Raw genomic sequence first — 56,416 nt, 5'->3', positions numbered from 1 at the left:
GGACCTGGGCCTGCAAATGCGCCAGATCCTCGAAGCCAGCGGACAAAAAGTGCCGGAGTCGAAGCCGATCTTCGAATTCAACCCGAGCCACCCGCTGATCGAGAAACTCGATGGCGAGCAGAACGAAGCGCGTTTTGGCGACCTGTCGCACATCCTCTTCGATCAGGCCGCTCTGGCGGCTGGCGAAAGCTTGAAAGACCCGGCCGCTTATGTGACCCGTCTGAACAAGCTGCTGGTTGAGCTGTCAGCCTAATCACGATGTAGAAAAACCCGCTTCGGCGGGTTTTTTCATTCTGGTGTTTAACTAATCAGGAGTCAGAAATGAGCCAAGTTACTGTTCGTTCCGTGGTCTATCAGTTGGATGGTCAGCCCTATGAAGGTCGTCTGGCGTTCGACGCCGAGCACAAGGGCGCACGCCCGGGCCTGTTGATGGCACCGAACTGGATGGGCGTCAGCGCCGGGGCGGAAGAAATCGCCAAATCGGTCGCGGCCAAGGGCTACGTGGTGTTGATTGCTGACGTGTATGGCCAGGCAGTACGTCCGCAGAACGCTGACGAGGCCGGCGCGGCGATGATGCCGCTGAAGAACGATCGTGCACTGCTGCGCAAGCGTATGCAGGCGGCGTTCGAACAATTGCAGAAGCAGGGCGAGGCGGCGGTCGATACCTCGAAGCTGGCAGTGTTCGGGTTCTGCTTCGGTGGTTGCTGTGCGCTGGATCTGGCGCGTACCGGTGCGCCGGTGAAGGCGGCGGTGTCGTTCCACGGCACGCTGGATTCGCCGAATCCGGCGGATGCAAAGAACATCAAGGGCTCGGTGCTGGTGCTGCACGGCGCTTCCGACCCGTTGGTGCCGAAAGAGCAATTGCCGGCGTTCGAAGATGAAATGAACGCGGCGAAGGTCGATTGGCAGTTGCTCAGCTATGGCGGTGCGGTGCACTCATTCACCGATCCGCATGCCAATGTGCCAGGCAAGATGATGTACGACGCGAAGACCGCCCAGCGTGCGTTCAAGTCGATGCATGATTTGCTGGAAGAAGTGTTCAAAGGCTGATTGTGCAGTCAGGCATTGACTCGGTCGGTGCCTGATCTGGCCTCATCGCTGGCAAGCCAGCTCCCACAGTGTTCGATTCGTTTGCTGGATATTTGTCCGGCGCTAAACCTGTGGGAGCTGGCTTGCCAGCGATGGCTGACTAACAGGCGACACAGAGCTAAGGCAATTCAATCCGCTCAACTTCCCCCGGTACCGTCGGCCAATCCCCGGCCGCCCACTTGCGCCGCGCCTCATCGATCGCCGCCGGATCGCTCGCGACGAAATTCCAGTTGATCCGCCGTGGCCCGTCCAGTGCTGCGCCGCCAAACACCACCGCGTGCACATCGCTCTCGGCAAACAGACTCATCGCTTCCCCGCCCGGCAACACCGCCAGCGCGTGGGGTTCGAGGGGCTCGCCATTCAATTGCGCATCGCCACTCAGCACATACACCGCGCGTTCTGCGTGCTCGGTCGGGATCAGCAGTGTGGTCGCGGTCTGCATCTTCACTTCGGCATACAGCGTAGGAGAAAGCACCGGCACCGGCGATTCCAGGCAAAAGCCTGACCCGGCAATCATCCGAATCTGCACGCCAAGGTTATCGCTGACCGGCAAGGTTGCGGCCGGGTGATGGCTGTAATGCCCAGGGCCTTGCTCATGATCCTTGGGCGAAGCCAGCCAGATCTGCAAACCGTGCATCGTGAAGCTTTGCGCCCACAACGGCGCGGGCGTGCGCTCGACATGGGCAATCGCACTGCCGGCGGTCATCCAGCTGACATCGCCGGCGCTGACCACTTGATCGGAGCCAAGGCTGTCCTTGTGCTGGATCTGCCCTTCGAAGAGGTAGGTCAGGGTCGACAGACCAATGTGCGGATGCTGTCGGATGTTCATGCCTTTGCCCGTCGGATAAACCGTCTCGAGCATGTGGTCGAAAAATACAAATGGCCCGACGCTGCGGCATTTGGCTGACGGCAGCGGGCGCAGGATCGGCTGGCCTTCGACGTCTTCGGCGCGCGGGCGGATGATCAGTGGTTGCGTATCCATGGTGCATTCCAGGCTGAGCGGGTGATGCCAGAAGCATAACCCGCCGCTGGCAAGAGGGTGATTACTGGCTGTCGAAGCCTTGTGGAGCGTGGGTTTCGATGCTGACGTCGGTGGTGGTCATCAGTTTGTGGATCGGGCAGCGATCGGCGACGCGCAGCAGTTCTTCACGCTGGGCATCGGTGAGGACGCCCTTGAGGGTAAGCGTCACATGCAGGGCATATTTGCCTTTCTGCTCTTCGCTGTTGTCGCGTTTGACCTCGACACCCACGCCGGTCAGCGGGATGTCTTTCTTCTTCGCGTACATTTTCAGGGTCAGGGCTTTGCAGGCACCGAGCGCGGCGTCGAAGTAGTCGTGTGGCTCGGGTGCCGAGCCTTCGCCGCCGGCAGACTTCGGCACGTCGGCAAACAATTCGTGGTCATCGATCCGTACGGTGTGACGAAAACCTTCGGCGGAGACGGTATTGACGGTAACAGTCATGGCAACCTCACTGGCAGTAGGAAAAAGTCGTGCGATCAAAAAAGACCTTGCAGTTATAGAGCATTCCCACAGAGCCGCGTTCCACTTTCCTGCAGGATGAACCCTTGTTGTCGGCTCAAGGTCTAGGCTATGCCTACCTGTCGGAGATTACTTGTGTCCCTGTTTCGTTTGAGTCTTGCCTGCCTGCTGGCATGTGCCGGTACCGCCAGCGCCCGCGATTACACTTACAGCGATGCGCACCTGCACTATGTGGATTTTTTCCAGGAGACCGCCGGCATGGCGAAATTGCTCACGGCCATGCAGGACAATTCCATCGACCATGTGATGATTTCCGGCATTCCCGTGGCGAAGAAATGGCATGAAGACGAACCCAAACGTCCACGCTATTACGCCGGTGATGACGCCGACGCCTACTGGTACAGCGCCACCGACGTGATCGTTGCCGATGCCGTGCAGAAACTGACGCCGGAGCAGCGTCTGCACTTTCATCCATTCCTCTCGGGCTTCAACCCTAACGACAAGAACTCTGCCGCACACATCCAGCGCCTGCTCGATCTGTATCCGGGTCTGTGGCAGGGCATCGGCGAAGTGTTCACCCGCCATGATGACCTGACGGCACTGACCGCTGGCGATACCCCTCGGGCCAATAACGAAGCGATGAAGCGGATATATCACCTGGCCGCCGAAAACGATCTGCCGGTGATGCTGCATTCCAACATCACCTCCAAGCGTGAGAAAAATCCGCTGTACCTGAAGGAAGTCGAAGAACCGCTGCGAAATCACCCGCACACCCGGTTCATCTGGGCGCACGCCGGCACCAGTGCGGAGATCCATCGGCACCAGACGCAGCTGGAATTCCTTCTGCCCACCGTCAGCCGGATGTTGGAGGCTTACCCGAATCTGTTCATCGATCTGTCGTGGAGCATGCTCACGCCGTATCTGCTGGATGAGCAGGGCAAGCCGCGTGCGCAATGGCTGGCATTGGTGGAGAAATACCCTGAGCGCTTTATGCTGGGTTCGGATGTTGTAGGCCGATTCAACAAGCTCGGTGAGGAAATGCGCAGTTTCACGCCGTTCCTTGATGCCTTGCCCGAAGACGTGGCGCGTAAAGTCGCCCGGGATAATTTCCTGGCGATATTGCCGCGAACAGCAGCAAAGTCCGGGAAATCCGCGCTGAATCGTTAATGCCGAGGGTTCGAAGTATCAAGGCCTTTTGATATCACCTTTTCGTCTTACGCAAATTTGCGCGGGGCCGATACCTTCTAGAGCAACCAGCTGCAGGGTTGATGCAGCGCTTTTGGAAGGAACCAGAGTAATGAGCATCCGTAGTCTCAATATTGCGCCGCGTGCCGGCCTGGGTTTTGGTGTGTTGGCCTTGATGGTGTTTGCCTTGGGGGCGTTCGCCCTGCTGCAAATGTCGAACATGCGCGCCCAGTCGGATGAGGTCGACAACAACTGGCTGCCGAGCGTGATGGCGGTTGGCGAGATGAGTCAGGACATGCTGCGCCTGCGTGCGCTGACCATGCGTCTGTTGCTCAATCGGGATCCGCAGGCGCTGGCGCAGAATGTTGCCAAGCTCAATGACCTGCGCGGTGTGTTGAGCGAAGCCCAGCAACGCTATGACGTGTTGATCGTGCTGCCCGAAGAGCGCAAGTTGTTCGACCGCTTCAAGGTCGCCGAGCACCAGTATCTGGAGTTTCAGGCACAAGTCATGCAGTTGTCCGCGCAGAATCGGGTGGAGGAGGCGGCGGCCATTCTCAACGGTGAGATGAGCCCCTTGGCGGACGACATGGCGGTCACCCTCAAAGAGTTGGTCGAGCTGAACAAGCACAACGCCAACCTTGCCACCGAAGCGGCGCGCCTGGTCTTCATCAATTCGCGGGTGTGGGTCGGGGTGATGATGGGCATCACTGCGCTGATCACCATCGGTCTGGCGTTGTTGCTGACCCGCAGCATCGTCTTGCCTCTGACGCAGTCGCTGGGCGTGGCGGAAGTGGTGGCCGGTGGCGATCTGACGGGCGATATCAATATCTCCGGCAAGGACGAACCGGCGCGGCTGCTGCAGGCGCTGAAAAGCATGCAGCACAACCTGCGCGACACCATCCGGCAGATTTCCGAGTCGTCCAGTCAGTTGGCTTCGGCTTCGGAGGAGCTGAGTTGTGTCACCGAAGACGCCACACGTGGGCTGCACCAGCAGAGCCTGGAGATTGAACAGGCCGCCACCGCGGTCAATCAGATGACGGCTGCCGTTGAGGAAGTGGCGAGCAATGCGGTGGCGACGTCCGAGGCGTCACGCGAGTCTGATCGCATCGCCCAGCGTGGTCGCGAGCAGGTCCGGCAGACCGTGACATCAATCGAATCCCTGGCAGATGACGTCACGTCGAATGCCACGCAGGTGGAGGATCTGGCGCAGAAGGTTCACGGCATCAGCAAGGTGCTGGATGTGATCCGCTCGATTGCCGAGCAGACCAATCTGCTGGCGCTAAACGCTGCGATCGAGGCCGCGCGGGCCGGCGATGCCGGTCGCGGCTTCGCGGTGGTGGCCGATGAAGTGCGGGCGTTGGCGCACCGCACGCAACAATCGACCCAGGAAATCGAGCAGATGATCGGCGGTATCCAGCAGGGCACCGATTCGGCGGTCAATTCGATGCAGCAGAGCAGCCTTCGCGCCAATTCAACGCTGGAACTGGCGAAGGCGGCGGGTGAGGCGCTGGAAGAAATCGCCTCGGCGTTCACCTTGATCAACGAGCGCAACCTGGTGATCGCCAGTGCCTCGGAAGAGCAGGCGGCAGTGGCGCGGGAGGTGGACCGCAATCTGATGAATATTCGCGATCTGGCGACGCAGACTTCTGCCGGGGCTAATCAGACCAGTGCGGCGAGCCAGGAGTTGTCGCGGCTGGCGGTGGATTTGAACAATATGGTGGCCAAATTTTCGGTCTGATCTGACCGCTGAAGATCGAGCTGAACCCTGTGGGAGCGAGCAGGCTCGCTCCCACAGGGGGATATGTGTCGTCGCGAAAACTGCAGGCATAAAAAAGCCCCGCATCTGCGGGGCTTTTTGTTGTAGCGGCGGATCAGCTGCCTTTAACGGTTTTGCCGTTGACCGTGCCGTCCTGGAGCATGATGTTGTACTCCTTGCCGTCGGTTTCAACCTGTTGCAGGCGGACCAGCAGGTAATCCCAATCCTTGGCGAACCACAGCACGGTGGTGCGCTTGCTTTGTGTCGGATCGCGCACGCGCTCGACCTTGATTGCATCGATCTTGCCGGCCTTGGTGTCGACTTTCTCGGCACCCAGTACACGGAAGTCATAGGTATCGACTTCACCGTCATCGACCACCTGGTAGCTCATGGTCTTCTTGCCGGAGGCGACGTCGTGCTGCAGCGCCAGTTGATAGGTCGACTTGTCGACCATGCCACGGTTCAGCGGGATCTTCACCGCGTCGCCACGGTCGGTGCCGGTGACCATCTTGCTGTTCCAGTCGAAGTCCAGATCAGCCTTTTTCGCTTTGCCCAGACCGCCACGTTCGAAGTGGTAGGACTGCGGCAGCAGGGTGTCCTTGTCCAGGGTCAGGGTGCTTTCTTCCGTCAGGCTGGCGATCATCATCGACGCCTTGAAGCTGAGTTTCCAGACGCCGTTGGCTTCCTTGGTCAGGCTGCGTTCGGCGGTGCCACTCATGGGCAACTGTTTCCAGTCGGCAGTGTAGCTGGCGGAGAACGGTTGAAGGTCTGCCGCCTGCGCGAAGGGCAGGGCGAGCAGAGCGCAAGCGAAGAGCAGGGCGCGACGCATAAAATCTCCTAGTGTCGAATCAAGTGGCCGCTGGCCGCGAGTAACTGGCCATCCAGTAAAGCACCTTGCTCACCGAGTGCCAGTCGGCCTTCGGCAAACCAGCGTACAGCCATCGGGTAGATCAGGTGTTCCTGGACATGCACTCGCTGCGCAAGTGTCTGCGGCGTGTCGTGCAACTCTACCGGTATTACTGCCTGTACGACCAGTGGTCCACCATCGAGTTCCTCGGTGACGAAGTGCACGGAGCAGCCGTGTTCCGCGTCGCCGGCCTCAAGCGCCCGCTGATGAGTGTGTAACCCTTTGTATTTGGGCAGCAGCGACGGGTGGATATTGAGCAGGCGACCCTGGTAGTGACGCACGAAATCAGCGCTGAGAATGCGCATGAAGCCGGCCAGCACCACGAGTTTCGGTTTGAATTCGTCGATCAGTTCGATCAGGGCCGCATCGAAGGCCTCACGACCTTCGAAGGCCTTGTGATCCAGCGAGCGGGTGGCGATACCCGCGTCACTGGCGCGTTGCAGGCCGTAGGCGTCGGCGCGGTTGGAAATCACCGCGGCGATGCGGACCGGACTGTCGCCGGTCCGCGTGCTGTCGATCAGAGCCTGCAAGTTACTGCCGGTGCCGGACAACAGCACCACGACATCACAGGTCTGGGACATCAGTGAGCCTTGAGGTTTTTCAGCTCGACTTGAGCGGCGCCTTCGGCAGCGGCAGCGATCTGGCCGATGACCCAAGGTTGCTCGCCGGCATCACGCAGGGTGTTCAGGGTCACTTCAACGTGCACCTGAGCCACGCAGATGACCATGCCAACGCCGCAGTTCAGTACGCGGTGCATCTCGGTCTCGTCAACGTTGCCTTTCTCTTGCAGCCAGTCGAAGACCGCCGGGCGAGTCCAGCTGGCCACGTCAACCACGGCCTGAGCGCCTTTTGGCAGAACGCGCGGGATGTTGTCCAGCAGGCCGCCACCGGTGATGTGGGCCATGGCTTTGACCGCGCCGGTGTCTTTGATCAGCTTGAGCAGCGGCTTCACGTAGATGCGGGTCGGGGCCATCAGCAGGTCGGTCAGCGGTTTGCCGTCGAGCTGAACGGTTTCGATGTCGGCGCCGGACACTTCGATGATCTTGCGGATCAGCGAGTAGCCGTTGGAGTGCGGGCCGGACGATGGCAGGGCGATCAGCGCGTCACCGGTGGCCACTTTCGAACCGTCGATGATGTCGGCTTTTTCCACGACGCCGACGCAGAAGCCGGCCAGGTCGTAGTCTTCGCCTTCATACATGCCAGGCATTTCAGCGGTTTCGCCGCCAACCAGAGAGCAACCAGCCAGTTCGCAGCCTGCACCGATACCGGTGACCACGGTGGCAGCCACGTCGACGTTCAGCTTGCCGGTGGCGTAGTAGTCGAGAAAGAACAGCGGTTCAGCGCCGCACACCACCAGATCGTTGACGCACATGGCGACCAGGTCCTGGCCGATGCTGTCGTGCTTGTTCAGGTTCAGCGCCAGGCGCAGCTTGGTGCCGACGCCATCAGTACCGGATACCAGCACCGGCTGTTTGTAACCGGCCGGGATCTCGCAGAGGGCGCCGAAACCGCCCAGGCCGCCCATGACTTCCGGGCGCGCAGTGCGCTTGGCGACGCTCTTGATGCGTTCGACCAATGCTTCACCGGCGTCGATGTCTACACCGGCGTCCTTGTAGCTCAGGGAGGGTTGCTTGCTCATGATCCAGGCCTTTAGGGGAGGGGATTCAGGGGTAACGACCGAGTTCAGCGGGAACATCGAAATCGAGAGGGCGATGGCCTTGCGCGAATTTCGGGGTGCCCGGCTGTTGCCGGTCTGCGAAGGCGCGCGATTTTATCAGGCTTGAGGGGCAGCGGCCATCCTCGCGCCGACGGGCAGGGGCATAATCGACTGAAATTTTTTGCAATTGTGCCGGGCGGCTGCCTGTATAAGGTGTGCCGATTAACCGTCTATCGTTATCACTGTGCAAAAACTTACCGCTAGCGTGTGAATGTTTTGCGATGGCAGATTGTCACAGCCTTGCTTAACCGGTTCACGCGGCCTGTTCCAGCCGCTCCTGTCGACGGGAATTTTCCATGCGTTTTTGTAAATTGTTGGTTGTGGGTTGTTTGTCCGTGGTCAGCCTGGCGAGTCATGCCGAAAACCTCAAAGGTCTCTATCAAGTGCGTCAGCCGGTCAGCAGCCAGGCGCCGGAAGAGCGCGATCGCGCCACGCAGGCGGCGCTGGATACGCTGGTGTTGCGCCTGACCGGTGACCCCAAGGCTCCGCAGAATCCGGGGCTGGCAGCGATTCGCAAGGATCCGCAGCAGATCATCAGTCAGTTCGGTTTCGATGCCGGGCCGCCGGAGGTGCTCAAGGTCGATTTCGATCCGGCCACCACCGAGCAGGCGCTGCGTCGCGCCGGGCTGTCATTGTGGGGGGCGAGTCGGCCGTCGATTCTGAGCTGGTGGCTGAACGATTCGACTGAAGGTTCGAGCTTGGTCGGCGACGGTCAGGCAGCGGCTGCACCGTTGCGCTCTGCGGCCCAGCATCGCGGCTTGCCGCTGCGTTTGCCGCTGGCGGATCTGAGTGAGCAACTGGTGGCCACCGCGCCAGTGCTGGATGGCACCGATCCCGCGCCATTGCGCGGCGCTTCGGAGCGTTACGGCGCGGATGCGTTGCTGGCGGTGCATGCGCACGAAGAGGCCGGGCAGTGGCAGGCCAAGTGGCATCTGTGGCTAGGTGATCAGAAAGAGGCCGGCAGCGTACAGGGTGCCGATCAGGCTGCCTTGGCCGATGCGGTGATGCTGGCGGTGGCCGAGCGTCTGGCGCCGCGCTTTGTCGCCAAGCCTGGTGCTTCGGGCCAACAGACCCTGGAAGTGCAGGGCATGAATCTTGAGCATTACGCCACACTGCTGCGGTTACTCGAACCGTTTGGTGTGCGTCTGCAAAGTGTCGATGGTGATCGCATCGTGTATCGGGTCAACGGCAGTGCCGATCAGTTGCGCGCGCAGTTGTCGCTGGCGAAGTTGCAGGAGTTGCCGGCCGAAGCGCCTACGCCAGTAGCAGCGCCGCAGCCAGCCGTCGCAGGTGCGACGCCTGTTGCGGCACCAACGCCTGCACCGGTAGCACCTTCGTTGCGGTTTCGCTGGTAAGTCTTTCCTTATATAGAAGCAGGAGTGATACATGGCCGATACGCGGCGTTGGTTCTGGCTCGGTGGGGTGGTCCTGCTTTGCGCGTTTGTCTGGTTGCTGCACCCGATCCTCACGCCGTTTCTGGTGGCGTTGCTGCTGGCGTACCTGTTCGATCCGCTGGTGGATCGGTTGGAGAAACTCGGTTTGTCGCGAACCTGGGGTGTGATCGCGGTGTTCGCCTTGTTCACTCTGATCGTCACCACGTTGCTGTTGGTGCTGGTGCCGATGCTTGCCAAGCAGTTGGTGCGTTTGTATGAGTTGGCGCCGCAGATGCTCGACTGGCTGCAGCACACGGCGCTGCCGTGGGCGCAGTCGAAACTGGGCCTGTCGGACGGTTTCTGGAAGTTCGACAAGGTCAAGGCCGCGATCAGCGAGCACATGGGGCAGACCACTGACATCGTCGGTGTGGTGCTGAGTCAGGCCACGGCTTCAAGCCTGGCGCTGATCGGCTGGCTGGCGAATCTGGTGTTGATTCCGGTGGTGAGTTTCTACCTGCTACGCGACTGGGACGTGATGATGGCCAAGATCCGCAGCCTGCTGCCGCGTGACCGTGAAGAAACCATCGTCTCGCTCGCGGGTGAGTGCCATGAGGTGCTCGGCGCGTTCGTGCGCGGTCAATTGCTGGTGATGCTGGCGCTGGGCGTGATCTACGCAGCGGGTCTGATGATCGTTGGGCTGGAACTGGGGCTGTTGATCGGCCTGATCGCTGGTCTGGCGGCCATCGTGCCGTACATGGGCTTCGTGATCGGGATTGGCGCGGCACTGATTGCCGGTTTGTTCCAGTTCGGTGGTGATCTGTATCCGATGATCGGAATCGTGGCGGTGTTCATGGTCGGGCAGGCGCTCGAAGGCATGGTGCTGACGCCTTTGCTGGTGGGTGACCGGATCGGTCTGCATCCGGTGGCGGTGATCTTCGCGATCCTGGCCGGCGGCGAGCTGTTCGGCTTTACCGGAGTGCTGCTGGCATTGCCGGTGGCGGCGGTGATCATGGTGCTGGTGCGTCACGTGCACGATTTGTACAAGGACTCGGATATTTACAGCGGGACCGATGAGCCCGAGCTGTGATCCGATCACGGGCGGTCCGGCATTGTGCCGGGTTGGCCCGTGTTTTGCGGTGGATTGTTTCGCTAACGCGTCAGAGAAACTGTCATAAAACCAGCGTGTTAACGCAAACCTTTGATTTTGCTTGGGGTCTGTCGCATTGTGCGCTCAGCTTCACGGGTATAAACTTCGCAAACTTTACACAGAGGCCACTAACGGTTCCTTGAGAACTGTTCAGTCAGCATGAAACCGATTCAGCTGCCCCTAGGTGTGCGTCTGCGTGACGACGCCACCTTCATCAACTACTACCCAGGCGCCAATGCCGCTGCACTCGGCTATGTCGAGCGCCTATGCGAAGCCGACGCCGGTTGGACCGAAAGCCTGATCTACCTGTGGGGCAAGCACGGGGTAGGGCGTACGCATCTGTTGCAGGCGGCTTGCCTGCGCTTTGAGCAGATGGGTGAGCCGGCGGTGTACCTGCCGCTGGCCGAATTGATGGATCGCGGTATCGAAATCCTCGACAACCTTGAGCAGTACGAACTGGTCTGCCTGGATGACTTGCAGGTGATTGCCGGCAAGCCGGACTGGGAAGAGGCGATGTTTCATCTGTTCAACCGCTTGCGTGACAGCGGTCGGCGTTTGCTGATTGCCGCTTCAACCTCGCCACGCGAGCTGCCGGTGAAACTGGCTGACCTCAAATCGCGCCTGACGCTGGCGCTGATCTTCCAGATGCGCCCGCTTTCCGATGAAGATAAATTGCGTGCCCTGCAATTGCGTGCTTCGCGTCGCGGCCTGCACCTGACCGATGAAGTCGGACACTTTATTCTGACCCGCGGCACCCGCAGCATGAGTGCACTGTTCGACCTGCTCGAACAGCTGGATCAGGCCTCGTTGCAGGCGCAACGCAAGCTGACAATTCCGTTCCTGAAGGAAACCCTCGGCTGGTAGTGCAGCCCTTTAAATCCGCAGGTTTCAGGCGGTTTCGACATATTTCAGGCGCCAGAAATCCCGCATTTCCACACGGTGTGCAGACTGCGTATCGAGTCAAATGGGCTTAAGCGCTTAGATGTAAACGAGAAACCGGGAAGTCACAAAAAGATCGATTGAATTTGCAAATGAGGCCGATAGCGGGCATAGTCTCGGCTTCTTTACAACTTCAGCCACGGTCGTGCCCATGCTAAATCGCTTCGCACCCCTCGTGCCTCTCGCACTCGTCACCCTGTTGTTCGGTTGCGCTGCTCATTCTCCAGTTCAAGAGCAGCCTCAACAGGTTAAAAATTCTGCCACCGCCCAGTCTTCCGTTATTTACCAGGAAGAGCTGGCCACCGAAAAAGAACTCGCCGATTTCAACGGCAAGAAGCCCTATGAGCTTCCGGTTCTGGCCGACAGCATCCTCGAACGCGGCATGTCCCTGATCGGTACCCGTTACCGTTTCGGCGGTACCTCTGAAGCCGGTTTCGACTGCAGCGGTTTCATCGGTTATCTGTTCCGCGAAGAGGCCGGCATGAATCTGCCGCGCTCCACCCGCGAAATGATCAATGTGGATGCGCCTCTGGTCTCGCGCGGTAATCTTGAGCCGGGCGATCTGCTGTTCTTCGCCACAAATGGTCGTCGCGGTCGTGTAAGCCACGCCGGGATCTACCTGGGTGACAACCAGTTCATTCATTCCAGCAGCCGTCGCAGCGGCGGTGTCCGCATTGACAGCCTGGGTGACAGCTACTGGAGCAAGACCTTCATCGAAGCCAAGCGCGCCCTCGCAATGGCACCGACCGTGGTTACCGCTCGCAAGTAATTCCCCGTTGTCGCCACGTCCGTGGCGACAAAAACGGTTCCCGGCAAGGGAGTAGACCTAGACTTTACAAGGTGAAGTTAAAGTCTTACTTGAAGTTTGCCGTGTAGCCGCTAGAATCCTGTATCTATATTGATGGCAAACCGCCTGCGTGCTCCGCAGGCGGTTTTGTTTCTGTCCATTCGGCAGAGAAAGCCGCAGCCAGATCAGGATGTTCTGCTTATGACGATGTCGGCCCGCCTCACATTGATTTTCTTCGCAGCGCTGCTCAGCGCTTGCGCCAGCCGCACTCCGCCGCCTGCGCCTGTGGTACGCGCTCCGGTGGTGTTCGGGCCCTCCCAGGCTTTTTCGCCGGCTGCTGAAGACGTGCTGTTTCGCGCGCTGGGCCTGGTTGGCACGCCTTATCGCTGGGGCGGCAACACACCAGACTCCGGGTTTGATTGCAGCGGCCTGATCGGTTTCGTCTACCGCGATGCCGCCGGCATCTCCTTGCCGCGCTCCACCCGCGAGATGATCGTGATGCAAGCGCCGAATGTCGGCAAAGAGGGTTTGCAGACTGGCGACCTGATCTTCTTCGCCACCAATGGTGGCTCTCAGGTCAGCCATGCGGGGATCTACGTGGGGGAAGGTCGCTTCGTGCATGCGCCAGCAACCGGCGGCACAGTGAAGCTGGACAGCCTGTCGAAGGCGTATTGGCAGAAGGCGTATCTGAGTGCCAAGCGGGTGTTGCAGCCGGAGCATCTGGCGCATAACCCCTAGTAAAAATCGCAGCAATCCTAATGTGGGAGCGAGCCTGCTCGCGAAAGCGGTGTATCAGTCAACTCAATGAAGGCTGACACTCCGCATTCGCGAGCAGGCTCGCTCCCACAGTTGTTTTGTGGCTGGCCAAAGTTACTTGGCGGACGACACCCGCCACACCTTGTTCCCCACATCATCGGCCACCAGCAAACCACCTTGCTGGTCAATCACCACGCCAACCGGGCGGCCCAATGCGTTCTCGTCCTTGTCGAGGAAGCCGGTCAGCACATCCACCGGTGCTCCGTTCGGCTTGCCGGCGGCGAATGGTACGAAAATCACCTTATAGCCACTGTGCGGTTTGCGGTTCCATGAGCCGTGCTGGCCGATAAACGCGCCTTCCTTGAACTGCGCGGGCAAGTTGTTGCCCTCGGCGAAGGTCAGGCCCAACGAGGCGGTGTGCGGGCCGACGGCATAGTCCGGAGCGATGGCCTTGGCCACCAGATCCAGATTCTGCGGCTTCACCCGGACATCCACGTGCTGGCCGTAATAGCTGAAAGGCCAGCCATAGAAGCCACCGTCCTTGACCGAGGTGATGTAGTCCGGCACCAGGTCGCTGCCGATTTCGTCACGTTCGTTGACTGCTGTCCACAGCGCGCCTGTGGTGGGTTCCCATGCTAGGCCGTTGGGGTTACGAATACCCGAGGCGAAGATCCGGTGATTGCCGGTGGCGCGATCCACTTCCCAGATCGCGGCGCGACCTTCCTCTTTATCCAGACCATTCTCGCCGACGTTGCTGTTCGAGCCGACGGTGACATACAGCTTGCTGCCGTCCTTGCTGGCGATGACGTTCTTGGTCCAGTGATGGTTCAGCGTACCGCCCGGCAGATCGGTAACCTTGATCGGCTGGGTCTTGATCTCCGTCGCACCGGGTTCGTAGTGGAAGCGCAGCAGGCGATCAGTGTCAGCGACGTACAAATCGTTGCCGACCAGGGTCATGCCGAATGGCGAGTTGAGGTTCTGCAGAAACACCGTGCGGGTCTCGGCCACGCCGTCGTGATCGGCGTCGCGCAGCAGGGTGATGCGGTTCGGGCTCGGCACGCCGGCACCGGCTTTGCCCATGACTTTCTTCATCACCCAGCCACGAATGCCGCTGCTGTCGTCAGGCTTGGGCGGAGCGTTGGTTTCCGCCACCAATACGTCACCGTTGGGCAGCACGTAGAGCCAGCGTGGGTGATCGAGGCCTTCGGCAAATGCAGCCACTTGCGTACCGGCTGCGGCGGTCGGTTTGCCACCTGCAGGCCAGCCGACCGCTGGGGCGATGTTCACCGTCGGGATCAGGGTTTTGTTCGGTTCAGGCAGTTTCGGTGACGGACCGGTGCCGTCGGAAACTTGCAGACTGGAGGATTCACCGCAGGCGGCGAGCCCTCCGGCGAGAGCGATGACGAGAGCGAGTCGGGTTTTGCGCATTGCTGATCTTCCCTATGAATGCATGGTTAATCATAGAGAAGCCTGCGCACCCGATGGTTCAACCGTTCAACCACGGGCCTCTTTGAACAGCACGGCGATGCCCGGATGATAGTTGCCCGCTTCGCTGCGCAACTTGCGGTAGGCGTAGGGGAAATACCAGGCCACGGCGCAGCAGTGTTCCTTTTGCAGGTCGTCGACCATGTCCTGCAGTTCTTCCGGGCTGGCGCTGTGCTGAGCCTTCTGCGGGGCGACGAACAGACAGCCGAGTTTGAGGTCACTGGCGAAGCTGATGCGTTTGGCATCGCTGGTGATGTCCATCAGGGCCTGAGTCAGGTTGAGGTTGTTGACCCGTGGCCAGCGCTGGGTGGCCTGAAGGTAGGCGCGGTCTTCGGACCCGGCTATGAACAGGTCGGCGCGGGCATTGCGCTCGCCGTCCTCGTTCTGCTTGCGGGTGGTGGTATCGCAGAGGGTCACCAGCTCGGCCATCCATGCCGCAGCGGAGAGCAAGCCGAGATTGGCTTTCTCGTCATGCCAGTAGGGCGTGTCGTTGTCACCGCGTACCGCTTTGTAACGGTCAATACAGTCAAACCAGCGTTCAAGCACCGGGCGCAGGAATTCCAGGCGCGGGTTGCTGATGATCATGCCTTGCATCGTCATCATCCTTATTGTTGTGGTGTGCTTTTTCAATCAAAAGCATGGCTCTTTGATATCACTTGTCTCAGTGTGGCACAAGATTGGCGTCAGATAATTGATCGGTGGCAGTTATTCGCCCGACGGCCCCCTCTTTAATTGACGCTCCACCCCCAACCCTCTAACCTTCGCGGCTTGTTTCAGGTGCTCTGTGACGCGTGTCGACAGAGTGAAACAGGGAAGCCGGTGAGGGTTGTCTTCAGGTGAAGAACGATCACGATCCCGGCGCTGCCCCCGCAACGGTAAATGAGTGAAAACTGCGCATTGAGCCACTGTGTCGACCGACGCGGGAAGGCGCGCAGTCAGGCGATTCGCCGCTCATGAGCCCGGAGACCGGCCTGATCCATCCAGCGGCATCACGGTGGGCGATGCCAGGCTTTTTGCCGTCTGTTCTTGTGCCTGCCCGCCGTTATCCAGCCTCAACGGAGAGCTCCCCATGACCGATTCCCCCGAGCGCGACGAACGCCATCTGGCGCGTATGCAACGCAAAAAAGCCGTGATCGACGAGCGCATCGCCAATTCGCCTGACGAATGCGGCCTGGTGCTGGTGTTGACCGGCAATGGCAAAGGCAAAAGCAGCTCGGCGTTCGGCATGCTCGCCCGCGCCATGGGCCACGGTATGCAGTGTGGCGTGGTGCAATTCATCAAGGGCCGCAACAGCACTGGTGAAGAGTTGTTCTTCCGCCGCTTCCCCGAGCAAGTGCGTTTTCACGTGATGGGCGAGGGTTTCACCTGGGAAACCCAGGACCGCCAGCGTGACATCGCCGCCGCCGAAGCTGCGTGGGCAGTGTCCCGCGAGCTGCTGCGCGATCCGTCGATCGGCCTGGTGGTGCTGGATGAACTGAACATCGCCCTGAAACACGGCTACCTCGATCTGGATCGAGTGCTCAGCGACCTGCAGGCGCGTCCGCCGATGCAGCACGTGATCGTCACCGGCCGCGCGGCCAAGCCGGAAATGATCGAAATGGGCGACACCGTCACCGAAATGGGCATGCTCAAGCACGCCTTCCAGGCCGGCATCAAAGCGCAGAAAGGCGTCGAACTTTGAATCAACCACGTCACTGCCCGGCGGTACTGATCGCCGCGCCGGCCTCCGGTCAGGGCAAGACCACCGTCACCGCCGCGCTCGCTCGCTTGCATCGCAACCAGGGGCGCAAGGTGCGCGTGTTCAAGTGCGGCCCGGACTTCCTCGACCCGATGATTCTCGAGCGCGCCAGCGGTGCGCCGGTGTATCAACTGGACATGTGGATGGTTGGCGAACAAGAAAGCCGCCGCCTGTTGTGGGAAGCCGCCGCCGAAGCCGATCTGATCCTGATCGAAGGTGTGATGGGCCTGTTCGACGGCACGCCGTCCAGCGCTGATCTGGCGCGGCATTTTGGTGTGCCTGTGCTTGGTGTGATCGATGGTACCGCCATGGCCCAGACCTTTGGTGCACTGGCGCTGGGGTTGGCGCGCTATCAGCCGGACCTGCCGTTTGCCGGGGTGCTGGCCAACCGCGTCGGCACCTTGCGTCATGCGCAATTGCTCGAAGGCAGTCTCACCGAAGGTCTGCGTTGGTACGGCGCGCTGTCGCGGGAAACCGGGATCGAGTTGCCGAGTCGCCATCTCGGTCTGGTGCAGGCCAGCGAATTGAATGATCTGGACCTGCGTCTCGACGCGGCGGCCGAAGCACTGGCCAGCAGTTGCGAGGTAGCGCTGCCACCGGCCGTGGAGTTCGCCGCGCCTGAAGTGATCCCTGCTGAGCCGCTGCTCGACGGCGTGCGCATCGCCGTCGCTCGTGACGAAGCCTTTGCCTTCACCTACGGTGCCAGCCTCGATCTGCTGCGGGCGATGGGCGCCGAGTTGAGTTTCTTCTCGCCGATCCGCGATACGCAGTTGCCCGACGCCGACAGTCTGTATCTGCCCGGTGGTTACCCGGAATTGCACCATGTCGCGCTGGCGCAAAATACTGTGATGCTGGATGCGATTCGCGCGCACCACGCTGCCGGCAAACCGCTGCTTGCCGAGTGCGGCGGCATGCTCTATCTGCTCGACGCGTTGACCGATGTCGAAGGCACCCGCGCCGAACTGGTCGGGCTGCTGCGCGGTGAGGCAGTGATGCAAAAACGTCTGGCGGCACTGGCACTGCAAGCGGTGGATTTGCCAGAAGGTTCGTTGCGCGGCCACACCTATCACCATTCCCTGACCAGCACCAAGCTGACGCCGATTGCCCGGGGCATCAGCCCGAATGGCGGGCGCGGGGCGGAGGCGGTTTATCGGGAAGGGCGGATGACGGCGTCGTACGTGCATTTTTACTTTCCGTCGAATCCCACGGCGATTGCTGCATTGTTTGCGCCAGATATCAAGGCCGCCTTCGCTGGCAAGCCAGCTCCCACAGTGGCCGGTGTCATGCCTGAAGAAACGCGATCCCCTGTGGGAGCTGGCTTGCCAGCGATGGGGCCATGACCGACAACGCATATTCCGAGGCCGAACGCGCAGCCGTCTACCGAGCCATCGCCGAACGCCGCGACATGCGCCACTTCACCGGCGGCACGGTCGAGCCGGAGCTGCTGCGCCGTCTGCTCGAAGCCGCGCATCAGGCGCCCAGCGTCGGTCTGATGCAGCCATGGCGCTTCATCCGCATCAGCGATCGCGCCCTGCGCGGGCAGATCCAGAACCTCGTCGAAGAAGAACGCGTGCGTACCGCCGAAGCCCTTGGCGAGCGTAGTGACGAGTTCATGAAGCTCAAGGTTGAAGGCATCAACGACTGCGCCGAAGTGCTGGTCGCGGCGCTGATGGATGATCGCGAAAAGCACATTTTCGGCCGTCGTACGCTGCCAGAAATGGACATGGCTTCGCTGTCCTGCGCGATTCAGAATCTGTGGCTGGCGTCCCGTGCCGAGGGGCTGGGCATGGGCTGGGTGTCGCTGTTCGAACCGCAGGCGCTGGCCGATCTGCTGCAGCTGCCGGCCGGGGCCAAGCCATTGGCGGTGTTGTGCCTGGGGCCGGTCAAGGCATTCTATCCGGCGCCGATGCTGGTACTCGAAGGGTGGGCGCAGGCGCGGCCGCTCAATGAGTTGCTGTACGAAAATTATTGGGGAGTGAGTCAATGAGTGTGGCGTTGTTGAGTGTCGCCGCGGTCGCGCTGGATGCGCTGCTGGGTGAACCGAAACGCTGGCATCCGCTGGTGGCGTTCGGCAACTTTGCCGGGCGCATCGAGCGCCGTTTCAATGCGGGCGGACGTGGCTGGCGCAGTCACGGGGTCACCGCGTGGGTGATCGCGGTGCTGCCGCTGACCTTGCTCGCGACCGCGTTTTCCTGGGCACCGTACGTGGGCTGGATCGTCGAGATTCTGGCGCTGTATTGCGCCCTCGGCATGCGCAGCCTCGGTGAGCATGTCGCGCCGGTAGCCGCCGCCTTGCGCGCCGATGATCTGGAAGAAGCGCGCAAGCGTGTTGGCTATCTGGTCAGCCGCCAGACCAGCGAACTGGACAGCTCCGCCGTTGCGCGCGCGGCCACCGAGTCGGTACTGGAGAACGGCAGTGACGCGGTGTTCGCCGCGCTGTTCTGGTTCGTCGTGGCCGGCGCGCCGGGCGTGGTGCTCTATCGCCTGAGCAATACGCTCGACGCGATGTGGGGCTATCGCAACGAACGCTTCGAGCGCTTCGGCTGGTGCGCGGCAAAAATCGACGACGTGCTCAACTACATTCCGGCCCGACTGGTGGCGCTGACCTACGCGCTGCTGGGCAACACCCGGCTCGCCTGGAAATGCTGGCGCAGCCAGGGCCCGCAATGGGACAGCCCCAACGCCGGTCCGGTGATGGCGGCTGGCGCCGGTGCGTTAGGCGTCGAACTGGGCGGCCCGGCGATCTATCACGGCGAACTGCATGAGCGCCCGCAACTGGGCGAAGGTGCGCCGGCGGATGCCGATTCGATTGATCGTGGCTGGCAATTGGTCCAGCGCGGGGTATGGTTATGGCTGCTGATTCTCTGCGTGGGGGCTGAATTCTATGCTTGAGCACGGTGGCCGGCTGCGCAAGGCTGCACTCGATTACGGGATTGCCGAGGCCGACTGGCTCGACCTGTCCAGCGGCCTTGCGCCGTGGCCGTTTGCGGTGCCGCAGATTCCGTTGCGCGCCTGGGCACGCTTGCCGGAAACCGACGACGGCCTGGAGCAGGCCGCGTGTGATTACTACGGTGCTTCGCAGGTGCTGCCGGTGGCCGGCTCGCAAATGGCGATCCAGCTGCTGCCGCGTTTGCGCCGCGCCGGCAAGGTCGGTGTGTTGTCGCCGTGTTATGCCGAGCACGCCGAAGCCTGGCGTCGCAGTGGTTACATCGTGCGCGAAGTGCTGGAGCAGGAAGTGGAGTTCTTTCTCGACAGCCTCGACGTGCTGGTGGTGGTCAATCCGAACAATCCCACTGGCCTGAGCCTGACCCCGGCGCGGCTGCTCGACTGGCACGCGCGGCTGGCTCAGCGCGGCGGCTGGCTGGTGGTCGATGAAGCGTTCATGGACAACACGCCGCAGTTGAGTCTGGCCTCGCATACCCATCAAGTCGGCCTGATTGTGTTGCGTTCGTTCGGCAAGTTTTTCGGTCTGGCCGGCGTGCGTCTGGGCTTTGTGCTGGCCGAGCGCAAGTTGCTCAGATTGCTCGCGGAACAGGTCGGACCCTGGGCGGTCAGCGGGCCGACGCGGGTGCTCGGTCAGGCTTGCCTGCAAGACACCGAAGCGCACACTCGGCAACGTATTCGCAGCGATGAGGCCAGTGAGCGTCTGGCGCTGCTGCTGGAGCGCTATGGCTTCAAACCCCACGGTGGTTGTGCGTTGTTTCAGTGGCTGATCACCGAGCACGCGCAAGCGCTACACGAGTTCATGGCCCGACGCGGGATCCTTCTGCGCATCTTCACCCACAACAGCAGTTTGCGTTTTGGCCTGCCGGCCAACGCCGCTGAGGAAGCGCGCCTCGAACAGGCGCTGCAAGCCTTTGCCAAGGAATCGAAATGACCACCGTGATGGTGCAAGGCACCACCTCCGACGCCGGTAAAAGCACGCTGGTGACGGCGCTGTGCCGCTGGGCCACCCGTCAGGGCGTGGCGGTGGTGCCGTTCAAACCGCAGAACATGGCGCTCAACAGCGCGGTGACCGCCGACGGCGGCGAGATCGGCCGGGCGCAAGCGGTGCAGGCGCAAGCCGCGCATCTCGAACCGCACACCGACATGAACCCGGTGTTGCTCAAGCCCAACAGCGACACCGGCGCGCAGGTAATCATCCATGGCCGCGCGGTCACCAGCATGAACGCAGTGGCCTATCACGACTACAAAGCCATCGCCATGCAAGCGGTGCTCGCATCGCACGAGCGGCTGAGCGCGGCCTATCCGCTGGTGATGGTTGAAGGCGCTGGCTCGCCGGCCGAAATCAATCTGCGTGCCGGTGACATCGCCAACATGGGCTTCGCCGAAGCGGTGGATTGCCCGGTGCTGCTGATCGCCGACATCAATCGCGGCGGGGTGTTTGCGCATCTGGTCGGCACGCTGGAGTTGCTGTCGCCGAGCGAGCAGACACGGGTCCAGGGCTTCATCATCAACCGTTTTCGCGGTGACATCGCCTTGCTGCAACCGGGCCTCGACTGGCTGGAACAACGCACCGGCAAACCGGTGGTCGGCGTGCTGCCGTACGTGATGGATCTGCATCTGGAGGCCGAGGATGGCATCGATCAGCGCCAGACCGACAAGGCCGAACAGGTGTTGAAAGTGGTGGTGCCGGTGCTGCCGCGCATCAGCAACCACACGGACTTTGATCCACTGCGCCTGCATCCGCAGGTCGATCTGCAATTCATCGGCCCGGGGCAGGCGATCCCTGCCGCCGACCTGATCATCCTGCCCGGCTCGAAAAGCGTGCGCAGCGACCTCGCGTATCTGCGTGCCAATGGCTGGGACACGGCGATCAATCGGCACTTGCGCTATGGCGGCAAGGTGCTGGGGATCTGTGGCGGTCTGCAAATGCTCGGCGAGCAAGTGCACGATCCGCTGGGCCTCGAAGGCGCGCCGGGTTCGAGTGCCGGCCTGGGTTTGCTGGCGTTCGAAACCACGCTGGAAGCCGAGAAGCAGTTACGCAATGTCCGAGGGCATCTGGCGTTGGAAAACGCCGAGGTCAGTGGCTATGAAATCCATGCAGGCGTGACGGTGGGGCCGGCGCTGGAAAATGCGGCGGTGCATCTGGATGACGGTCGTTGCGATGGCGCGCAGAGTCTGGACGGGCAGGTGTTCGGCACCTACCTGCATGGCTTGTTCGAATCACCGCAAGCCAGTGCCGCGTTACTGCGCTGGGCCGGGTTGAGTGCTGTGCAGGAGGTGGATTACCACGGCTTGCGCGAGCGCGATATCGAGCGGTTGGCGGATCTGGTGGAGCGGCATCTGGATACCGATTTGTTGCGTGAGCTCTGCGGGATTTGAGTGGCCTGCCCAGGCCCCATCGCTGGCAAGCCAGCTCCCACAGGGGAGTGAGGTGTTTCAGCCACTGCGATCACTGTGGGAGCGGGCTTGCCCGCGAAGAGGCCGGTTGCCTCAACACTTAATTTTCAGGATGTCCCCATGCACCAACTGATCCTCGGCGGCGCCCGCTCCGGCAAAAGTCGCCTGGCGGAAAAACTCGCCAGCGACAGCCATCTGGCTGTCACCTACATCGCCACCAGCCAGCCACTGGATGGTGAAATGAACGCCCGCGTCGCCCATCACCGCGCCCGGCGTCCGGCCGAATGGGCACTGATCGAAGAGCCCATAGCGCTGGCCCGCGTCCTGCGTGAAAGCGCCGACGCCGAGCGTTGCCTGCTGGTGGACTGCCTGACCCTGTGGCTGACCAATCTGCTGATGCTCGATGACGCCGCGCGTCTCGCCGCCGAACGTGAAGCTCTGCTGGACTGCCTGGCGTCATTGCCGGGGGAAATCATTTTTGTCAGCAACGAGACCGGAATGGGTGTCGTGCCGCTGGGCGAATTGACTCGCCGCTACGTCGATGAAGCCGGTTGGCTGCATCAAGCTCTGGCCGAGCGTTGTCAGCGAGTCGTCCTGACCGTCGCCGGTCTGCCCCTGACCCTGAAAGGACCTGCGTTATGACTCAAGCGTGGTGGTTGAACCCGTGCCAATCCGTAAATACCGAGATCGTTGAACACGCGGCGGCGCGCCAACAGCAGTTGACCAAACCGGCCGGCTCCCTCGGTCGCCTCGAAAGCGTGGCGGTGCAGCTGGCCGGATTGCAGGGGCAGATCAAGCCGACCCTCAAGCAGGTCTGGATCGCGATTTTTGCTGGTGATCACGGGGTGGTCGCGGAAGGTGTTTCCGCCTTCCCGCAGGAAGTCACCGGGCAGATGCTGCTCAACTTCGTCAGCGGCGGTGCGGCGATCAGCGTGCTGGCGCGCCAGCTCGATGCGCAATTGGAGGTGGTCGATCTGGGCACGGTGACGCCATCGTTGAACCTGCCGGGCGTGCGCCACCTTAACATCGGCCCGGGCACGGCGAATTTCGCGAAGGGCGCGGCGATGACCCAAGCGCAGGGCGAACTCGCCTTGCAGGCCGGTCGTGACAGCGTGCTGCGCGCCAAAGCGGCGGGCGCACAGTTGTTCATCGGTGGCGAAATGGGCATCGGCAACACCACTGCCGCCAGTGCACTGGCGTGTGCCTTGCTCGATTGCCCGGTGGCGCACCTGACCGGTCCCGGCACCGGGTTGAACGCCGAAGGCGTCAGTCATAAAGCACAAGTGATCGAGCGCGCACTGGCGCTGCACGCGGCGCAACGTGGCGATGCGCTGCAAACCCTGTTCAACCTCGGCGGTTTTGAAATCGCCGCACTGGTCGGCGCGTACCTGGCTTGTGCGCAGGAGGGCGTGGCGGTGCTGGTCGACGGCTTTATCTGCACGGTCGCCGCGTTGGTCGCGGTGCGGCTGAATCCAGCCTGCCGCGAGTGGCTGCTGTTCGGTCATCGTGGGGCCGAGCCAGGCCATCGCCATGTGCTGGAAACCCTCAATGCCGAACCGTTGCTGGAACTCGGTTTGCGTCTGGGCGAGGGCAGCGGAGCGGCGTTGGCCGTGCCGCTATTGCGTCTGGCCTGCGACCTGCACGGGCAGATGGCGACGTTCGCCGAAGCGGCGGTGGCGGATCGTCCGGCATGACGTTGCGTCTGGACCTGCTGCGCCACGGGGAGACGGAGCTGGGCGGCGGATTGCGCGGTAGCCTCGATGATGCGCTCACCGAAAAAGGTTGGGCGCAGATGCGTGCGGCGGTGATCGCCGGAGGGCCGTGGGATCGCTTGATCAGCTCGCCGCTGCAGCGTTGTGCGCGGTTTGCTGCAGAGCTGGGCGAGCAACTGAATCTGCCGGTGCAGTTGGACAAGGACCTGCAGGAACTGCATTTCGGTGCCTGGGAAGGGCAGAGCGCAGCGGCACTGATGGAGACCGATGCCGAGGCGCTGGGGTTGTTCTGGGCCGATCCGTATGCGTTCACGCCGCCGCAGGGTGAGCCGGTCAGTGATTTTGCGGCGCGCGTGCTGGGCGCAGTTGCGCGTTTGCATCAGGCCTATGCCGGTGAACGCGTTTTGTTGATCAGTCATGGCGGCGTGATGCGTCTGTTGCTGGCGCAGGCGCGAGGTTTGCCACGTGAGCAGTTGCTCAATGTCGAAGTCGCGCATGCTTCGCTGTTCGCGCTCAGCGTCGAGGCCGATGGCGTGCTCAAGGAAGGCCACTGAGATGCTGCCACTGTGGATCGCCCTGCAATTTCTCAGCAGCTTGCCGATTCGTCTGCCGGGGATGCCGGAGCCGCAACAGCTCGGGCGTTCGCTGTTGTTTTATCCGTTGGTGGGGCTGCTGTTCGGGGTGATCCTCTGGACATTCAACCTGGTATTGGCCGGCGCGCCGTTGTTGTTGCATGCGGCGCTGTTGCTGACGGTGTGGGTGCTGCTCAGCGGCGCGCTGCACCTCGACGGACTGGCCGACAGCGCCGATGCCTGGCTCGGTGGTTTCGGTGATCGCGAGCGCACGCTGACGATCATGAAGGATCCGCGCAGCGGGCCGATTGCCGTGGTGACGCTGGTGTTGGTGTTGCTGCTGAAGTTCTGCGCGTTGCTGGCGCTGATCGAGCAGGAGCACGCAGTGATATTGATCATCGTGCCGCTGCTGGGGCGCGCGGCGCTGCTGGGGCTGTTTCTGACCACGCCGTATGTGCGCGCGGGTGGGTTGGGGCAGGCGTTGGCTGATCATCTTCCGCGCCGGGCCGGTTGGTGGGTGCTTGGGGCGAGTGCGCTGGCCTGTTTGCTGATTGCCGGGGTGAAAGCGATTGTTGCGCTGGTTGTCGCGTTCGTCGGGTTTGTCTGGCTGCGGCAGGTGATGATGCGGCGGTTGGGTGGGACCACTGGCGATACGGCAGGGGCGTTGCTGGAATTGCTGGAGATGGCGGTGCTGGTTGGGGTGGTGTTGGTCTGACAGGCGTCTGTTGCCTGTTCGGACCTCATCGCTGGCAAGCCAGCTCCCACAAGTATTGAGGGCGTTTGCAGATTTTTTGAACACTTGCAAAAACTGTGGGAGCTGGCTTGCCAGCGATGGGGATGTGTCAGACGCCACAATCCTTATTGATAAACTCATGTGTAACTTGATTTAACACAGTCGCGGGTATATACACGCATCATGCTTCCTTCTCAGTGTTTGTGCACCAACCTGCGTCGCGCCGCTCGTGGCGTCAGCAGGCATTATGACGGCGCTCTCGACGGCTTCGGGATCAACGTTGCCCAGTATTCTTTGCTGTGCAATCTGCAGCGTCTGGATCAACCGAGCATCTCGGAACTGGCCGAAGCCATGGGTCTGGATCGCAGCACTTTGGGGCGCAATCTGCGGGTACTCGAAGGTGAGGGCCTGGTGGCGCTGGCCGAGGGCGAGGACATGCGCAATCGCATCGTCCGGCTCACCGAAACCGGTGCACAACGCCTCGCGGCGGCGCTGCCGGCCTGGGAAGCGGCGCAACAGCGATTGATCGATCGCTTGGGCGCCGAGAAGCGTGAAACCTTGCTGCGACTGTTGGATGAACTGGCCTGAGGGCCGGTTTTTCCGGATTTAAGCGGGTATATACCCGCGAACGGAGAATAACAATGACATCGATGTGGCGTACGTGCGGTTGGGTGTTGCTGGGAAGTGCGCTGATTCTGGCGTTGTCATTGGGCGTGCGGCACGGCTTCGGTCTGTTCCTGTCGCCGATGAGTGCGCAGTTCGGCTGGGGGCGCGAAGTGTTTGCCTTCGCCATCGCCCTGCAGAACCTGATCTGGGGTCTGGCGCAGCCGTTTACGGGGGCGCTGGCTGACCGTTTCGGGGCGGCGAAAGTGGTGCTGGTCGGCGGCGTGCTGTATGCCGCGGGCCTGGTGTGCATGGGGCTGTCCGATTCGGCGCTGACCCTGTCGCTGAGTGCCGGTCTGTTGATCGGTATCGGTCTGTCCGGTACGTCGTTCTCGGTGATTCTCGGCGTGGTCGGTCGTGCGGTGCCGCCGGAAAAACGCAGCATGGGCATGGGCATCGCCAGTGCTGCCGGTTCGTTCGGCCAGTTTGCGATGTTGCCGGGCACGCTGGGTTTGATCGGCTGGCTCGGCTGGTCGGCGGCGTTGCTGGTGCTGGGCCTGCTGGTGGCGCTGATCGTGCCGCTGGTGAGCATGCTCAAGGACAAGCCGCTGCCGGTGCTGGGCCATGAACAGAGCCTGTCCGAAGCGTTACGCGAAGCCTGTTCGCACTCGGGGTTCTGGCTGTTGGCATTCGGCTTTTTCGTCTGCGGCTTTCAGGTGGTGTTCATCGGTGTGCATCTGCCGGCCTATCTGGTTGATCAACATCTGCCGGCAACCGTCGGCACCACGGTGCTGGCGCTGATCGGTCTGTTCAATATCTTTGGCACTTATACCGCTGGCTGGCTCGGCGGACGCATGTCCAAGCCGCGTCTGCTGACGGCGTTGTATCTGCTGCGTGCGGTGGTGATCGTGCTGTTCCTGTGGCTGCCGGTGACGACGACGTCGGCGTACCTGTTCGGCATGGCCATGGGCTTCCTGTGGCTGTCGACGGTGCCGTTGACCAACGGCACGGTGGCGACCTTGTTTGGTGTGCGCAATCTGTCCATGCTCGGCGGCATCGTGTTCCTGTTTCATCAGCTTGGCTCGTTCCTCGGCGGCTGGCTGGGTGGCGTGGTGTATGACCGTACCGGGAGTTATGACTTGATCTGGCAAGTGGCGATTCTTTTGAGCCTGCTGGCGGCCGCGCTGAACTGGCCGGTACGCGAGCGTCCGGTGGCGCGTCTGCAGCCGACTGTCGGCGCCGTATGAAGCGCTCCTGGCCACGAATTGCTTTCACTGCACTCTGTGCCCTGTTGCTGGCGCTGGTGTGGTGGGGCTGGCATCAGGGCGGCCTGGCGTTGATGCAGTTGGGCATGGGCGCTTGCTTGTAGGCTTGGATGACGAGTAACGTCGGGAGTCTGATGACTGCTCAAAGGATGCCCGACATGCTCATGCGCTGGTGTGCTGTACCCGCGTTGCTGATGGCGTTGACCGGACTGGCCCAGGCGGCTGATTGCCCGGAGGCGCTGCAAGGTTCGTTGCCCAAGTTGCGCGCCAAGGAATCCGTCGATCTGTGCCAGCGCTACGCCGGCAAGCCGCTGGTGGTGGTCAATACCGCCAGTTTCTGTGGCTTCGCCCCCCAGTTCGAGGGCCTCGAAGCGCTCAATCAGCATTACAAGGCGCAAGGCCTGGAAATGCTCGGCGTGCCGTCCAATGACTTCAAGCAGGAGTCCAAGGACAGCGCCGAAACCGCCAAGGTCTGCTACGCCAACTACGGCGTGACGTTCACCATGACCGAACCGCAGAAGGTCCGTGGCGACGATGCGACTCACCTGTTCAAGGTGCTGGCCGAACAGAGCAGTGCGCCGAAGTGGAATTTCTACAAGTACGTGATTGATCGTCAGGGCAAGGTGATTGCCAATTTCTCCAGCCTGACCAAGCCGGATGATCCGGAGTTTATCGCGGCAGTTGAAAAGGCCATTGCTTCAAAACCACTGCAACCATGACCCTGTAGGAGCTGCGGAACGCTGCGATCTTTTGATCTTAAAAAACAAGATCAAAAGATCGCAGCCTCGTTTCACTCGACAGCTCCTACAGGTTGTAAATCTCAGGCACAAAAAAGCCCCGCTTTCTGTAAAGAGAGCGGGGCTTTTCTGTGGGCGAGGGTTTAGCCTCGCCGTGCAGCATCAGAAGCGGTAAGTAGCGCCAACACCGAAACCGTTTGCCGAGTTTTCATACTTGGCGTCGTAGGTTTGGCCACGATCGTTCTGGTTGTGGACCTTGACCGACTCTTCTTTCAGGTACGAGTAAGCCACGTCGATGGTCAGGTCTTCGGTCGGGCTCCAGCCGGCACCGATGCTGAAGATTGTGCGGTCGCCAGTAGGGATGCGTGGCGAGCGGTCGACGTTGTTGGTCGGCGACTGGTCGAAGGTCAGACCGGTACGCAGTACCCATTCCTTGTTCAGCTGGTACGAAGTACCCACGGCGTAAGCCCAGGAGTCGTGCCAGTTCTGCTCTTCCGTGATCTCGCCGAACTGGCCGGCCAGCAGCGGCTGGACGCCGGAGTTTTCAACGGTAATCTTCTTCAGCTGGCTCCAGCGGGTCCAGGTCGAACCGGCGTAGACGTTCCAGCGATCGTTGATCGCTTGAGTGACGGAGAAGTCCACCGATTCAGGCGTGGTGATCTTCAGCGAAGCGTCGTACTTCTGCTCGGCGCCCAGACCGACTGCGCCCAACACGCTGTAATTGACCTTGGTGTTGCCTTCGAGCTTGTAGTCGACTTTCGAGTGGTAGGTCAGACCCAGACGCGTGGTGTCGGTGGCCTGTACCAGCACGCCGATGTTGTAGCCCAGCGCGGTATCGTCACCCTTGATCTTGACCTTGCCGTCCGGCGCGGCCTGGGTGATCGACAGGTTGGATTCCAGCGTACCGTCGATACGGTTGATGGTCGGACCGAAACCGATCGACACCACATCGTTGAACTTGTAGCTGACAGTTGGCTGGAAAGTGATGACTTGTACTTCGGACTTGCTGCCGAAGTAACGGCCGCCAAAGCCTTTTTCATAGTCGGTAATCAGGCCGAACGGCACGTAAACGCCGAGGCCGAATGCCCAGTGCTCATCGATCGGTTTGACGTAGAAGCCCATAGGTACGGAGGTGAAGGGCACCATGTCGCCTTTGTTGCTGCCGCCGTTAGGGCTGGAGCTGGCGTCGCTGATATCGGTCTTGGCATCGAGGAATGCAACACCGCCGGTGACTTGTTCGCGCGTGAGGCGCGACATGCCGGCAGGGTTGCCATAAACAGTGCTTGCGTCGTCGGCAGAAGAGGATCGCCCAGCGTAACCAGTACCCATCCCGCTGATGCTGTGTTCGTTGATGGCAAAGCCAGCTGCGAAGATCTGGGTGGATGCCATGGTAACGGCGAGGCTAAGGGTGGTTTTGAGCATGACTTTTTTCATTATTAGAACTCCTGGTGATCACCGGGGCGAAAATTACCAACATTTTCGTTCCAGCGCTATAGTCCCTATGCCTTGAGTTAGAGCGGTTTTGTAGGACAATCCGACCAGATTCGCGACCTGTTGAGCGATCTTCTGAAACTTGCCAGTCAACACGCGACCTGATTCACCGGTGAAACACAGGTTTGCCAGGCGTAGGTGAAGTCGCGCAGACGGCCTTGCGGCTGGAAGGTCTGACGCCAGATTCGCGCCATGCCCAGCAGATCGCCCGGGGCGGGGAGGGTGGGGTGTTGTTCTTCTACCAGCAGCCAGGCGATGGCGGTGGCGTAACGCAGGTTGACGGTCAATTCCAGGTGCGGGCCGCTCAAAAAAGCATGTTGGCTGGCGAGGCCGCGAACCAGGCTCGCACGCTCCGGATCGAGTGCCAGATAGTGATCCCAGAGGGCCTGGTGGCGGTGCTCGGCAATCCGGTAGAGGCCGTGGCCACGGCGGTCATGCAGGGCGGAACCGAGGGCGGACTGGCTGGCGGCAATGCCCAGCAGCAGGGATTCGGCAGTTGCGCAGTGGCGTCCCAGATAAATCAGTGTGGGACGGATCACATAGCGGCACAGTTCGCTGGCAGCGATACCCATAAAACCCTCGGATCTTGTAATTGGGCGGCGATACCTGAAGGGGCCTTGGCAGCGGTGGATCGAATCAGGCTCGCCGAAAGCGGATCAAGCCGCTTGAGTTGAAGTGTAGTGTCATATTCGCGACGTAAAGGCCTGTTTTTAAAATATTTCCGGCAGCGAGCCACAGGCGTTATATCCGAAGGTGCTTAGGCGTGAATGGCTAAAAGCGAAATATCGGGCAATAAAAAACCCCGCATTTTGTGCGGGGCTTTTGCTTTTGCAGCCTTTTCGGCTCTCAGGCAATCAATGCCTGACGCGTACGATCAATAATGGCCTGCAGCGGTTCGGCGCTGGAGTATTGATCGGGGTACAGACGCTCGCTGTGGCGAGCGATCCCGTGTTCATTGACCACGGTGAAGCTGAAGCAGCCTTTGCGAGCGGCCATGATCAGGCAGTTCATTGGGGCAAAAGCGTTGGTTAGGGTGCGAATGGCATCCTGAGTCTGGATTTGAGTAGACATAGTTATTAGGTGTTCCTACAAATGACACGGATAAGAACCGTGCAACGTTAAAACGTTCCAGTAATGTCGACCACCATTGGTCGAACAAAGAACCCGACTGGAACAAAGCAGCCAGTTTGAAGCGCTGATAAGTTGGCGCGCTTGGGCTGGCAGGTAGGTACTTAGGAGGACAGGCAACACATCGAGGGCAGAGGTTCTGGGCCCGGGGTGAAGATCCTGATCAATTTGCAGGTTGGTTCGGTCAGAGTAAGTGGTCTTCGCAGCACCCTTTGCATTCATTCAAAGGCTGTGCTGGCGCAAGATTTACCTGGAAACCATCGAGGGGTCGCTCCCGCTTTTTTCGGTGAAGGGCTTCTGGGAAGAAGGTTGACCGTGGGGGTGTGTTCGACCGGAATTGACTTTCAGCTTGGTACTAACGCCGCGGATAGTAACGAAACGTCCTGGACAATGCAAACCCTGCGGCAAAAAAGATTTCGGTCGGTGGCGCGGATCGTGGGTGACAGGGCTGGCCCTTTCGCGAGCAGGCTCACTCCCACAGGAGAACGGGGACCGAATGTGGGAGCGAGCCTGCTCGCGAAGAAGCCGTCCGTCGCCACAAAAGCGTGCAGCCATGCCCATCGCCAACCCGCTTATCCACTGCTCAGGGCGCAAAACGACCCGAAAAAGCGCATCGATATAACCGGGTAACAGGTACTTGTGCACATTAGTTGCGCAGACGGTAACCTCACTGTCATATCAATCCTGACCCCGGTGGCTGCCTGCATCAAAAGTTTAAGTCAATGAAAAATATCGTCTTTTTTTGTTGGTGAAAAAATCGTCAGTTTGACTGCGAGCCCCATTCCACAAGGCTTTGCGGAGGTTCGGGAGCGGTTGTCCACTGAGTTATCCACAGCTTCTGTGGATTGTCCCTAGCGCTTGCTCTAGGACGGGCGTGCCGGGTTTTTTTCGACTTTACCTGTACGAAAAAGAGAGTAGAGTGGCGCGCCTTCCGATCTGTCCCACAGTGTTTTATGAAGTTTCGCTCAGTATCAGACTCTGTTACCTCCGAACACCCTCGTGTTACCTCACCCAAGCGATTTTCCGTGCGTGTGGCCGAATGGCTGCTCGACAGCCCGCGCCTGGGCGATAGCCGTAATGCCAAGCATCTGGCGGGGCGTCTGCTCAAGCAACCGGCGCGCGAAGGCGTGGTCGCCGCGCAAAGTCGTCTCGGCCAATTGATGTGCCGCGAGTGCGGCAATGCCCGTGATCGGCGCATCGGCCAGGATCTGCTGCGCCAGGCCGCTCGCGCCGGCGACCGTCGTGCACAACGGGAACTCGGTCTGCTCGAAGACTGAGCTGTCCAACACCCCACGCCTTGGTTAACCTTCAGGCTTTATCGGATCGGCAGGAGTGGCTATGGCTATGGACTTGACCAGCGTGTTGCTCGGTCTGGCGGGCGCGGGATTACCGCTGCTGGCGCTGGCCTGGCAACTGCAGCGGCGGGCCAGCGATCGGCAAGCCGAGGTCGCCTTGCTCGAAGAGCGCCTGGCCATGGCGCAACTGGCGCAGGACGGGCTTAACGTGCAGTTGGAAGCCAGCCGCGATGAAATCGTCGACCTCGGCCAGGCCAATGCCGCCAGGCAGGCGGAGTTGGCGGCTCTGCGCCGCGAAGTCGAGTTGTTGCAGATCGAACGCGATGACGCCCGTGACGCGTCCCACGCCTGGAACATCGAGCGTGCCAACAAAGAGGCCGAATTGCGCCGCCTCGACGCCCAGACCGCTTCGCTGAACGCCGAACTGCGCGAGCAACAGGAAAGCCATCAACAACGTCTCAGCGACCTGCAAGGCTCGCGCGATGAGTTGCGCGCGCAGTTCGCCGAGCTGGCAGGAAAGATCTTCGATGAGCGTGAACAGCGCTTTGCCGAGACCAGTCAACAGCGTCTCGGCCAGTTGCTCGATCCGCTAAAAGAGCGCATCCAGTCCTTCGAAAAACGCGTGGAAGAGAGCTATCAGGCCGAAGCCCGCGAGCGCTTTTCGCTGGCCAAAGAGCTGGAGCGTCTGCAGCAATTGAACCTGCGTCTGAGTGACGAAGCGACCAACCTGACCCGTGCCCTCAAAGGCCAGAAAACCCAAGGCAACTGGGGTGAGTTGATTCTTGAGCGGGTGCTGGAACACGCCGGTCTGGAGAAGGGTCGCGAGTACCAGACCCAGGTCAACCTCAAGGGGCCGGACGGCGAGCGCTTCCAGCCGGACGTGATCATTTACCTGCCGGGCGACAAGCAGGTGGTGGTCGACTCCAAGGTCAGCCTCACGGCGTATCAGCAGTACGTCGCCGCTGAAGACGACACCCTCGGCCAGATCGCGATCAAGCAGCACGTGCTGTCGCTGCGCAGTCACGTCAAAGGCCTGGCCGGCAAGGATTACAAGCGTCTGGAAGGCCTGCACAGCCTCGATTTCGTGTTGCTGTTCGTGCCGATCGAAGCGGCATTTTCCGCCGCTCTACAAGCTGAGCCGACGCTGTTTCAGGAGGCGTTCGACCGCAACATCGTGATCGTCAGCCCGACCACGTTGTTGGCGACGCTGCGGGTGATCGACAGCCTGTGGAAGCAGGAGCGACAGAGCCAGAACGCCCGGGAAATCGCCGAGCGTGCCGGCTGGCTGTACGACAAATTCGTGCTGTTCATTCAGGATCTGGACGAAGTCGGCAATCGCCTGCAACAGCTGGACAAGGCCTACAGTTCGGCGCGCAACAAACTCACGGAAGGGCGCGGCAACCTGGTCAGCCGTAGTGAACAGCTCAAACTGCTCGGTGCGCGGGCGAGCAAGAGTCTGCCGGCGGACTTGTTGGAACGGGCGATGACCGATGTCGACGGGCTGGTCGAACTGCCAGAGTGAAGAGCAAAAGATCGCAGCCTGCGGCAGCTCCTACAGGATGAATGCAAATCCCATGTAGGAGCTGCCGCAGGCTGCGATCTTTTGCTTTACAGCGGCACATACCGACTCAACAACGCCCGCAACGCCGCCGGTTTCACCGGTTTGGCCAGATAATCCAGCCCTGCCGCATGCACCTGCGCCACCGTCTCCGGGCGGCCATCGGCACTGATCACCACCCCCGGCACCGGCTCGCCTAACGTGGTGCGCAGCCACGCCATCAGCTCGGTTCCGGTATCGCCGTGGTCGAGGTGATAGTCGACCAGTGCCAGTTGCGGTCGTACGCCATCGTTGAGCAACGCCGCGCATTCTTCGCGATTGCGCGCCGTCCACACCTGACAGCCCCAGCGGGTGAGCAGGCTGTTCATGCCAATCAGAATGCTGTCTTCGTTGTCGATGCACAGTACTTGCGCGCCGCTGAGCAACTTGCCGTTCAACTCCACCGCGGCGTTCTGCGGCAGCGCTTGCGTCCGGGCCAATGGCACGCTGACGCTGAACACGCTGCCGCGTCCCGGCCACGAACGTACGCGCAGGGTATGGCCAAGCACGCGACATAAACCGTCGGCAATCGCCAGGCCCAGGCCGAGGCCTTTTTCGGCGCGGGTCTGATGGCTGTCGAGGCGTTTGAATTCCTCGAAAATCACCTGTTGCTTGTCTTCCGGAATCCCCGGTCCGCGATCCCACACTTCCAGACACAGTTCACTGCCGCGACGGCGTACGCCCAGCAGCACCGGGCCCTTGGCGTAGCGGAACGCGTTGGTCAGGAAGTTCTGCAAGATCCGCCGCAGCAGCTTGATGTCGCTGTCGATGCGCAAATGACTGCCGCGCACCCGGAACGTCAGCCCTTGTTCCTGCGCCAGCGCCTTGAATTCGGCGCCGAGGGTGTCGAACAGCTCGTTGACCGCGAACGGCTTGCGATCGGGGTTGATCTTGCCGTTTTCCAGGCGGGAAATATCCAGCAGGTCGCTGATCAGGTCTTCTGCCGAACGCAGCGAACTGTCGAGGTGTTGCACCAGTTTCTGTGCCTCGCTGCTCAAACCGTCGTCCTGGTGGGACAGGGCGGCAGAGAACAGGCGCGCGGCGTTCAACGGCTGCATCAAGTCATGGCTGACGGCGGCGAGGAAACGGGTTTTCGACTGATTCGCGGCCTCGGCATGGCCCTTGGCTTCGGTGAGTGCAACGTTGAGCTGCGACAGCTCTTGGGTGCGCTCGCTGACCCGTTGCTCCAAACCTTCGTTGGCCTCGGTCAGCGCCTGCTCGGCTTCGCGGAACGCGGTGATGTCGGTGAAACTCATGACGAAGCCGCCGCCGGGCATCGGGTTGCCGATCAGCTCGATCACCCGGCCATTGGGGAACAAGCGTTCGGACGTGTGCGCACGCCCCTGACGCATCCAGTGCAGGCGCCGGGCAACGTGGACTTCCGCCTCGCCGGGGCCGCACAAGCCGCGTTCGGCGTTGTAGCGAATGATGTCGGCAATCGGCCGGCCGACGCTGATCAAACCGTCCGGGTAGTTGAACAGCTCCAGATAGCGCCGGTTCCACGCCACCAGTTTCAGCGACTGGTCGACCACGCTGATGCCCTGGGTAATGTTTTCGATCGCGCCTTGCAGCAAGGCGCGGTTGAACTGCAGGACTTCCGAGGCTTCGTCGGCGATTCGGACGACGTCTTCCAGCTGCATTTCCCGACCTTCAATCGCGGCTTTTACTACCGCGCGCGTCGACGAAGCGCCGAGTACACCGGCCAGCAGACGTTCGGTGTGGGCGATCCATTCGCCGTCAGCATTCTGGTTCGGGTTGAAGCCCTTGCCCTGGCGGTAAGCGAAACGAATGAAGCTCTGCCGCGCGCGTTCCTCGCCGACAAAGCGCGCCGCCAGTTGCAGCAAATCATCAATCTGCACCGCGAGCATCGAGCGCGCACTCGGCCGGGCACTGATTTCCTGGCCGATGAAGCGCCCGGCCTGCCAGTGTTCCGAGACCCGCGTGCGCGACAACACCGAGACCCATGCAAACAGCGTGAAGTTGCCCGCCAGTGACAGCACCACGCCTTGGGTCAGTGGGGTGATCGGCAGGTTCAGCGGGTTACTGTGCAGCCACGAAAGGCCCGGGAACGTGCTCAGCGACCAGCCGAGACTGTGGGCGGCAATCGGCAGGATCAGCGTGTAGAACCAGAGGAACGTACCGGCGGCCAGACCGGCGAAAACCCCGCGACGGTTGGCCTGCTTCCAGTACAGCGCGCCGAGCATCGCCGGAGCCAGTTGGGTGACGGCGGCGAAGGCGATCTGGCCGATGGTTGCGAGGCTTGCGGTGGAGCCGAGCAAGCGGTAACTGACGTAGGCCAGCAACAGAATCAGCACGATGCTCACGCGGCGCACCGAGAGCATCCACTGGCGGAACACTTCGAACGGGCGCTCGGCGTTGTTACGGCGCAGCAACCACGGCAACAGCATGTCGTTGGAAACCATGGTCGACAGTGCCACGCTGGCCACAATCACCATGCCGGTGGCCGCCGAGGCGCCGCCGATGAACGCCAGCAACGCCAAGGCCGGATGGGCCTGGGCCAGCGGCAGGCTGATCACGAACGAGTCGGGCAGTACGTGGCTCGGCAGCATCATCTGCCCGGCGAGGGCGATCGGCACCACGAACAGCGCGGCCAGCGCCAGATAAGCCGGGAACACCCATTTGGCCAGGCGCAGGTCTTGCGGGTCGATGTTCTCCACCACGGTGACATGAAACTGTCGTGGCAGGCAGATGATCGCCATCATCGCCACACCCGTTTGCACCACCATCGACGGCCAGTTGATGGTTTCTTTCCAGTATTGCTCCAGTCGTGGCGCGAGCATGGCCTGATTGAACAGGTCGTCGAAACCGTCATACAGGCCAAAGGTGACGAAGGCGCCGACAGCAAGAAAGGCGAACAGCTTGACCAGTGATTCAAAGGCAATCGCCAGCACCATGCCGCGGTGGTGCTCGGTGGCGTCGAGGTTGCGCGTGCCGAAGACGATAGTGAACAGCGCCAGCACCAGCGACACGATCAGCGCGGTGTCCTGGGCGCGGGTGCCCATGGCGTCGGCACCGGCGCCGATCAACAGGTTTACACCGAGGACGATGCCTTTGAGTTGCAGAGCGATATAAGGGAGAACGCCGACCAGACAGATCAGCGCGACCACCACTGCCAGCGATTGCGATTTGCCGTAGCGCGCGGCGATGAAGTCGGCAATCGAGGTGATGTTCTCCTGTTTGCTGATCATCACCATTTTCTGCAGGACCCACGGCGCGCCCAGCAACAAGAGGATCGGCCCGAGGTAGATCGGCAGGAATGACCACAGCTGTTCGGCGGCTTGGCCGACGGCGCCGAAGAACGTCCAACTGGTGCAATAAACCGCCAGCGACAGGCTGTATACCCACGCGCGCATCCGCGGCGGCAACGGCGTGCTGCGACGGTCGCCATAGAAGGCGATGGCGAACATGATGGCCATATAGGCCAGGGCGACGGCGGCGATCAGCCCGGTGGACAGCGACATGCAACACTCCCGACAAAAGACTCCCCGGCAATCCTGCCCGGGCGGACAGTCTCGCATGAGTGCGGCGGTTAGTCAGTGTCGACCAAGGTCGTGGCGTGGCGGGGTGTCGCAGGTTTGAAACCGGGTGGTTTCTCGGGTGACCGGTCAGGCCCCATCGCTGGCAAGTCAGCTCCCACAAGGAACTCCAGTGGGCACATATTTTGTGAACATCACAGACCCTGTGGGAGCTGGCTTGCCAGCGAAAGCGTCAGTCTTGTTTCAGCGCGATATCGATCAACCGATGCAGCTCATCCACCTCCAGCGCCGCCGCCGAAAACAGAATCCGAAACACCACCGGGGCCACCACCAGATTGATCAGATGATCAACGCTCGGCGCCGGCTCGTCAGGGTGACGCTCGATGATGGTCTGCAACTGCGCGCCAATGATCGTCACGCAATACCCCGGCGTGGCGCTGGCCTGCACGTCGCGCATCATGTTGCGCCCAGGCTCCGAACTCATCTCGTCCAGATACTGCTCGGCCCAGGCGCGGATATCACCGCGCAGGTCACCGGTCACCGCCGGTTCACTGTCCGGGCGCATGCGGGCGAGGGCGACGTCGGCGAGCAATGCTGCCAGATCACCCCAGCGCCGATAGATCGTCGACGGCGTGACCCCGGCGCGCGCCGCAATTTGCGGCACGGTCACGGTGCTGCGCTCCTGTTCTTGCAGAAGCGCGCGAACTGCCGAATGAATCGACTCTTGCACCCGGGCACTGCGGCCACCGGGGCGTAAACCTTCTTTAATAGCCATGCGTCAGACCTTAACACAAAGAATTTGCTTTAAGCCAAAGCCGGGAGCACACTCCGCAAAAGCAAAAAATTAGCTTTTGCGGAGTGTGCCCATGACCAGCCTTGCTTCCAACCGTGGCAGCCTGATTTTTCTGGCGATCACCTTACTCAGTTTTCTCGCTGCTTCCACAGCGCCGACGCCGTTGTACCACCTGTATCAGGATCAATTGCACTTCTCGGCAGCGGTGCTGACCCTGATTTTCGGCGTGTATGCGCTGAGTCTGCTGGCGGCGCTGCTGACGGTCGGCTCGCTGTCCGATCACTTGGGACGCAAACCGGTGATTTTCACGGCAGTACTGCTCAATGCACTGGCGATGTTGCTGTTTATCGGCGCCGACAGTGTTGCCTGGCTGATCAGCGCCCGCGTATTGCAGGGTTTTGCCACCGGCATGGCCACCGCTGTTTTGAGCGCGACGCTGCTCGACACCGACCGCCAGCAAGGGCCGTTGATCAACAGCGTCGCACCGTTGCTCGGCATGGCGCTGGGCAGCATGGGCTGCGGCTTGCTGGCCGAGTTCGCCCCGGCGCCGTTGCAGCTGACTTACTGGCTGCTGCTGGCGCTGTTTGTGTTGCAGGCGGTGTATGTCTGGCGTCTGCCGGAAAGCGTCACTCCACAAGCCGGGGCCTGGGCTTCGTTGCGGCCAACCCTGCATGTGCCGGTTCAGGCGCGTTCGACCTTATGGCGTGTGCTGCCGCTGAACACCGCAACCTGGGCCCTCGGCGGCTTTTTTGCCTCACTGGCACCGTCGCTGGTGCGCACCGCCACCGGCTCGACGTCGAACCTGATCGGCGGCGCGACCGTCTCGGCGTTGACCGTGACCGGGGCGCTGATGATTTTCACTTTGCGCAATCGTCCCGCCGGCAAATCCCTGCAAATCGGCGCCAGTCTGCTGCCTGTCGGCGTGCTGTTGATTTTGCTTGGCGTGCACAGTGCCAGTCTGGCGCTGTTTTTCCTCGGCACACTGGTTGCCGGTTGCGGCTTTGGCTCGGGTTTCCTCGGCGCGGTGCGCAGCCTGGTGCCGTTGGCCCTGCCGCATGAGCGGGCCGGTTTGATGTCGGCGTACTACGCGCTGAGTTATCTGGCGTTCTGCCTGCCGGCCTTGTTGGCCGGGCATTTGACCCGAGCCTATGGGTTGCTGGCGACCACCGACGGCTATGGCGCCGGATTGATCGTCCTGGCCGTCGCCGCGCTGTTGCTCAGCCTGCGCCCGCAAGCAGTGAAGGCTTGCAGCACTCCATAAACGTGATGGTTTCAGTTACCTTTGTCCGGCCTTCTTTTCACGGATCGACAGATGAAGATTATCCGCAGCAAGTCGTTCACCGCCGAGCGTGCCTGGGGTGCGCTGGACATTGCCAACATGAACGGCATCACCACGCGCCTGCACTGGACTGATCAGCCGTACAAATGGCACGTCAACGATGGTGAGGAAGTGTTTGTGGTGCTCGATGGTCAGGTGCAGATGCGCTATCGCGAACAGGGTGAAGAAAAGCAGGCGCTGCTTGAGGTCGGCGATATCTTCTACGCCTCAGTCGGTACCGAGCACGTGGCGCATCCGCAAGGCGCGGCGCGGATTCTGGTGATCGAAAGCGAAGGCAGTGTTTGACTGCTTATCTGTAAAGTAGATAACAGATAGAGAAATTACCCGTTATATAGATATTCGATTCGGTTCTACCATGGGCTCAACCTCACCTGAGGACAGGAGCTCATGATGATTTGCCCCAACATAACCAAACCCGGTATCAAGCCGTTCAGCCAGCTTCAGCATCCGCGTGAAGTGATCCGTCAATTCACCCCGAACTGGTTCGCCGCGACCATGGGCACCGGCGTGCTGGCCCTGGCGCTGGCGCAACTGCCGGTGGCGATCCCCGGGTTGCACGCGGTGGCCGAAGGTTTGTGGCTATTCAACATTCTGTTGTTCACCCTGTTTACCTTCGCCTATGCCGCGCGCTGGGTTCTCTTCTTCGATGAAGCGCGGCGGATCTTCGGCCATTCCACCGTTTCGATGTTCTTCGGCACCATCCCCATGGGCCTGGCGACCATCATCAACGGCTTTCTGCTGTTCGGCCTGCCACGCTGGGGCGAGGGCGTGATTCATTTGGCCGAAGTGCTGTGGTGGCTCGACGTGGCGATGTCGCTGGCCTGCGGTGTGTTGATCCCCTACATGATGTTTACCCGCCAGGAACACAGCATCGATCAGATGACCGCCGTCTGGCTGTTGCCGGTGGTGGCGGCGGAAGTGGCGGCGGCCAGCGGCGGTTTGCTCGCGCCGCACCTGGCCGATGCCCACGCGCAACTGGTGGTGCTGACGACAAGCTACGTGCTCTGGGCATTTTCCCTGCCGGTGGCGTTCAGCATTCTGACCATCCTCTTGCTGCGCATGGCGCTGCATAAACTGCCTCACGAAAACATGGCCGCCTCAAGCTGGCTGGCCCTCGGTCCGATCGGCACTGGTGCGTTGGGCATGTTGCTGCTGGGCGCTGATGCACCAGCGATCTTCGCCGCCAACGGCCTGCCGGGCATCGGTGAAATCGCTGCTGGCGTGGGGCTGGTCGCCGGTATCACCCTGTGGGGCTTCGGCTTGTGGTGGATGTTGATGGCGCTGCTGATCACCGCGCGTTACCTGCGTGACGGCATCCCGTTCAACCTCGGCTGGTGGGGTTTTACCTTCCCGCTGGGTGTGTATTCGCTGGCGACCCTCAAGCTCGCCAGCACGCTGAACCTGGGTTTTTTCAGCGTGGTCGGCTGCGTGCTGGTGAGTCTGCTGGCGGTGATGTGGCTGATCGTCGGTAAACGCACCGTGCAAGGCGCGTGGCGCGGTGAGCTGTTTGTCTCACCTTGTATTGCAGGGTTGAAGAAATAACCTGAAAAGTTTAGGTAAGGTGTGGCCTGGATCGCGGATCGAGATTCCAATAAGCAGATCCAGGCCATTCTCTACCGACCTCAGGGAAACACGGAAGATGAGTCACCCCTCACAGTTCAACCTGCTTCGCACTCGGCGCTTTCTGCCGTTTTTCATCACCCAGTCACTGGGCGCGTTCAACGACAACGTGTTCAAGCAGTCGCTGATCCTCGCCATTCTGTATCGGCTGACCATCGAAGGTGACCGTTCGATCTGGGTCAACCTGTGTGCGCTGCTGTTTATCCTGCCGTTCTTTCTGTTTTCGGCGCTGGCCGGGCAGTTCGGGGAAAAATTCGCCAAGGACGCGCTGATCCGTCTGATCAAGCTCGCGGAAATCGCGATCATGGCCATAGGATCGGTCGGTTTCCTGTTCGATCACCTGTCGCTGATGCTGGTGGCACTGTTCGCCATGGGCACGCATTCGGCGCTATTCGGGCCGGTGAAGTATTCGATCCTGCCGCAGGCGTTGCGTGAGGATGAACTGGTTGGCGGCAACGGGCTGGTGGAGATGGGCACGTTTCTGGCGATTCTCGCCGGGACCATCGGCGCCGGGATCATCATGTCCTCGACCCATTACGCGCCACTGGTGTCGACCGCGATTGTCGGCATTGCCGTGTTCGGTTATCTCGCCAGTCGCAGCATTCCGCGCGCGGCGGCGGCATCGCCGGAAATGCGCCTGAACTGGAACATCTTCAGCCAGTCCTGGGCCACCCTCAAACTCGGTCTGGGCCAGACGCCTGCAGTGTCGCGTTCGATTGTCGGTAACTCGTGGTTCTGGTTTGTCGGGGCGATTTACCTGACGCAGATCCCGGCCTACGCCAAGGAATGGATGCACGGCGACGAAACCGTGGTGACGCTGATTCTCACAGTGTTTTCGGTAGGCATTGCGCTGGGTTCGATGCTGTGCGAGAAGCTCTCCGGGCGAAAGGTCGAGATCGGTCTGGTGCCGTTCGGTTCGTTCGGCCTGACCGTGTTTGGCCTGCTGCTGTGGTGGCATTCCGGTGGAATCCCGGAAAGCGTCACTGGCCACAGCTGGACCGAAGTGCTGGGCTTTGCGCATACCTGGGCGGTACTGGTCGATATTCTCGGCCTCGGTATTTTTGGCGGCTTCTATATTGTGCCGCTGTACGCCTTGATCCAGTCGCGCACCGCCGAGAACGAGCGGGCGCGGGTAATTGCCGCCAACAATATTCTCAATGCCCTGTTCATGGTGGTGTCGGCGATCGTTTCGATCGTGTTGCTGAGCGTGGTCAAACTGTCGATTCCGCAATTGTTCCTGGTGGTGTCGCTGCTGAACATCGGCGTCAACGCCTACATCTTCAAGATCGTCCCCGAGTTCAGCATGCGTTTCATGATCTGGCTGCTCAGCCATTCCATGTACCGCGTCGAGCACCGCAACCTCGAGGCGATCCCGGACGAGGGCGCGGCATTGCTGGTGTGCAACCACGTGTCGTTCGTCGATGCGCTGCTGATTGGCGGCGCGGTGCGTCGGCCGATTCGCTTTGTCATGTATTACAAAATCTACAACCTGCCGGTGCTGAACTTTATCTTCCGCACGGCGGGGACGATTCCGATTGCCGGACGCAACGAAGACATCCAGATCTACGAAAAAGCCTTCACCCGGATTGCCCAGTATCTGAAGGACGGTGAGCTGGTGTGCATCTTCCCCGAAGGCAAGTTGACCACCGATGGCGAGATCAACGAGTTCAAGGGCGGACTGACGCGGATTCTCGAAGAAACGCCGGTGCCGGTGATTCCGCTGGCGTTGCAAGGGTTGTGGGGGAGTTTCTTCAGCCGCGATCCGAACAAGGGGCTGTTCAAGCGGTTGTGGTCGCGGGTGACGTTGGTGGCGGGTTCGGCGGTGACAGTGGACGCGGCGGAGCCGGCGAAACTGCAGGGGTTGGTGGGGGCGTTGCGCGGGACTGTCAGATAGTTGTTATCTGAATTGGCCCCATCGCTGGCAAGCCAGCTCCCACAGGTTTTCTGGATTTACACAAGAATTGTGTTCACCGGAGATCCCTGTGGGAGCTGGCTTGCCAGCGATGGGGCCATTGGCTTAAGCGCTTACTTTAAGGCCAATCAACCCGGTAATGATCAACGCCACACTGGCCAGGCGAATCAACGCCATCGATTCACCAAACAGAATGATCCCCGCAATCACCGTGCCCACAGCGCCGACTCCGGTCCAGATCGCATAAGCCGTACCCAGCGGCAATTCCTTCATCGCCAGGCCCAGCAGGCCAAGGCTGATGGCCATGGCCGCAACGGTCAGGACGGTGGGGAGCGGGCGGGTGAAGCCGTCGGTGTATTTCAGGCCGACGGCCCAGCCGACTTCGAACAGGCCGGCGAAAAACAGAATGATCCAGGACATGAGAGACCTCCATCGATTGACGGGGCCGTCCCCAGATTGATAACTCGATCGAGCCGCAGGGTCGTCCCCGCGTAGCGAAATAGTCTGCCGAGCATTAATCCGGGGATCAAGTTTCCCGGTCAGTCGGCTGGCTGCTGCGCTAGCGCCTCACGGTCTTCTTTCTCGCTCATGCGCCGGAAGTACGTCGAGAGCAACGCCCCGGAAATGTTGTGCCAGACGCTGAACAACGCGCTCGGCACCGCCGCCAGCGGCGAAAAGTGCGCGCTGGCCAAGGCCGCGCCCAACCCCGAATTCTGCATGCCGACTTCCAGCGCCAGCGACTTGCGCTGCGCCAGTGGCAACTTGAACAGGCGCCCGGTGAAGTAACCCAGCAAGTAGCCGAAGCTGTTGTGCAGCATCACCACGGCCATGATCAGCAGCCCGGATTCGGCAATCTTCGCCTGACTGGCGGCCACCACGGCGGTGACGATGATCACGATGCTGACCACCGACACCAGTGGCAACACGTCCACCGCGTGGCGCACCTTGTCGCCGAGCACGCGTTGCGCGACCACGCCGAGCACGATCGGCAGCAGCACCACTTGCAGAATCGACCAGAACAATTCCATGAACGAAACCGGCAACCACGCCGAAGCCAGCAGCCAGATCAGCGCCGGAGTCAGCAGCGGAGCGAGGAGGGTGGTGACGGCGGCAATCGCCACCGACAGCGCCAGATCGCCGCGGGCCAGCCAGGTCATGACGTTGGAAGAGGTGCCGCTTGGGCAGCAGCCGACCAGAATCACCCCGACCGCGATTTCCGGCGGTAGGTGGAAGATCTGGCAGAGCAACCACGCCACGCCGGGCATGATCACGAAATGTGCGACCACGCCCAAAGCCACGCGCCACGGATGGCGGGCGACGGCAGCGAAGTCATCGAGTTTGAGGGTCAGGCCCATGCCGAACATCACCAGCCCCAGCAGCGGCACGATTGCGCCTTTGAGGCCGAGGAACCACGCCGGTTGCAGGAACGCGATCACGGCGAAAATCAGAACCCAGTAAGCGAAGGTATTGCCGACAAAGCGGCTCAGTGCAGCCAGTGCTCGCATGGCGTGTTCCTTATTATGTGAAAGCGTTAGGAAGCCAAGCATACGGTGCCAGCAAAAAGATCGCAGCCTTCGGCAGCTCATACAGGGAAACACATTCCAAATGTAGGAGCTGCCGAAGGCTGCGATCTTTGCTTTTTCAGGCGCCCTCAATAAAGGAGGGCGCCGGAGAGAGGTTTAGATCCCCTGCGGAGTCTCTTCCCCACCCAACGCTTCCACCAGTGCCGGCAGGAAGTCGCCGAAGGTCAGCATCATCAGGGTGAAGCTGGCGTCCAGTTGGCCCAGAGCCTCGTCGCCACCGTCCTGCTCCGCCTGATCCTGCAGCAGGTCTTCGAACTTCAGGCGTTTGACGGTCATCTTGTCATCGAGCATGAACGACAACTTGTCTTGCCAGGCCAGCGACAACTGAGTGACAACTTTGCCGGTGCTCAAGTGCAGCTGAATTTCTTCGCTGGTCAGATCCTGACGCTTGCAACGCACGATGCCGCCGTCTTCGTGTGTATCGCGCAGCTCGCATTCGTCCAGCACGAAGAAGTCCGGTGCTGCTTGCTGGGTGGTGACCCACTCGGTCATCACCGCGGTCGGCGCGGTTTTCACGGTCAGCGGACGCACGGGCAGGGTGCCGAGCACTTCACGCATTGTGGAGAGCAGGTCTTCGGCGCGTTTCGGGCTGGCCGAGTTCACCAGGATCAGGCCCTGTTTCGGCGCGATGGCAGCGAAGGTCGACGAGCGACGGATAAAGGCGCGCGGCAGGAACGCCTGGATGATTTCATCCTTGATCTGATCGCGTTCCTTCTTATAGACCTTGCGCATCTGCTCGGCTTCGATCTCTTCGACCTTTTCCTTGACCGCGTCGCGCACGACGCTGCCCGGCAGAATACGTTCTTCCTTACGCGCAGCGATCAGCAGGAAGTCGCCGCTGACGTGCACCAGTGGCGCATCTTCGCCTTTGCCGAATGGCGCGACGAAACCGTAGGTGGTCAACTCCTGGCTTGCACATGGACGCGCCAGTTTGGTGGCCAGTGCAGTTTCCAGCGCCTCGGCATCGACAGGCAGGTCTTGGGTCAGGCGATAGATCAGCAGGTTTTTGAACCACATGGGGTGAGTCTCTCCTTTATACAAAGGGGGGCATTATTGTCTTCGCCGTGGCATAGGCCAACCCTTCTCTAAGCCTTTGGAAGGCCTGAGAAAATTAATTAAAAAAGTGCTTGCCAGAGGTTGGGTCGCTCCGTAGAATGCGCGCCACACCGAAGCGAAGGGTGATTAGCTCAGCTGGGAGAGCGTCTGCCTTACAAGCAGAATGTCGGCGGTTCGATCCCGTCATCACCCACCATTCGTTTCAAGTGTTTAGCGCAGCGGTAGTTCAGTCGGTTAGAATACCGGCCTGTCACGCCGGGGGTCGCGGGTTCGAGTCCCGTCCGCTGCGCCATATTCGGTCACCTGGACCACTGAACGCCAGGTCACCACGGAAAAACCCGCTGAAGCGGGTTTTTTTCTGTCTCACGTTTGTACCTTGTTCCATCGGGTTTGTGTCGTTTCACCGGTTTTCGGATTTTTTTGAAAAAAACTTCAATTAAATCAACGCATTACGAAAACTTGTGGCATAATGCGCCCCGTAACGAAGCGAAGGGTGATTAGCTCAGCTGGGAGAGCGTCTGCCTTACAAGCAGAATGTCGGCGGTTCGATCCCGTCATCACCCACCATTCGTTTCAAGCGTTTCGCGCAGCGGTAGTTCAGTCGGTTAGAATACCGGCCTGTCACGCCGGGGGTCGCGGGTTCGAGTCCCGTCCGCTGCGCCATATTCGGTCACCTGGACCCACTGAACGCCAGGTCACCACAGAAAGCCCGCCAAGTGCGGGCTTTTTGCTGTCTGCGATTTGTGAAATCACTCGATCTCCTCTGTAGGAGCTGCGGCACGCTGCGATCTTTTGATCTTGCTTTTAGAGATCAAAAGATCGCAGCCTCGTTTCACTCGACAGCTCCTACAGAGGAATTGTCACTATTCGGCATTGCGACTGTGCCGATAATCGCTCACCGCCTCATACACCGCTTTACGCAAGCGATTGATCCCGCCAATCGGCCGATGCGCCTCGATACCAAACCACGGATTGAACGACAGGTTGTCGCATGCCAGATTCAGCGCTGGCGTGTCGAAGTCCTGCGCCGGCAGGGTGATCCGTGCCACTGTTTCGAACGCTGAATCCTGCTCGCGCCACTCAATGCTGGTGTCCTCGATCGGCATGTACTTGTTCGCGTCCTGGCGCTGAATCTGCAGCACGAAACACGCCGGTACCCGATCCGTCGACAATTGCTGATTCAAGGCGCTGCGCAGAAAATTCGGCAGGTCGTGATTTTGCGCGGGCAGGGTGTAGGTTGGGCAGTTGTCTGGATCCGGCGCAACCCGAAACTTGGCATTGGCCTCGCCAAATTTGTAAGGCGATACCGAAAAGTAGGTGGTCGCGGTCGGGCTGTCCGGCGGCGGTGACAGGGTCGCCAGGGCGATGAGCAGGTGGCGAATCTGCCAGGTGCGCGGATCCCAACCGGGGAAAAACGCCCTGATTTTTTTGCCGTCAGCCTGAGCTGCCACATTCTGACGGTACTCGGCGACATCGCTGACGAAGAAGTTCGGGTGGCTGAACATCACGAAGTCTTGTTCACGGCGCACCTGACGGTCGCCGAGCAGCTGCTTGCCGGGGACATCGAGCAGCTTGATCGCCATCCCCCGGGCGTCGAGGATGCTGTCGAACTGCGGGTAGGCGTTGCCATTGGACAAGCGAATCAACGCCTGCCAGGTTTTGCCTGGTTCGGTGAAAACACCTTGGCGCAGCGCTGGTGTCAGTTCCGGCAGCACCGTCACTTCAGCTTTCACGCAACCATGGGCCTTGGCATGCGCATCGCGCAGGTAGCGTGTGCCTTCGCGGTGCTGATCGACGATGCGTACGGCGGTCTGGATCACGTCCTGGGTCATGGCCGCTTCACCGGCGGGAACCTGTTCCTGCGCTGACACCGGGCCTCTGTGTTGCCAGGCGAACCACGCGCTGGCGATGGCCCAGCCCAGCAGGCCGACAATCAGCAATGCCAGCAGGGCTTTGCCTAGCAGACGCCCCAGCCACATCCAGACGCGGGCGAACATCGACGGTCTTTTATACGGGTCGATCCTCATGGCAATTGCGCCTCCAACGGGCCGCCCAGGACTTTCAGGTACTCCAGCAAGGCCCAGCGCTCCTCTGGTTGCAGCAGTCGGCCGATGACCCCACTGCCGCGCTCGCCGGCGCGGAATTCGTGACCGCTGTTGTGGTTGCCGGAGATTCGCGTGTCGAACAGGAAACCATTGGTAAAGGCTTCGGTGCGATACCCCAGATGGCGCGGGTCGTATTCGAACGTACCTTTATAAAACGTCGTGGCACGCTCATCCTGCGGCGACAGCAATTGATAAAGGCTCGGTACTGAACCGTTGTGCAGAAACGGCGCGGTGGCCCAGATACCGGCCAACGGCCTGGCCTTGTAGGCGACCTTTTCGCGCACGCCGATCGGCAGTCCGAAGCCGTCGAGTTGGGGTTTTTCCTGCGGGGTGACGCCGGCCTCGCGATAGGCGCGCTTCTCGACGAACGCGGTGACGTAGGCCAGGCCCCTGGCCACCGATAGCTGGCTCAGGTCCAGTGGTTCGGTGGGCGTCGGATGCAACTTCACATCCATTTGCTCAAGTTCTTTCGGGTCCCATTGCAGCGGCGTCAGGTCGAAACGGTGAGTGGCAATGTTGGTCGCGGCATTCGGGTCGGTGCCGATCACCTCCACCGGCAACATGTGCAAGTGCTGCACCCAGCGCTCGCCCTCTTGAGTCTTGCGCGGCACGTGGCAACCGGCGCAGTTCTCGGCAAACAGCGTGCGGCCCTTGGCGGCCAACGGTTTGTCGATGGCACCCAGGACATCTTCCGGCCAGGCTGGTGGTTGCAGGCGTTGCAGGGTTTCCTCGATTGTGTGCAGATCGCGTACGCGGACACTCGAGGCATAACGCGCATCGCCTTGCAGCGGCTGGCCGTTGCTGTCGAAGAAATTCAGCGTGGCGCCGACGCCCAATGCCTCACCGATGTTGCGCGCCATCGGTTGCTGGGCCGAGCCGTTCCACTGCACCCAGTCGAAGGTCCACATGTCCCACAGTTGCGGGTAGTCGACCGGGGCGTTGGCCACGCGGTAGTTGGCGGGGGAAATCGCGTCGCCGAAGGTGGCGTTGGCAATGCGGCCGAACGCATCGGTGCGTCCAGGGCCTTCCTCGGTCGGGTAGAGGCCGCGATGGGTATCGTTCCAGGCGACTTTCAGGAAGGTGTTCAGCGATTGCTTGAAGTCTTTGCGCAGTTGCTCGCGGCGCGGCTCGTAGCCATCACCCAGAACATTTCTGGCGAAGCGTTCGAATTTCCACGGGTTGTAGTAAGTCGAGGCCAGACTGGCGACCAATGCCTGTCCGAAACTGCCACCGCGCAACGTAGGAACGCTGGAAGGCAAAACATGCTGCGCCGACCCGCCGTCGATCCGCACGGCCTGGCCGTTGAAGCGCAGTTCGCCGGTGTGGCAGGCGGCGCAGGTGATATCGAGGTATTGCTCGGTACCGCCGGGGTTCTGATGGCGGGCAAAGCCAACCGGCAGATTGCCAGGGTTGTTCGGCGTGGCTTTCTGCTGCGGATCAACCAGAAAACCGAAGCGTGCGAGGTATTCCGGGGACGCGAAACGCTGCTGCGAGAAGGGCAGTTCCAGCGCCTGGAACCATTCATAGCGCAGGCCTTTGACCTGCGTCCCTTGCGGGGTGAAATAGTAAGTCTGGCGCTCCTCCTCGCTCCACTGTTGCAGGTAACGTACCTGTTGGGCCGGGGTATAGAAGGGCAGTTTCGGGTTGGCGACGTAGTACAGAATCACGGCCAGGACCAGGCCCAGCAGTACCACGATCAGAGTCAGCACACGGAATAAGAGGCGCAAGATAAACATCCTTGTCGAGTTGTTGCGCTGTTATGCCTCAGCTGCTGCAGGTGCGGCAAGTGGCCATTACGCCAACTGTCGTAGGAAGTCTCGTCAGCCCTTGTCAGGCCAAGATGACAGAAGCTTCATCGTCGCTTTGCTCGAATGCGTTTTAATCCCTGAACTTATCGGACGTTTCCTGCTCTCATGCCGGTAGCCATTGGTCGTGGCGGCCTGATAAGCTCGCGGCTTTACTCGATTGCCCTTTCGGCGCATGAACAAGGAAATAGCATGAAACAGCATCGGTTGGCGGCGGCGGTAGCCCTGGTTAGCCTGGTCCTCGCGGGTTGTGATTCGCAGACCAGCGTAGAGCTGAAAACCCCGGCGCAAAAAGCTTCCTACGGTATCGGCCTGAACATGGGCAAGAGCCTTGCTCAGGAAGGCATGGATGATCTGGACTCCAAAGCGGTAGCCCAGGGCATCGAAGATGCCGTCGGCAAGAAAGAACAGAAGCTGAAAGACGAAGAACTGGTCGAAGCTTTCGCCGCGCTGCAAAAGCGTGCCGAAGAGCGTATGGCCAAGATGAGCGAAGAGTCGGCAGCCGCCGGCAAGAAATTCCTCGAAGAAAACGGCAAAAAGCCTGGCGTTACCACCACCGCTTCGGGTCTTCAGTACGAAGTGGTCAAGAAAGCCGATGGCCCACAGCCCAAGCCGACCGACGTAGTGACTGTTCACTACACCGGCAAGCTGACCAACGGCACCGTGTTCGACAGCTCCGTGGAACGTGGCAGCCCGATCGATCTGCCGGTCAGCGGTGTGATCCCGGGATGGGTTGAAGGTCTGCAACTGATGCACGTTGGCGAGAAGTACAAACTGTACATCCCTAGCGATCTGGCCTACGGCGCGCAATCGCCAAGCCCGGCAATCCCGGCCAACTCGGTTCTGGTCTTCGACCTGGAACTGCTGGCCATCAAGGATCCAGCCAAAGAAGACGCCGCTGCCAAGTAACAGGCATCGGTAACGGCTTCGCCAACAACGCCTCGCTTATGCGGGGCGTTGTTGCATCTGAAGGATGGCGCAGGTAAACAGAGCGAACGGATGCCGCTGACAGCAGTCCTAGAGATTGAGGCCGCCGTGGGTAGACGTCCTGAGCCGCCAAGTCAATGAAATATTGGGATTTTTTATGTGAGTAAAAAACGCCCGATCTGAGCGAAGCCCTTATGAAACGGGGCTCTCAGCGCTGAAATGCAGCTCTGTTCACAAGGTTATCCACAATTTGTGTGGATAACATTTCAACGGGAGAAATAGATGAAAGCGCCGTGGAATTTCGCCCGGTTTCTGCCTCTGGCGGGACGCCTGCTGGCCCGTGGCCGCCTGCCGACTCTGCTGTTCGCCGTGGCGAGCAAGGGCGCTGCGCAAGGTAATCGCCTGGGCAAGCTCAAGGATGATCTGCGCTTGCTCCAGGCATTGTGTCTGGCTTACTGGCGCGGCGAGTACCGGGCGATCAGTCCGAAAGCCATCGTTTCGGTGGTGGCAGGGTTGATGTATTTCCTCAGCCCGGTGGACGCGATCCCGGATTTCATCCCCGTATTCGGCATGCTCGATGACATTGCTGTTCTCGCCTGGCTGATGAAAACCCTCGACGACGAACTCGCTGCCTTCCGGCTCTGGCGCAATCGACAACAGCCGGAAAAACTCGCAGTGGTCGAGCGTTTGCCCGATACCCCCGAGCAACTTCAACTGCAGGGTCCGAAAAAAACCTGATTCACCTCGCCTGCAGGCAGATTGATACCCCCCGCGACCTTGGCCGCTGTTAGGATTACACTTCTAGGGAAAAGTGCCGACTCGCTAAGTGTTGTTGTCCTACGGGGTAGTCATGGATATTCAGATAATTGCACGCGATGGCGAACCCGAATACGCGGTTCTGCCATGGGGCCAGTATCAGGCTCTATTGAAAGCAGCAGGCATCAACGACATACCGCAGCAGCAGGCGCCAGCGCCGGCCGCCGCAGCGCCAGACCCGATTCTTCCAGGTCTGGATCAACTACGCAGTCTGCGCGAAGGGAAGGGCATCGCCATCGAGGCGCTGGCCCGCACGGTAGGCATCAGCCCGTCTTATCTGGCCATGATCGAAAGCGGCGAGCGTCAACCTGACGCCGCGATTCGCCGCAGCCTGGCCTGGGAACTGACGGTGCCGGGTTGGAGGGATGAATCGTGAGCGTACGCATCAGTCGTCAACATTGGGACGGATTGCTGGGGGAGCTGGATCAGGCGCGCAGGCAGCGCCATCTGTTGACCTATCGAGCCTTGCTCGAACGTTTGCAACTGCCGACGCCGGCGATGCAGACGCTGACCGCGGCACTTGAGCATCTGGCCGCACTCGACGCCAAGGCCGAGCAGCCATTGCGCAGTTCGCTGGTGATCAGCCAAGGGGCCAGCCGTTTGCCACGAACCGGTTTTTTTGAATGCGTTGAACGTCTGGGACGTTTCTCCGGGCCATCCGATGGCGTTGCGGCTGCCTCTTGGCATGCGTCGGAAGTGGTCAGGGTTTTCGAATACGAGTACCCGGAATCGGCGGAGGCCTGAGTGTTCTTTCGACTCAAGGCGTCGGCCAGTTACTGGTTGGCCCGCAGGCTGTTTCACTGGTCGTGGTTCGTCCGCCAACCCAGAGGCTGGCGCTGGCTCGAAGGGCAGTTTGCGCGCATGGCCAATCTGGGCGATGTCGGCGCGCAAAGCTTTTATGGGCACATTCTGACGTTTCGCGGTGTTGGCCTGGGCGCCCGCGAAGAGGGTGTGCGACTGTTGCGTCTGGCGGCGCTCGCCGGCGATGGCAAAGCAGCTTATCAGGTCGGCGTGATCAGCCTGGCCGGTACTCCGAGCAAAGCGCCGGATCCGGCAGAAGCGGCGCGCTGGTGGACGCTGGCCGCCAAGGCCGGCCACCCGTTGGCCGAGCTCAAACTCAAAGAGTTGAGCGCTCGGGATTAAACCCAGTAAATCATTTTGTATCGTTGGATAAACGTGGCGTGAGGGAAACCTCACGCCACGTTTGCGTTTATCGCCATACGTTTTGTAGTAATCAGTCATTTGCAGAATAGTCCTACAGCAAAAGCCTACTCGCCTGACTTCTTTCCTGATTGATCCCCCGCAAAGTCCCCGCGCCTAATTTTTGCGCGAGGGAACGCTCATGTTTGACCCGGTTTTTCATTCCACCCCGCATCGTTGCGTGCGCTGATGGAAGCCGTCAGCCGTATCGAGCAGGAACTCGACAGCTTTCCCGACACCCTCAGCCTCTATCGCCAGCAGCTTGAACATTGGTTCAGCAGAGCGGCCGATCAGGTCAGCCATGCGGCGGATTTGCCGTCGCTGATGGGCATGGAGCGGATCATCCGTTTCGGTGATCGCATCACCGCTGTCAGCACAGGAGACAGTGAGTTTGCCTCCGGCGTCGTGCAGTGCCCGAAAAGCGGGGTGCTGACGATCGAGAGCAAATTCGAGTCGGTGTACGACATTCCGCTGGGCGACATCGTGGTCGATGTGGTGGCGGTGGATGATGGCCAAATCTTCCCCGTCGGACTTGATGCGCAAGGCCTGGGAACATTCACCGGGACGCCCGGCAAGTTCTATCGCGTGCAGGTGCACAGCGACGTTACCTCGGAGCAGATCGAGGCGCTGTTCAAGTCCTACGACGGCTTGACCGGTAATCTGGAGGGCTGGCTGCGCAGCGAGTGGCAGGGGTTCAAGCCGCAGTGGTCACAGTCGGTGGCGACTGCGGCGGGCAACGGCATGCTCGCCGGGAGTTGGGCGGCGATCGAGGGCGTGTGGGACAGCATCGGCATGCTGTCGGAGATTCTGCAGGATCCAGGGGCGTTTGCTGAACGTCTTGGAAGCGGTGCGGCCGATCTGATCCGCCTCGCAGAATCAGCTCCGGATGTCATGCAAAAGCTGCAGTTGCTGGTCAGCGACGAGGCGGCGCTGTGTTTGCTGTTGCGCAGTGCAAGTCTCTGGCTGGAGATGCTGCCGCCCAGCCAGATCGCCGGCAAAACCGCTGAAATGGCGTCGATGATGATCGTGCAGGTGCTGATCGATGTGCTGATCGGCGTTGTGTTGACATTCGTCGGGGCTGGCGCAGGGATCGCTTATCTGACGCTACGCCTGGCGGATCGCGCCGCCCAGCTGCTCACGGTTGTGAAACGCTTGGTAAAGGCGATGTTCGGCATCGTCAATACGTTCATCCATTACGTCGACCAGTACAAAACCGTCGCCGCGCGGGGCATTGCCGCCGGAGTTAAAAAGGGCCGCATGCAGTTGCGCTGGGATGCGAAGCGCAATGCCGCCCTGCAGAAAAACGAGCATCACGACGACTCTCCGGAACAAGCGAAAAACCCCAACGGCGACAGCGCCGATTGCGCGCCGCTGACCTGCACCAACGGCTGTCCGGTGTCGATGGTCACCGGCGAAGAACTGCTGACCCTGACCGATGGCACGCTCGATGGCTTGCTGCCGTTCGAGTTCACCCGGTTGTACCGCACCAGCGCGGTGGAGATCGATGTCGGGCTGGGGTTTGGCTGGAGTCATTCGCTGGCGCATCGGCTGGAGTTCGATGGCGAGGCGGTGGTCTGGGTCGATCACGAGAACCGCCGCACGCGGTTCCCATTGCCCAGTGCTAAACGGCCGCAGATCCACAACAGCCTGTCGCGGGCGGCGATTTTTCTCGGCGATGAGCCGGAGGAACTGATCCTCGCGCTGGCGGGGGAGGCGGCGCGGTTTTATCACTTTCGTGCCGGGCGGCTGACGGCGGTCAGTGATGCTTATGGCAATCGTCTGACGGTGCATCGCGATTATTCCGAGCGTGTGCAGCGCCTGGATAACGGGGCCGGGCGCTCGCTGCTGTTGCGCTACGACCGGGCGCATCTGGTGGCAGTTGATTACCAGGTGTTTGAGGCGGGTGGCTGGCGTACCGAGCAAACGCTGGTCAGTTATGGCTACGACGCCCGTCAGCGATTGTTGGCCGCGACCAACGCCGTCGGGGACAGCGAGCGTTACGACTACGACGATCAGCACGTCATCCTGCAGCGGCAACTGAGCGGCGGCGCGAGCTTTTTCTGGGAGTGGGAACGTTCCGGCAAAGACGCGCGTTGCGTGCGCCATTGGGCCTCGTTCGCGCAGATGAATACGCGGTATGTCTGGGACGACAGCGGCCGCGTCACGGTGCATTACGTTGATGGCACCGAAGAAATCTACGTCCACGATGACAGCGCGCGGCTGGTGCGCAAGGTCGAGGCCGATGGCGGTGAGCACCTCAAGGCTTATGACGCTGCGGGCCGGGTGATCGCCGAGCAGGATCCGCTGGGTGCGGTCACCGAATACCGCTACGACGACGTCGGACGGCTGATCGCGCTGCTTCCGCCGGACGATGAGCCAACGTCCTATGAGTACCGCAACGGTTTCCTGCACAGCCGTTCACGCGGCGAGGCGGTGTGGACGTTTCGGCGCAACGCCGAGGGCGATGTCACCGAGGCGGTCGATCCGGACGGCCAGGTCACCTATTACTACTACGACACGCGCGGGCAGTTACTGTCGGTCCGTTATCCGGACACCAGCCGGCACACTTTTGTCTGGAACGACCTTGGCCAACTGACCGAGGAAACCCTGCCCGACGGTGGTGTGCGGCGTTTTTCCTACGATGCGCTGGGGCGGCGGACGACCTCATGCGACGAACACGGTGCGATCACTCGCCAGCAGTGGGACGCCGTTGGCCGACTGGTTCAGACGACGTTGCCTACAGGCGCCACTCGCGCCTACAGCTACGGCGCGTACGGCCAGGTCACGGCCGAGCGTGACGAACTCGGGCGCATCACCCGTTACGAGTATGACGACGACCTGCACCTGGTCTCGCGCAGGATCAATCCCGACGGCACGCGGGTGCAGTATCGCTACGACCATGCGCAACTGCTGCTGACGGAAATCGAGAACGAGTCCGGCGAAAAGTACCGACTGGACTACACGCCCATCGGATTGATCCGACAGGAAACCGGCTTCGACGGCCGGCGTACCGCGTACGCCTACGACCGCAACGGGCACCTGCTGGAAAAAACCGAGTTCGGCGATGACGGCTCGACGCTGGTCACTGCCTACGCGCGTGATGCGGCCGGGCGTCTGCTGCTGAAAACCCTGCCGGACGGGGTTGAGGTGGCTTACACCTACGACCGCCTGGGCCGGTTGATCGGCGTCGATGACGGCCAGCAACATCCATTGGCCTTTGAATACGATCGGCAGGACCGGCTGATCACCGAGCATCAGGGCTGGGGCACCTTGCGTTATGCCTATGACGCCTGCGGCCAGCTCAAGCGCCAGCGTTTGCCGGACAACAGCACGCTCGACTATCACTACGCCAAGGGCGGCGCGCTGACCGCCATCGACCTCAATGGCACGCGGCTGACCAGTCACGTCTACCAGTCCGGTCGCGAACAACAACGCCAGCAAGGCCTGCTACGCAGCGATTATGCCTACGACGATCAGGGACGTTTGCTGGCCCACGCTGTAGGCCATCAGCACGACTCGCTGTATCGCCGGGATTATGCCTACAGCGCCAACGGCAACCTCGAGCACATTGCCGACAGCCGCCACGGCCAGCGCACCTATGGCTATGACGCCCTCGACCGCTTGATCCGCGTCCGTCACTCGCGCGACGAACTGCCGGAATCCTTCGCCCACGACCCGGCCGGCAACCTGCTGATGCAGGACCGTCCCGGCCCGACGAAAATCCACGGCAACCGCCTGCTGATGCAGGGCGATCGGCACTACGACTACGACGCCTTCGGCAACCTGATCCGCGAACGTCGCGGCCGCGACCAGCAACTCGTCACCGAATACCGCTACGACTGCCAGCACCGCCTGATCAGCCTGACCCGCCCCGACGGCCAAACCGCGTCCTACCAATACGACGCCTTCGGCCGACGCATCCGCAAAACCGCCCACGGCCAGACCACCGAGTTCTTCTGGCAAGGCGACCACCTCGTCGCCGAAAGCAGCAAAACCCACCACCGCAGCTACGTCTACGAACCCGGCACCTTCCGCCCGCTGGCGCTGCTCGACGGCAAAGGCCCGAAAAAGGCCTGCCCGTTCTACTACCAACTCGACCACCTCGGCACCCCGCAGGAACTCACCGATTACAGCGGCGAAATCGTCTGGTCGGCGCAATACGACGCCTACGGCAAGGTCGCGGCAATCACTCTGGCGGGCGAGGACTACCTCGACCAGCCGCTGCGGTTTCAGGGGCAGTATTTCGATGCGGAGAGTGGGCTGCATTACAACCGGCATCGGTATTACGACCCGAGGTTGGGACGGTATCTGACGCCGGATCCGATCAAATTGGCGGGTGGGTTGAATCAGTACCAGTACGTGCCGAATCCGACGGGGTGGGTGGATCCGTTGGGGTTGAATGATTGTCCGGGAGGAGCGGGGTGCAACAAACCATCTTTTGAATCAAACGATCCGACTAAAAAGACACTTGGAGGGGAAGCTATTTCCTCTCCTCCCGCAGCGAAAACTAAAAATACGTATTTGTACCGTGGAGATGCGAAGGATCCTTCGGAAGTTTTTGAACATGGTTTTAAAAGTAAAGGGGATAGCAATGATCTATTTCTTCATTCAATTGATAGCGACTTTCCTCCTAGTAACTTTATTAGCACATCTCTTTCGAGAGATATGGGGAAAGCATTCGCTACAAGCTACTTTACCAAGCCAGGATTTCTCTACACTCTTAAGATGATTCCTGGTCACGATCTTAAAAAAGAGCTAGGGGCGTCCTATAATTTTAGTAAGGAACAAGAAGTTGCAATTCCAGGTAGGATCAGGAGGGAGGATATCCTTGGTGCTACATTGATTATCGATGATGGTAAGGAGTTTGGCTATTCAATTCCAAATCCGAATAGGAAGATAGACAAATGAAATCAATGTTTGTAGCTAAGAT

53 protein-coding genes, 4 tRNA genes and 1 riboswitch (2 of these 58 running past the window's edge) are annotated in these 56,416 nt (G+C 60.7%); of the genes, 40 read left to right on the top strand and 17 right to left on the bottom strand.

Annotated elements, in window-relative coordinates:
• Positions 1–253, top strand: the 3' end of a protein-coding gene (htpG, locus tag AB1J88_RS12500) for a molecular chaperone HtpG (RefSeq protein ID WP_430291191.1). The gene continues 1,652 nt to the left of window position 1, outside the view; only the last 253 of its 1,905 coding nucleotides appear in the window; the start codon falls outside the window, past its left edge; its stop codon occupies positions 251–253.
• A gap of 68 nt (positions 254–321) precedes the next feature.
• Positions 322–1,050: a dienelactone hydrolase family protein gene (locus AB1J88_RS12495; RefSeq protein WP_430291190.1), complete on the top strand. Its 729-nt coding sequence runs from the start codon at positions 322–324 to the stop codon at positions 1,048–1,050.
• Positions 1,051–1,207: 157 nt separating this feature from the next.
• Here the strand turns inward: AB1J88_RS12495 and AB1J88_RS12490 are convergent, their stop codons facing one another.
• Together AB1J88_RS12490 and AB1J88_RS12485 are read right to left on the bottom strand one after the other, a co-directional pair.
• Complete coding sequence (locus tag AB1J88_RS12490; protein ID WP_430291189.1) at positions 1,208–2,071, bottom strand: pirin family protein; 864 nt, start codon at positions 2,069–2,071, stop codon at positions 1,208–1,210.
• A gap of 61 nt (positions 2,072–2,132) precedes the next feature.
• Positions 2,133–2,549 (bottom strand): OsmC family protein, encoded by a 417-nt coding sequence (locus tag AB1J88_RS12485; RefSeq protein WP_430291188.1) that lies wholly within the window; start codon positions 2,547–2,549, stop codon positions 2,133–2,135.
• A gap of 129 nt (positions 2,550–2,678) precedes the next feature.
• Here AB1J88_RS12485 and AB1J88_RS12480 point away from each other — a divergent pair, with 129 nt between their 5' ends.
• Both AB1J88_RS12480 and AB1J88_RS12475 read left to right on the top strand, forming a co-directional pair.
• Positions 2,679–3,734: an amidohydrolase family protein gene (locus AB1J88_RS12480; RefSeq protein WP_108182079.1), complete on the top strand. Its 1,056-nt coding sequence runs from the start codon at positions 2,679–2,681 to the stop codon at positions 3,732–3,734.
• Positions 3,735–3,864: 130 nt separating this feature from the next.
• Entirely contained in the window at positions 3,865–5,490 is a 1,626-nt protein-coding gene (locus AB1J88_RS12475) for a methyl-accepting chemotaxis protein (RefSeq protein WP_430291187.1), read from the top strand.
• 133 nt (positions 5,491–5,623) lie between these two features.
• On the opposite strand, the gene AB1J88_RS12470 is transcribed toward AB1J88_RS12475, so the two are convergent.
• Genes AB1J88_RS12470 through purM form a run of 3 tightly spaced genes read right to left on the bottom strand, consistent with a single transcriptional unit; the run spans position 5,624 to position 8,054 of the window.
• On the bottom strand, positions 5,624–6,337 hold the full coding sequence (locus tag AB1J88_RS12470) for a DUF3108 domain-containing protein (protein ID WP_041074363.1): 714 nt from the start codon (positions 6,335–6,337) through the stop codon (positions 5,624–5,626).
• Between the two features lie 8 nt (positions 6,338–6,345).
• A complete protein-coding gene (gene purN, locus AB1J88_RS12465) occupies positions 6,346–6,996 on the bottom strand; it encodes a phosphoribosylglycinamide formyltransferase (protein WP_041074361.1) in 651 nt (216 codons plus the stop codon).
• A complete protein-coding gene (gene purM / locus AB1J88_RS12460) occupies positions 6,996–8,054 on the bottom strand; it encodes a phosphoribosylformylglycinamidine cyclo-ligase (protein ID WP_430291186.1) in 1,059 nt (352 codons plus the stop codon). Before purM ends, purN begins: the two co-directional genes overlap by 1 nt.
• Positions 8,055–8,428: 374 nt before the next feature.
• Here purM and AB1J88_RS12455 point away from each other — a divergent pair, with 374 nt between their 5' ends.
• The 5 genes from AB1J88_RS12455 to AB1J88_RS12435 all read left to right on the top strand — a co-directional run bounded on the left by AB1J88_RS12455 (position 8,429) and on the right by AB1J88_RS12435 (position 13,116).
• Positions 8,429–9,487, top strand: a complete 1,059-nt coding sequence (locus tag AB1J88_RS12455; RefSeq protein WP_430291185.1) for a DUF2066 domain-containing protein — start codon at positions 8,429–8,431, stop codon at positions 9,485–9,487.
• Between the two features lie 31 nt (positions 9,488–9,518).
• The gene (locus tag AB1J88_RS12450; protein WP_222015709.1) at positions 9,519–10,592 is read left to right on the top strand and encodes an AI-2E family transporter; all 1,074 of its coding nucleotides are present in this window, start codon (positions 9,519–9,521) and stop codon (positions 10,590–10,592) included.
• 219 nt (positions 10,593–10,811) lie between these two features.
• Entirely contained in the window at positions 10,812–11,516 is a 705-nt protein-coding gene (gene hda / locus AB1J88_RS12445; RefSeq protein WP_025111852.1) for a DnaA regulatory inactivator Hda, read from the top strand.
• A gap of 226 nt (positions 11,517–11,742) precedes the next feature.
• Positions 11,743–12,360, top strand: coding sequence for a C40 family peptidase (locus tag AB1J88_RS12440; RefSeq protein ID WP_041074354.1), 618 nt, complete (start codon positions 11,743–11,745; stop codon positions 12,358–12,360).
• 219 nt (positions 12,361–12,579) lie between these two features.
• Entirely contained in the window at positions 12,580–13,116 is a 537-nt protein-coding gene (locus tag AB1J88_RS12435) for a C40 family peptidase (RefSeq protein ID WP_034156233.1), read from the top strand.
• A 132-nt stretch (positions 13,117–13,248) separates the two neighbouring features.
• Here the strand turns inward: AB1J88_RS12435 and AB1J88_RS12430 are convergent, their stop codons facing one another.
• Positions 13,249–14,562 (bottom strand): PQQ-dependent sugar dehydrogenase, encoded by a 1,314-nt coding sequence (locus AB1J88_RS12430; protein WP_430291184.1) that lies wholly within the window; start codon positions 14,560–14,562, stop codon positions 13,249–13,251.
• Positions 14,563–14,628: 66 nt separating this feature from the next.
• Positions 14,629–15,213: a hypothetical protein gene (locus AB1J88_RS12425; protein WP_430291183.1), complete on the bottom strand. Its 585-nt coding sequence runs from the start codon at positions 15,211–15,213 to the stop codon at positions 14,629–14,631.
• A 164-nt stretch (positions 15,214–15,377) separates the two neighbouring features.
• Positions 15,378–15,608, top strand: a riboswitch (cobalamin riboswitch).
• A gap of 80 nt (positions 15,609–15,688) precedes the next feature.
• Between AB1J88_RS12425 and cobO the strand changes: the two genes are divergently transcribed.
• From cobO to AB1J88_RS12355, 14 genes are all read left to right on the top strand, one after another.
• Entirely contained in the window at positions 15,689–16,300 is a 612-nt protein-coding gene (gene cobO / locus AB1J88_RS12420; RefSeq protein WP_041074346.1) for a cob(I)yrinic acid a,c-diamide adenosyltransferase, read from the top strand.
• Positions 16,297–17,697 (top strand): cobyrinate a,c-diamide synthase, encoded by a 1,401-nt coding sequence (locus tag AB1J88_RS12415; protein ID WP_430291182.1) that lies wholly within the window; start codon positions 16,297–16,299, stop codon positions 17,695–17,697. Before cobO ends, AB1J88_RS12415 begins: the two co-directional genes overlap by 4 nt.
• Positions 17,694–18,344, top strand: a complete 651-nt coding sequence (gene bluB / locus AB1J88_RS12410; RefSeq protein ID WP_086794931.1) for a 5,6-dimethylbenzimidazole synthase — start codon at positions 17,694–17,696, stop codon at positions 18,342–18,344. The genes AB1J88_RS12415 and bluB overlap by 4 nt, the downstream gene beginning before the upstream one ends.
• On the top strand, positions 18,341–19,249 hold the full coding sequence (cbiB, locus tag AB1J88_RS12405) for an adenosylcobinamide-phosphate synthase CbiB (protein ID WP_430291181.1): 909 nt from the start codon (positions 18,341–18,343) through the stop codon (positions 19,247–19,249). The genes bluB and cbiB overlap by 4 nt, the downstream gene beginning before the upstream one ends.
• Positions 19,242–20,234, top strand: a complete 993-nt coding sequence (gene cobD, locus AB1J88_RS12400) for a threonine-phosphate decarboxylase CobD (RefSeq protein WP_047292880.1) — start codon at positions 19,242–19,244, stop codon at positions 20,232–20,234. The genes cbiB and cobD overlap by 8 nt, the downstream gene beginning before the upstream one ends.
• On the top strand, positions 20,231–21,682 hold the full coding sequence (locus AB1J88_RS12395) for a cobyric acid synthase (protein ID WP_430291180.1): 1,452 nt from the start codon (positions 20,231–20,233) through the stop codon (positions 21,680–21,682). Before cobD ends, AB1J88_RS12395 begins: the two co-directional genes overlap by 4 nt.
• Positions 21,683–21,820: 138 nt before the next feature.
• Positions 21,821–22,342: a bifunctional adenosylcobinamide kinase/adenosylcobinamide-phosphate guanylyltransferase gene (gene cobU / locus AB1J88_RS12390; RefSeq protein WP_222015686.1), complete on the top strand. Its 522-nt coding sequence runs from the start codon at positions 21,821–21,823 to the stop codon at positions 22,340–22,342.
• Positions 22,339–23,394 (top strand): nicotinate-nucleotide--dimethylbenzimidazole phosphoribosyltransferase, encoded by a 1,056-nt coding sequence (gene cobT, locus AB1J88_RS12385; protein WP_430291179.1) that lies wholly within the window; start codon positions 22,339–22,341, stop codon positions 23,392–23,394. Before cobU ends, cobT begins: the two co-directional genes overlap by 4 nt.
• The gene (gene cobC / locus AB1J88_RS12380) at positions 23,391–23,966 is read left to right on the top strand and encodes an alpha-ribazole phosphatase family protein (protein ID WP_222015670.1); all 576 of its coding nucleotides are present in this window, start codon (positions 23,391–23,393) and stop codon (positions 23,964–23,966) included. The genes cobT and cobC overlap by 4 nt, the downstream gene beginning before the upstream one ends.
• A gap of 1 nt (position 23,967) precedes the next feature.
• Positions 23,968–24,699 (top strand): adenosylcobinamide-GDP ribazoletransferase, encoded by a 732-nt coding sequence (locus AB1J88_RS12375; protein WP_430291178.1) that lies wholly within the window; start codon positions 23,968–23,970, stop codon positions 24,697–24,699.
• 201 nt (positions 24,700–24,900) lie between these two features.
• Entirely contained in the window at positions 24,901–25,305 is a 405-nt protein-coding gene (locus AB1J88_RS12370; RefSeq protein ID WP_007950413.1) for a MarR family winged helix-turn-helix transcriptional regulator, read from the top strand.
• Positions 25,306–25,358: 53 nt separating this feature from the next.
• Entirely contained in the window at positions 25,359–26,567 is a 1,209-nt protein-coding gene (locus tag AB1J88_RS12365) for an MFS transporter (protein WP_041074326.1), read from the top strand.
• Positions 26,564–26,689: a hypothetical protein gene (locus tag AB1J88_RS12360; RefSeq protein ID WP_430291177.1), complete on the top strand. Its 126-nt coding sequence runs from the start codon at positions 26,564–26,566 to the stop codon at positions 26,687–26,689. The genes AB1J88_RS12365 and AB1J88_RS12360 overlap by 4 nt, the downstream gene beginning before the upstream one ends.
• A gap of 54 nt (positions 26,690–26,743) precedes the next feature.
• A complete protein-coding gene (locus AB1J88_RS12355; protein ID WP_041074325.1) occupies positions 26,744–27,304 on the top strand; it encodes a glutathione peroxidase in 561 nt (186 codons plus the stop codon).
• A gap of 180 nt (positions 27,305–27,484) precedes the next feature.
• On the opposite strand, the gene AB1J88_RS12350 is transcribed toward AB1J88_RS12355, so the two are convergent.
• The 3 genes from AB1J88_RS12350 to AB1J88_RS12340 all read right to left on the bottom strand — a co-directional run bounded on the left by AB1J88_RS12350 (position 27,485) and on the right by AB1J88_RS12340 (position 29,884).
• Positions 27,485–28,756 carry an OmpP1/FadL family transporter gene (locus AB1J88_RS12350; protein ID WP_086794935.1) on the bottom strand — a complete coding sequence of 424 codons (1,272 nt, stop codon included), beginning with the start codon at positions 28,754–28,756 and terminating at the stop codon, positions 27,485–27,487.
• Between the two features lie 146 nt (positions 28,757–28,902).
• Complete coding sequence (locus AB1J88_RS12345) at positions 28,903–29,385, bottom strand: hypothetical protein (RefSeq protein ID WP_041074321.1); 483 nt, start codon at positions 29,383–29,385, stop codon at positions 28,903–28,905.
• A 274-nt stretch (positions 29,386–29,659) separates the two neighbouring features.
• Positions 29,660–29,884: a hypothetical protein gene (locus AB1J88_RS12340; RefSeq protein ID WP_007962908.1), complete on the bottom strand. Its 225-nt coding sequence runs from the start codon at positions 29,882–29,884 to the stop codon at positions 29,660–29,662.
• Positions 29,885–30,894: 1,010 nt separating this feature from the next.
• Here AB1J88_RS12340 and AB1J88_RS12335 point away from each other — a divergent pair.
• The gene (locus AB1J88_RS12335) at positions 30,895–31,218 is read left to right on the top strand and encodes a sel1 repeat family protein (protein ID WP_084234297.1); all 324 of its coding nucleotides are present in this window, start codon (positions 30,895–30,897) and stop codon (positions 31,216–31,218) included.
• Between the two features lie 175 nt (positions 31,219–31,393).
• Positions 31,394–32,758, top strand: coding sequence for a DNA recombination protein RmuC (gene rmuC, locus AB1J88_RS12330; protein ID WP_430292690.1), 1,365 nt, complete (start codon positions 31,394–31,396; stop codon positions 32,756–32,758).
• Positions 32,759–32,844: 86 nt separating this feature from the next.
• On the opposite strand, the gene AB1J88_RS12325 is transcribed toward rmuC, so the two are convergent.
• The gene (locus tag AB1J88_RS12325) at positions 32,845–36,315 is read right to left on the bottom strand and encodes a hybrid sensor histidine kinase/response regulator (RefSeq protein WP_108182098.1); all 3,471 of its coding nucleotides are present in this window, start codon (positions 36,313–36,315) and stop codon (positions 32,845–32,847) included.
• Positions 36,316–36,562: 247 nt separating this feature from the next.
• Entirely contained in the window at positions 36,563–37,105 is a 543-nt protein-coding gene (locus tag AB1J88_RS12320; protein WP_222015655.1) for a TetR/AcrR family transcriptional regulator, read from the bottom strand.
• A 91-nt stretch (positions 37,106–37,196) separates the two neighbouring features.
• Between AB1J88_RS12320 and AB1J88_RS12315 the strand changes: the two genes are divergently transcribed.
• The 4 genes from AB1J88_RS12315 to AB1J88_RS12300 all read left to right on the top strand — a co-directional run bounded on the left by AB1J88_RS12315 (position 37,197) and on the right by AB1J88_RS12300 (position 41,976).
• Positions 37,197–38,384: an MFS transporter gene (locus tag AB1J88_RS12315; protein WP_430291176.1), complete on the top strand. Its 1,188-nt coding sequence runs from the start codon at positions 37,197–37,199 to the stop codon at positions 38,382–38,384.
• Between the two features lie 51 nt (positions 38,385–38,435).
• Positions 38,436–38,747 (top strand): cupin domain-containing protein, encoded by a 312-nt coding sequence (locus AB1J88_RS12310; protein WP_097087529.1) that lies wholly within the window; start codon positions 38,436–38,438, stop codon positions 38,745–38,747.
• Between the two features lie 105 nt (positions 38,748–38,852).
• The gene (locus AB1J88_RS12305) at positions 38,853–40,004 is read left to right on the top strand and encodes a TDT family transporter (protein ID WP_430291175.1); all 1,152 of its coding nucleotides are present in this window, start codon (positions 38,853–38,855) and stop codon (positions 40,002–40,004) included.
• A 97-nt stretch (positions 40,005–40,101) separates the two neighbouring features.
• Positions 40,102–41,976, top strand: a complete 1,875-nt coding sequence (locus AB1J88_RS12300; RefSeq protein ID WP_430291174.1) for an MFS transporter — start codon at positions 40,102–40,104, stop codon at positions 41,974–41,976.
• A gap of 123 nt (positions 41,977–42,099) precedes the next feature.
• Here AB1J88_RS12300 and sugE read toward each other — a convergent pair whose 3' ends face one another.
• The 3 genes from sugE to rdgC all read right to left on the bottom strand — a co-directional run bounded on the left by sugE (position 42,100) and on the right by rdgC (position 44,594).
• Positions 42,100–42,414, bottom strand: a complete 315-nt coding sequence (gene sugE, locus AB1J88_RS12295; protein WP_003223093.1) for a quaternary ammonium compound efflux SMR transporter SugE — start codon at positions 42,412–42,414, stop codon at positions 42,100–42,102.
• A gap of 119 nt (positions 42,415–42,533) precedes the next feature.
• The gene (locus tag AB1J88_RS12290; RefSeq protein ID WP_096797726.1) at positions 42,534–43,499 is read right to left on the bottom strand and encodes a bile acid:sodium symporter family protein; all 966 of its coding nucleotides are present in this window, start codon (positions 43,497–43,499) and stop codon (positions 42,534–42,536) included.
• A 174-nt stretch (positions 43,500–43,673) separates the two neighbouring features.
• Positions 43,674–44,594: a recombination-associated protein RdgC gene (gene rdgC / locus AB1J88_RS12285; RefSeq protein ID WP_003223096.1), complete on the bottom strand. Its 921-nt coding sequence runs from the start codon at positions 44,592–44,594 to the stop codon at positions 43,674–43,676.
• Between the two features lie 159 nt (positions 44,595–44,753).
• On the opposite strand from rdgC, the gene AB1J88_RS12280 reads away from it, so the two are divergent.
• From AB1J88_RS12280 to AB1J88_RS12265, 4 genes are all read left to right on the top strand, one after another.
• A tRNA-Val gene (locus AB1J88_RS12280) sits at positions 44,754–44,829 on the top strand.
• A 19-nt stretch (positions 44,830–44,848) separates the two neighbouring features.
• Positions 44,849–44,925 (top strand) — tRNA-Asp (locus tag AB1J88_RS12275).
• Positions 44,926–45,124: 199 nt separating this feature from the next.
• Positions 45,125–45,200 (top strand) — tRNA-Val (locus AB1J88_RS12270).
• A gap of 19 nt (positions 45,201–45,219) precedes the next feature.
• A tRNA-Asp gene (locus AB1J88_RS12265) sits at positions 45,220–45,296 on the top strand.
• Positions 45,297–45,496: 200 nt separating this feature from the next.
• Here AB1J88_RS12265 and AB1J88_RS12260 read toward each other — a convergent pair.
• Together AB1J88_RS12260 and AB1J88_RS12255 are read right to left on the bottom strand one after the other, a co-directional pair.
• The gene (locus AB1J88_RS12260; RefSeq protein ID WP_430291173.1) at positions 45,497–46,660 is read right to left on the bottom strand and encodes a catalase family protein; all 1,164 of its coding nucleotides are present in this window, start codon (positions 46,658–46,660) and stop codon (positions 45,497–45,499) included.
• On the bottom strand, positions 46,657–48,465 hold the full coding sequence (locus AB1J88_RS12255; protein ID WP_430291172.1) for a di-heme-cytochrome C peroxidase: 1,809 nt from the start codon (positions 48,463–48,465) through the stop codon (positions 46,657–46,659). The genes AB1J88_RS12260 and AB1J88_RS12255 overlap by 4 nt, the downstream gene beginning before the upstream one ends.
• A gap of 270 nt (positions 48,466–48,735) precedes the next feature.
• Between AB1J88_RS12255 and AB1J88_RS12250 the strand changes: the two genes are divergently transcribed.
• The 7 genes from AB1J88_RS12250 to AB1J88_RS12220 form a co-directional block, all read left to right on the top strand.
• Positions 48,736–49,452 carry an FKBP-type peptidyl-prolyl cis-trans isomerase gene (locus AB1J88_RS12250; protein WP_007966725.1) on the top strand — a complete coding sequence of 239 codons (717 nt, stop codon included), beginning with the start codon at positions 48,736–48,738 and terminating at the stop codon, positions 49,450–49,452.
• Between the two features lie 300 nt (positions 49,453–49,752).
• A complete protein-coding gene (locus tag AB1J88_RS12245) occupies positions 49,753–50,208 on the top strand; it encodes a YkvA family protein (protein WP_041071886.1) in 456 nt (151 codons plus the stop codon).
• 112 nt (positions 50,209–50,320) lie between these two features.
• Positions 50,321–50,662: a helix-turn-helix domain-containing protein gene (locus tag AB1J88_RS12240; RefSeq protein WP_041071888.1), complete on the top strand. Its 342-nt coding sequence runs from the start codon at positions 50,321–50,323 to the stop codon at positions 50,660–50,662.
• Positions 50,659–51,030, top strand: coding sequence for a hypothetical protein (locus tag AB1J88_RS12235; RefSeq protein WP_003223109.1), 372 nt, complete (start codon positions 50,659–50,661; stop codon positions 51,028–51,030). Before AB1J88_RS12240 ends, AB1J88_RS12235 begins: the two co-directional genes overlap by 4 nt.
• The gene (locus AB1J88_RS12230) at positions 51,031–51,429 is read left to right on the top strand and encodes a sel1 repeat family protein (protein WP_041071894.1); all 399 of its coding nucleotides are present in this window, start codon (positions 51,031–51,033) and stop codon (positions 51,427–51,429) included.
• A gap of 246 nt (positions 51,430–51,675) precedes the next feature.
• Entirely contained in the window at positions 51,676–56,394 is a 4,719-nt protein-coding gene (locus AB1J88_RS12225) for an RHS repeat-associated core domain-containing protein (protein WP_430291171.1), read from the top strand.
• A gap of 5 nt (positions 56,395–56,399) precedes the next feature.
• Positions 56,400–56,416, top strand: the 5' end (the start) of a protein-coding gene (locus AB1J88_RS12220; protein ID WP_430292689.1) for a hypothetical protein. The gene runs 367 nt beyond the window's last position; 17 of the gene's 384 nt are visible here — the first part of the coding sequence; its start codon is at positions 56,400–56,402; its stop codon lies off the right edge, out of view.

Origin of the sequence: Pseudomonas sp. S8 (assembly GCF_050473925.1) — a bacterium.
Lineage (GTDB): Bacteria > Pseudomonadota > Gammaproteobacteria > Pseudomonadales > Pseudomonadaceae > Aquipseudomonas > Aquipseudomonas parakoreensis.
The sequence above is the reverse complement of the archived record's forward strand: the minus strand, read 5'-3'. Positions and strand labels throughout refer to the sequence as shown.

Coding starts and splice junctions, on each gene's coding strand:
- AB1J88_RS12480 (WP_108182079.1), top strand. CDS start 2,679: ATGCCTACCTGTCGGAGATTACTTGTGTCCCTGTTTCGTTTGAGTCTT.
- purM (WP_430291186.1), bottom strand. CDS start 8,054: ATGAGCAAGCAACCCTCCCTGAGCTACAAGGACGCCGGTGTAGACATC.
- bluB (WP_086794931.1), top strand. CDS start 17,694: ATGACCGACAACGCATATTCCGAGGCCGAACGCGCAGCCGTCTACCGA.
- rdgC (WP_003223096.1), bottom strand. CDS start 44,594: ATGTGGTTCAAAAACCTGCTGATCTATCGCCTGACCCAAGACCTGCCT.
- cobT (WP_430291179.1), top strand. CDS start 22,339: ATGACTCAAGCGTGGTGGTTGAACCCGTGCCAATCCGTAAATACCGAG.
- AB1J88_RS12470 (WP_041074363.1), bottom strand. CDS start 6,337: ATGCGTCGCGCCCTGCTCTTCGCTTGCGCTCTGCTCGCCCTGCCCTTC.
- AB1J88_RS12435 (WP_034156233.1), top strand. CDS start 12,580: ATGACGATGTCGGCCCGCCTCACATTGATTTTCTTCGCAGCGCTGCTC.
- AB1J88_RS12370 (WP_007950413.1), top strand. CDS start 24,901: ATGCTTCCTTCTCAGTGTTTGTGCACCAACCTGCGTCGCGCCGCTCGT.
- AB1J88_RS12310 (WP_097087529.1), top strand. CDS start 38,436: ATGAAGATTATCCGCAGCAAGTCGTTCACCGCCGAGCGTGCCTGGGGT.
- AB1J88_RS12360 (WP_430291177.1), top strand. CDS start 26,564: ATGAAGCGCTCCTGGCCACGAATTGCTTTCACTGCACTCTGTGCCCTG.
- AB1J88_RS12450 (WP_222015709.1), top strand. CDS start 9,519: ATGGCCGATACGCGGCGTTGGTTCTGGCTCGGTGGGGTGGTCCTGCTT.
- purN (WP_041074361.1), bottom strand. CDS start 6,996: ATGTCCCAGACCTGTGATGTCGTGGTGCTGTTGTCCGGCACCGGCAGT.
- AB1J88_RS12225 (WP_430291171.1), top strand. CDS start 51,676: ATGGAAGCCGTCAGCCGTATCGAGCAGGAACTCGACAGCTTTCCCGAC.
- AB1J88_RS12485 (WP_430291188.1), bottom strand. CDS start 2,549: ATGACTGTTACCGTCAATACCGTCTCCGCCGAAGGTTTTCGTCACACC.
- AB1J88_RS12490 (WP_430291189.1), bottom strand. CDS start 2,071: ATGGATACGCAACCACTGATCATCCGCCCGCGCGCCGAAGACGTCGAA.
- cobO (WP_041074346.1), top strand. CDS start 15,689: ATGACCGATTCCCCCGAGCGCGACGAACGCCATCTGGCGCGTATGCAA.
- AB1J88_RS12325 (WP_108182098.1), bottom strand. CDS start 36,315: ATGTCGCTGTCCACCGGGCTGATCGCCGCCGTCGCCCTGGCCTATATG.
- AB1J88_RS12345 (WP_041074321.1), bottom strand. CDS start 29,385: ATGGGTATCGCTGCCAGCGAACTGTGCCGCTATGTGATCCGTCCCACA.
- AB1J88_RS12495 (WP_430291190.1), top strand. CDS start 322: ATGAGCCAAGTTACTGTTCGTTCCGTGGTCTATCAGTTGGATGGTCAG.
- AB1J88_RS12350 (WP_086794935.1), bottom strand. CDS start 28,756: ATGAAAAAAGTCATGCTCAAAACCACCCTTAGCCTCGCCGTTACCATG.
- AB1J88_RS12440 (WP_041074354.1), top strand. CDS start 11,743: ATGCTAAATCGCTTCGCACCCCTCGTGCCTCTCGCACTCGTCACCCTG.
- AB1J88_RS12355 (WP_041074325.1), top strand. CDS start 26,744: ATGCTCATGCGCTGGTGTGCTGTACCCGCGTTGCTGATGGCGTTGACC.
- AB1J88_RS12305 (WP_430291175.1), top strand. CDS start 38,853: ATGATTTGCCCCAACATAACCAAACCCGGTATCAAGCCGTTCAGCCAG.
- AB1J88_RS12340 (WP_007962908.1), bottom strand. CDS start 29,884: ATGTCTACTCAAATCCAGACTCAGGATGCCATTCGCACCCTAACCAAC.
- AB1J88_RS12365 (WP_041074326.1), top strand. CDS start 25,359: ATGACATCGATGTGGCGTACGTGCGGTTGGGTGTTGCTGGGAAGTGCG.
- AB1J88_RS12260 (WP_430291173.1), bottom strand. CDS start 46,660: ATGAGGATCGACCCGTATAAAAGACCGTCGATGTTCGCCCGCGTCTGG.
- AB1J88_RS12300 (WP_430291174.1), top strand. CDS start 40,102: ATGAGTCACCCCTCACAGTTCAACCTGCTTCGCACTCGGCGCTTTCTG.
- cobC (WP_222015670.1), top strand. CDS start 23,391: ATGACGTTGCGTCTGGACCTGCTGCGCCACGGGGAGACGGAGCTGGGC.
- AB1J88_RS12425 (WP_430291183.1), bottom strand. CDS start 15,213: ATGCAAGGCATGATCATCAGCAACCCGCGCCTGGAATTCCTGCGCCCG.
- AB1J88_RS12455 (WP_430291185.1), top strand. CDS start 8,429: ATGCGTTTTTGTAAATTGTTGGTTGTGGGTTGTTTGTCCGTGGTCAGC.
- AB1J88_RS12290 (WP_096797726.1), bottom strand. CDS start 43,499: ATGCGAGCACTGGCTGCACTGAGCCGCTTTGTCGGCAATACCTTCGCT.
- hda (WP_025111852.1), top strand. CDS start 10,812: ATGAAACCGATTCAGCTGCCCCTAGGTGTGCGTCTGCGTGACGACGCC.
- AB1J88_RS12430 (WP_430291184.1), bottom strand. CDS start 14,562: ATGCGCAAAACCCGACTCGCTCTCGTCATCGCTCTCGCCGGAGGGCTC.
- AB1J88_RS12335 (WP_084234297.1), top strand. CDS start 30,895: ATGAAGTTTCGCTCAGTATCAGACTCTGTTACCTCCGAACACCCTCGT.
- AB1J88_RS12395 (WP_430291180.1), top strand. CDS start 20,231: ATGACCACCGTGATGGTGCAAGGCACCACCTCCGACGCCGGTAAAAGC.
- AB1J88_RS12375 (WP_430291178.1), top strand. CDS start 23,968: ATGCTGCCACTGTGGATCGCCCTGCAATTTCTCAGCAGCTTGCCGATT.
- sugE (WP_003223093.1), bottom strand. CDS start 42,414: ATGTCCTGGATCATTCTGTTTTTCGCCGGCCTGTTCGAAGTCGGCTGG.
- AB1J88_RS12315 (WP_430291176.1), top strand. CDS start 37,197: ATGACCAGCCTTGCTTCCAACCGTGGCAGCCTGATTTTTCTGGCGATC.
- AB1J88_RS12250 (WP_007966725.1), top strand. CDS start 48,736: ATGAAACAGCATCGGTTGGCGGCGGCGGTAGCCCTGGTTAGCCTGGTC.
- cobD (WP_047292880.1), top strand. CDS start 19,242: ATGCTTGAGCACGGTGGCCGGCTGCGCAAGGCTGCACTCGATTACGGG.
- cbiB (WP_430291181.1), top strand. CDS start 18,341: ATGAGTGTGGCGTTGTTGAGTGTCGCCGCGGTCGCGCTGGATGCGCTG.
- AB1J88_RS12240 (WP_041071888.1), top strand. CDS start 50,321: ATGGATATTCAGATAATTGCACGCGATGGCGAACCCGAATACGCGGTT.
- AB1J88_RS12475 (WP_430291187.1), top strand. CDS start 3,865: ATGAGCATCCGTAGTCTCAATATTGCGCCGCGTGCCGGCCTGGGTTTT.
- AB1J88_RS12245 (WP_041071886.1), top strand. CDS start 49,753: ATGAAAGCGCCGTGGAATTTCGCCCGGTTTCTGCCTCTGGCGGGACGC.
- AB1J88_RS12320 (WP_222015655.1), bottom strand. CDS start 37,105: ATGGCTATTAAAGAAGGTTTACGCCCCGGTGGCCGCAGTGCCCGGGTG.
- cobU (WP_222015686.1), top strand. CDS start 21,821: ATGCACCAACTGATCCTCGGCGGCGCCCGCTCCGGCAAAAGTCGCCTG.